This is a genomic window from Pantoea sp. CFSAN033090 (assembly GCF_001264395.1).
In the GTDB taxonomy this organism is placed as follows: Bacteria; Pseudomonadota; Gammaproteobacteria; order Enterobacterales; family Enterobacteriaceae; genus Pantoea; species Pantoea agglomerans.
This window is the reverse complement of the sequence record NZ_LGYX01000017.1, coordinates 1-57671: the sequence shown is the minus strand read 5'-3', so window position 1 is coordinate 57671 and position 57671 is coordinate 1. Positions and strand designations below refer to the sequence as shown.

The following is a 57671-nucleotide window of genomic DNA, read 5'->3' as shown; positions in this document are numbered from 1 at the left end:
TATAAATCATAATGGCCGCAGCGAATTATACCGGCCCTCACTGCCTGCAATGCGAATGTTATACTAATGATTAAATGGCCTGTGAATTCGGTCGTGTGAGTGGGTTGAGGTATCAGAAGCATGGCCTGTGAGGTGGGTAGTGTATTGTAAAGAAATGGCTCAAAAACTATTAATTGAATTTATGAATTTAAAAAACATTCTAATCAATGATGGAGAGCGTAACTGGATTAGAGGCGTTTTATCAATAATAGAAAAGCTCAGGGTTTCTATCGACTCTCAGGGGGTTGAATCAGCAAGTTATTGTAAGGATGCATGTGATACATGGAGGTTAATGTATGGCGGAAATGGTTCTTTCTCTGATTATCATCTCTGGCATGATGATTACAATGAGAGGGTTAAACGTAATATTCCGCTGGATTCAATAAAGAGTAATATCGCTAAGATTCTTGATCACGTGCAAAAATAGCAAATCGTTTGTCTGGAGATTATCGGTTTCATGTTTTCCTATCTGTCATTCCATAACGCGGTTAAAAGTGTTTCCAGCCTGTTGCGTTTTCTATATTGTCAGGCAGGGCATGCAAAAATAGCGCCGTGCATCCATAGGAAAGCTTATGGAGACTCATGTGGCAGCGTTACACCCTGACCTATTCGTTATGTGAACGACGGTGTTGAAAATAAGTCTGGGTGCGAAGAGCACTTCAATCAGACGTTTTGCTCAGGCCCGGAGAAGTGCAGTCAGGATTCTGACATGTTCATCAGACCCCTTTAATTATTAATCGGTATTGAATATGCAATATCAAATCTTTTGCGATTATGGGATAACCCTTGTAGACAGGGATGGGATTCTTATTGCTTTGTTTGACTCGGGCAGGCTTGTTCCTGAATATCTTGAAGCTGAAGTTAGCATGCATGAAGCTCTAAAAATCAAAAAAAGCCAACAGGATGCCTATGAAGTTATTATGTCATTAGGAGACAGGATTAAAAAAGTCCCACGAAAAACCTGAAGGATTTAAAGATTTTTATCGTAAATTTTATTCCAATGTATGAGAAAGGTTTGCTTAAGATACTATATTTCTGTCCTTATAACAGGATGCTCAGGCCAGTTTTATGACAATACAACGTGTCGCTAAGGTGTTGGTGATGGAAAAAATTATATTTAGTGGCTATGGCATGTTCATCACTGAAGAGAATAGTAAGTATTACATCAACTTTGATGAAGGCGGCATTAGCAATAAAGATATAAGATATGAAATAAGTGAACAGGAGGCTATTAAAGCTCGCCAAAGTGGGCTGGATGCTTATGAAGTGATGTTAAGGTCCCAGTCCAGAGCAAGAAAATGTAACTTGTGATTGAGTATTTTTTGCGTAAAGCCACTTGAATCTGCCAGGGTAAATAAGGCCAGCTGAATCGATTCTCGATTTAACGCGTTAAAAATGAAGTAAAGAGTGGCATTGAGGATCATGGCAGTCTGCGAACGTTGATAAGGCAACGATTAAAGTAAATTTTACATTGCATAGCTCTCGCCGGACTGGTAGAAGACACTAGTATTGCCCGGAAGAAAAATACATATGGAAATCTCCAGGACTGCTGTAGATCGTCTTCAGAATATCCCGTGGTTTGTTAATATAGGTAGAGGCGGTTATTTGAATGATATAAAAAAATAACTGCTGAATCATATTTTATCAGCCATATAACGAGCGTCGACTGGGAAGATGTAACGCTTCAGGCGGGTAATGCGATAAACGGATATCTGTCAAAAAGACAAAGCTTGAAATATCATTACTGGAATGGTCTTGTCAGAAAAGCGAAAGAGATTATTGATATTGAAATCATACCCATCATAAAGAATCCCACTACATTAGATGATGATATATTGATCAATAATGTAAAGTGGGATTTAGTCAGTTTTCTTGCAGAAGAAACTTATAAAGCATATTTACCCAACGAGCGATTTTTTGAACGGCTGACGGTAATTTATGAGAATGGACATATTCCCTGTGGATGGGAAGGGCAATGGCCATCCGGTAGGCTTGTTATCTATTGATGTATGCTCGTCTGTGTTGCTGCTGGGTGAGTGAGCGCCAGTGAGCCACATAGAAGTGAAAACCTGTGCTTTGCACTAACACAAGCCTATAAGGACCACGAGCCCTCCCGCCTGCCTGGTTGCCCCTTTTGGACGGTGAGAGCGTGAAGAGCGTATCAGCCCCTCGTCCCTGCCGGAGAATCTGACACCGTGTACTGTCATGATGAGTAATATAAGGATCGGTATGATAAAAATCATACATCAAAGAAATAGGGTACTGTTCATACTGACATTTTTTCTTTTTAGCGGGTTCGCAGATGCAAATATGCAAAATAAAGAGATCTGGAGTTTTATCACTCAGTTGAGTGCTTCACTTAAAAGTCTGTCTTTGGGAAATCTTAATCAGTTTCCGTTGGAATTGACATTAAAAACACAAAATGACTACATCAACGTTTATCAGGCAAATTCGGTAAAACTGGAAGATGAAGCAAAAATTACTGATATTGAGTTGCGTGTCAGTAAATCATCAGGCGGCATGGCTCCTTTTCTGAGCTTTTCTCCCGATGGTAAATGCACAACTCTTGATGATGTCAGAAAACAGTATCCGGGTGTTAAGTTGAGTGACTATCCTCGCGGCCAATCTGAAAATGAAGTAACCAGCTATACATCTGCTCCAGAGGTGGATGGTCAGGTAATCACGTTTTCTTTTACTGTCAAAAATCCGGATTGTCTGAGTAAAGTGATCATCACGGCTAAAGAGTGAGTCTGGTGATGTTGAACATATTTCGATTCACCAGGATAGTAATGGCAGCACAATGCCGCTTAGCGCCATCTATTCCGGGAGCGTACAGCCTCACAACGGCTACACCGGGTAATGCCTCCGTCTCTTCCAGAGCATTACCTCAAAGGCAGCCCGGTCTGTTTCTAAAGCCTGAGCTTAGTGCGGCAATGCGCAATCCTTCAAACTGAAATATTTTAAGAGAACGGTATGAGCGAGACTCTATTTAGTGATTATGGTATTGATATCGTAGTAAGAGATGGAATTTTTTATATCCGATATGATGATGGCGGTTTAGTCGGTAAAGAGATTGATTCTGAAATAAGCAAGGACGAAGCGCTCAAAGCTCAACGCAGCCCGGGTGATGCTAATGAAGTCATTTTATTAACTCAGGCCAGAGCTGGAATTAATATTGCTAAATTTTAGGCGGACTATCCGGGCCTGATTGTGTGAGTTTTTCCAGAAACTTTTCCTGTGCTTCTGCTCTTATTGAGTCCGTCATGAACTTTTTCAGAAATCCAGGGCTGAAAATTTTTAACGACATAGAAATTGATATTGACAAGGCCTGATAAAGAAACAGGTAGGCCGTATTCATCATTATGAAATTTATCAACCACTCGGAAGTAAATACGATGACTCAGCAAGCGTTAAGAGAGCACCTGTTTTATTTAATCAATAAATATGTGCCGGAAAGCAATAGAAGTGATTTCTTCGAATGTATTCTAAGAGATGATGTTCCTGTAAAAGGAATTCTAGCAAACCTGAACAAGGTAAAAGATGTCACTCTGGATGAAAAAGATGGAGATTTATTAAGAGAGATTTACTTTAATTTTTGCTAAAAAACGCTAAAGATCAGGCGTTTCAGCGACCTTTGTTTCATAGACGTATTGGAGCGAAAAGCGGCTGCATGATGATAGCCGGATTCCACACCAACACCTTATCAGCGAGGGGAGACTGTCTGATCCTGCTGCAACTGAAGCTGGTTGTTTTAAAACGGAGAGTGATTTTATGATGGATCTTAGAGCTGACGAAGACGAAATTTTTCATTATGCACAACGTTACGCCCATTTAATTCCACCCGTTTCGCGTCAGTTGATGAACAGGATGTCTTACAACCCTGTACCGATGCCAGAAACGGCAGAAGACAAACAAAAGCCCAAATGGATGTACTCACAGCCTCAAAAGATCACTGATCTGCAGGCCCTGGACAAAGCGCAGGGTGCTCTCATGGGACTGGCGGCAGGAGACGCGATTGGTACAACACTGGCGTTTGTTCCGCGCGATAAGGCCTATGTAGACGATATGGTTGGCATGGGACCTTTCAACCTGAAACCCGGGGAATGGACTGATGACACCTCAATGGCACTTTGTCTGGCTGAAACTTACATTGAGAGCCATAAGTGTGACACGACGCTGTTCCGTCAAAAGCTACTCAGCTGGTACAGAAACGGGACGAATAGCTCAAACGGTGTCTGCTTCAACATAGGTAACACAACCCGCGTTGCGCTTGAGCAATTTGAACGACACGGACCCACCTGGATGGGGAATACTTCACCTGATACCGCAGGGAATGCCGCTCTGGTCCGACTGGCACCCACCGCTATTTTCAGGAGAAAATCATTTGTTGACGCCTTGCGTGATGCAAAACAACAGAGTAACGCAACGCATCGCGCGGCTGAGTCTGTCAGCTGTTGCCGTTTTTTCATCTTAATACTTCATTACCTTTTAAATGGTTACAGTAAAAGTGAAAGCCTGGCGCCGCATCTCATGGGATCATCATTACGTGTTCTTCTGATCAACGCCGGTGAATATAAAGAAAAATACCGGCATCAAATACGATCTTCTGCCTATGTCATCGACACCCTGGAAGCAGCATTATGGGCCGTCTGGCATACAGATAATTTCAACGATGCTGTTTTGCTGGCGGCGAATCTGGGTAATGATGCAGATAGCATAGCGGCTGCCGCTGGTCAGCTTGCGGGTGCGTTATATGGTCTGTCAGGCATTCCTGAGGGATGGGTTGAGAAAATAGCGCATAAAGAGAGGATTCTTTCATTGGCGAAACAGCTTTTTGAAATGGCACCCGACGAAAAAGATTGAAGTCATCGCGCAACACAACACGGTCGCCTGGGATGTGTCAGGTGAGTTCTGCCTTGCACAACGGCCTGACGTTATTGGCCATAGAGGATATTCAGCACATTAAGAGTTGATCACCCTCTGCCTGTCACACGACAGTTCCTGCAGAGCAGGTTAACTCTTTCAAATGAAGTGCCTTCAGAATGCCCCCCAGTTCATATTTCTGGCCGGTGTGCTGACAAGTGGAGTCGTGACAGACCCGGGAGATGTAGCAATGTGGGTGATCTAAGGTATCTGCTATCTGCGATGCCAGCATCAAGAGATGTTTGGACTCAGTGTTTGAGTGAGATTTTCCTGTCTGATAGCCTCGAAATCGGTGTTTCTTATGATGAATTACTAAGTTTATTATTATCTAAATATCGAAGCAGAAAGCGGTCAACTGAGATTGATATTAGCGATCCCTGGGCCTGGATGCACTGATTAAACGTTTAGCAGCCCTTAAAGATAATACTAAAATCATTGTCTTTCCGTTAAAAAAAGTGTGATGTCTGGCCATTGCTTTGTAATAGATGATGAAATTATTGGTTGCGCTTTCATTAAACGTGGCCGTGCTTGTTCCCAGGAAGGACTTTGGATAGAAGGGAAAAAGTTGTGTTGACAGGCGCTAAGAGAAAACCTCTGACAATCAAGGTTCTTTCTATGGGACCGCGGAAATTTTCATCTCACAATGAAAATGTTTGTGGCGTGAAAATGTAAATAACCTTTCCAGAGAGGCTAATGCAGGGTATGGGCGATGGAGTTGTGATTCACGTGAGGAAAGGAGACTATGCAATTCTCGAAACAAAAAAGGGTTATATAATCAGTGTTTTGTTTCCTAATGCCTACAGAAACTCTCACTTTGATGTGAGCAGGTATTTTAAATTGGATATATCAGGACTGATACAGTCAGGTGATTTTGAAGCACTTGATGAATTGTCTCAGGATATAAGAAGGGATTATGCCTCATTTCAACGATATGAAACTGAAAAGGTCAACGTTACAGGACGACGACTGATGAGTAAGTTGAAATTGGCCATGAAACCCTGGGATTTCACATTATATCGGTGTGGGAACGATACGCATGTACTCAAGGTTATTTTCAGTGAGGGAAATTACAAAGTCGACGTTGAAAGATTTTTCATTGTGACTGACTATCTACTGAACGCAGAAGATCTGTTTAGCACGTGCGAAAGGGTATCTGCAAATATCAGGATGTCTTGCGAAGATTTTGCTAACAGCGAAATAAGTAAGCGTGATTTTGATTTGCTTTAAAATGTTATTTTCAGGGCGGACACCGGTTTTAATGCCACTGTTTTGCTACAGCCAGACCAGTAACGCCCGAGGACTCCCGATTGAAGGAGTTAAAATAAGAGCAGCCTCTCAGAGTCAGTTCAGATGCGATGAAACTGATTTTCATTTAATTCCTTTAAAAGGAATTGATGTACAGACAATTCTGGCTATTAAATTTATTCAGGCAGGTAATGATGAGATTATTTAGAAGAGTGATTTTTTTGTTTATCGTCTCTGGTACCATAATAGGTGCCGCTATGGCTTCTGAAAATTCACAACCGTTGTCTCAGTATGATAGCTTAGCCAAAATTTCAGCTATCTTTAATAACCAGGCAGTTGTTTCCAGTTTAAAATCTGTGCTGGGCAAAGACTACAACGAATTTAGTCAGAACTTTGATGTGTTTGGTGAACCTCATAAAACTAAAGAGGGAGGATTATTCGCTGAGGGCTGGCTAAAAGATCTTTATCTTGAACAGGCTTCAGCGTTTGTCATACAGCCTGATGGTAAAATTTATGCTGCGTGGTTCTCTCCGGAAAGCAATGAAGTGCATTATGTCTCTAATGCACCGGGAAGGGACACAATACAGGAAGATATTGCTGACTGGGTGCAGCGTTTTGACAAGGTGCCGTCACCTGGCGTGAATGCTAAACAAAAAAAGAGCAGTAAAAAGGAACGCTTTTTCGAGACAAGCCAATTCAGGATTAAAATAACCTCGCTTTGTGCGACTGATTCAGACTGCAATGATGTCAGCTACGAAGGGGTTCGAAAGTCAGATGGCGCGGTTGCCAGGCTTAAAGGTAAAGCTATGAAAAGCGACTGCGGTAAAACCTCTTGTCCGATCCTCACTTATACATTTCGAAATCATGATGCAAGTTATATTATCAATAACGTGATCAATAATCTTTCCGTTATTGTTAATGGTAAGGTTGTGCTTTCCGAAACAGGGAAGTGGAGTGACGTTCCCAGATAAATAAAGAGACTCGAGTTTTAATGACGCACTACGGTGATAATCATCATGATGCAACCGTATGCTGTGCATGATACATTTAATGGCCTGTCGTTGAAGAGATAAGTGCAGAGTTATAATCGTATCTCAATCTGTAATAACAAAGACGAGTTTTTAAATATGAGCTTAAAATACGCAATGGGAGAGCTGGTATTTAATGATTCGTTGATTTTAACCCCAAAAACAACTAAACATGAGTTGATGTCAATTCCTGGGTTTGTCTGGGAGTCATGGCCAGATAATATTGAGGATACAGTTTCATACAGAAGTGTTTTTTCGTTTAAAAACAATAATAGTGGCGATATTTATTTGGTTGTCAGTTTTTTTGAGTCCGGGAACTCAGATGCTGTAATATCGCGCTGGAGTTTTGCACCAGAAAAATTGTTGATGGGTGAGCAGAAAAGCCTTACAGGAGGCATAACTAAAATATTAAAACGTTGGTTTAAGGAACAAACGAGAACTTCATTACCTTTAAACGGGGTTTGGGGCAGCATCGATGTAGCTTATGACGTTTATAACAGAACGGCGACAATAAATTGTCACTATCGTTCAGGTTCCGGAAAGTAAATTTAATAAAAATGGTTTTTATCAATTGCGATGCAGGATATAAGATGCGATTGTGAGCACTGTTAAGTTCAGGATGAAGTTAATATGAAGGATGATGTATTTTTTAAAGCCAGAAGTTTAGTCTGCCTGATCATTCAGGATGTAAACCTATCTCCTGGGTTAGCTAAGAATATCTCTTATGCTCTTGACTATAGTATAAGCTCAGGTGAGATGCTCATCAGGCTGAATTTTTATCTTGATCAAATATTGAGTGAGCCGGATATATATTGCATCGAGATTATTAAATTAGCCTCTGGCTTACAATTAGATATTAAAAAGATTCTTAGCTGATCATCATTCTAAGGAATTCCGCTACTTAACATGATGATTGTGATCATTTTTTGCTAGGCTAGTTGTACCTGATATTTAACGCTCAAAGCTTTTAAGCGGAATAAAGAGTGAGTTGCTATGACTGAAAATAGTCCAGACGAAATGCTTTTGGATGCTCTGGCGCCAGATTTGTTACGTCAGTATATAGATTTTCAAAGTATAAATCTTTTGTTTTCAAGAAGCAATGTGACGGGCAGAGCAAAGGAGGAAATTGATATCCATCTCAGTTGCGTAAAAAATATGGGTGGCGAGGTTATAGGGAGTGTCTCGCTAAAAGAAAATCTTAGTCTCTATCAGGGAAACTATGTGTATATTTTAGCTGGTTATGACAGGAACTATGGTTTTGAACTCTATCTAAATGATAAGCAGACTGAGGTTCTGGGCGTTATGATCGTCAGGCTACGAAAAAAAAGTGAAAATGAAATTCAATGGGAAAAGGAGAGATTAGGTATTAAGTATCCCTGAGTTTTCTTAAATAATCAGGTTTTTTTGGCACACCAACCAGGACTCTGATTGGATCATAAACTCGTCAGGGCTGAAGCAAAGTCTGGACGCCTGACAGGATGCGGCTGATATCGGCACAGTGAAGTGGCCCTGGAGTAAAAGCAAACAATCTCCTGCTTTAACAGGTTAATAAAACTTAGATTTACACGTACATCAGCATGGAAAGGTTTAACCGTTACATAATGATAATCTGTTGGAGGAATTAAAAATGTGTGTTCCAGAGAGAAAAGAAGCTGAAATGATGTTGCTCAATCTTTTAAAAAGAACCCTAAAAAATCAGTCTGATATAGACCTGTTAATGGATTTAGCAACAAAAAATGAGTACGCAATTCCAATGAAGGGCATCAGGCACAAATTTGACAGCATGGAGAAACAGCCACTTACACATGATGACTGGAATGATATGGATACGCTAATGCACTATTTTGGTCCTTAGCGTTTGCTAAGCAAGAGAGAAAAGACTAAGAAATGTTGTAGCGCTTTGCCTCCCACGTAATTGAAAAGGAATTTGTATGATAGACCTAAGATTGTCAGAATCTGAACTTAAAACATATGCAAGGAAGTATGCACATTTGTTGCCTGAGCTATCGCCTCAACTCATCAACCGGATGGCTTACGAACATCAGCCAATGCCTGATGAAAAGCCAGTGAAACCTGAGTGGATGTATACGCTGAAACAACGTATTTCTGACGTTGAGGCCTTAGATAAAGCCAAAGGTTTACTCATGGGACTTGCCGTTGGTGATGCAGTGGGGACCACTCTGGAATTCCAGGCTCGTGACAGTTCTCACATTTACGATATGGTTGGCGGTGGTCCTTTCAATCTTAACGCCGGAGAGTGGACCGATGACACCTCAATGGCACTGTGTCTGGCAGAAACGTACATTGAAAAGAATTGTTGTGATATGGATTTTTTCAGGGAAAAATTAATCAGTTGGTATAAAACGGGTCATAATAGTTCCAATGGAGTTTGCTTTGATATTGGTAATACTACCCGCTATGCTCTTGAGCAAGTCATCAAGCATGGGGCTGATTGGTTGGGCAACAACTCTCCTGAAACGGCAGGCAATGCTGCGTTAATTCGGCATGCGCCCGTTGCTATTTTTAGAAGGAAATCTTTTATTGATGGCTGGCGTGATGCCAGTATTCAAAGTATGTCAACGCATTGTGCACCAGAGTCAATCGACTGCTGCCAATATATAAATGTTATTTTACATTATCTTTTGAATGGCTTCGGAAAAAATGAAGCTTTTTCTCCGCACAAAATTCCCTTCCTGGTAAGAGTTCTGATTATCAATGCCGGAGAATATAAAGAAAAGCATCGTGATCAAATCCGCTCCTCAGGCTATGTCATCGACACCCTTGAGGCCGCATTATGGGCCGTCTGGCATACAGACAATTTCAAAGATGCCATTTTGCTGGCGGCAAATCTTGCTGATGATGCTGATAGCGTGGCAGCCACCGCAGGCCAGTTAGCAGGCGCATTGTATGGACTGTCAGGCATTCCTGCAGAGTGGGTTGATAAAATAGTCGATAAAGACAGAATCCTTTCGATGGCAGAAGAGCTGTTTCACCTCGCCCCGGAAGAAACGGATTAATTTCGACATCCCATATTTCCGTTTTGGGATTTTCTGTTGCGCTGATATAAGCCGGCCGGATCGCTGGCATTCGTCATGAATGCTCTCGCCAGCGGCCCGGCGTTAAATACATCGTTAGCCATTTCCCCTCCAACCGCCATTGTCCATTGCCCATCCATTTACCCTGCATAAACATCTCCTTTTCCTATGACCCACCCCCTTCTTTTAATCTATTCCCTGTCCAATCCCCTGAAAAACCCACCCATCATCACTATTACCTCTGGCTATAACCTGCCGTTATACCCTCCTGCTAAACAAGCATTCGTCACCTTTCAGAACGCATGAAATAGTGGTTTCAGAACCTGATCTTTTGGCTGAAACGAGAGACAACATGCTAATCCCACAACCCTATTTACTCTTTCTTGGCGATGTTACCGATCCCCTTGCGGCAAAAACGGCGCGCGGTATTCATATCTGGCGGCCGGAGCAGTGCGTTGGCGAAATTAAACTGCCGGGCTGCACGGTCAGTCTGGGTCTGGATGAACTGGATATTCCCGGCGCCAAAGCGCGCGGAGCGAAAACGCTGGTGCTTGGCACTGCCAATGCCGGCGGCTATCTGCCAGCGCACTGGCTTGAAACGATCAAAAGTGCCATTAAAGCAGGCATGAATGTGGCCAGTGGGCTGCACCACCGACTGGTGGATGAACCGGAACTGGTGACGCTTGCACAGGCTTCTGGCGTTGAGCTTTTTGACCTGCGTCATATGCGTCCAGCGCTCAATGTGGGCAGCGGTAAGAAGCGTTCAGGTAAGCGGATACTGACCGTGGGTACAGACTGCTCAGTGGGCAAGATGTACACCTCACTGGCGCTGGAAGCGGCGATGCGTGCGCGCGGCCTGAAAGCTGATTTTCGTGCCACGGGGCAGACCGGCATTCTGGTCGCAGGGGAGGGCATTGCTGTGGATGCGGTCATCGCTGATTTTATTGCCGGTGCAGCAGAAGCGCTTTCACCGGCGAATGACGAGGACCACTGGGACATCGTTGAAGGCCAGGGCTCACTGTTCCATCCCTCTTATGCGGGCGTGAGTATGGGGCTGATGCACGGTGCGCAACCACACTGGCTGGTTATGTGCCATGAAATGGGACGTCCTCATATGCGTCATTTACCACACCAGCCCATGGTCAGCCTGCAGGCGTGCGTTGAAGCCAATCTGCGTGCCGCGCAGGTGACCAGTGAGTCCGTTCAACTGGCTGGCTTTGCTATCAACACCTCCAATTACAGTGAAGAAGAGGCGCTCGCTTATTGCGCCGAAATCAGCGCTGAGTTTGGCTTACCGGCCACAGATCCGGTGCGTTTTGGTATTGATGAGATCGCCGCACTGCTTCAGGAGCGTGGCTGAAATGAGAAAGTTGCAGATTGATGTGGTGGAGCTGCCGCTGGCGCGACCCTTTGCTATCGCACGCGGTACCCGTACCGCCGTGACGGTCATCCGTGTCACGCTGGAGCAGGAGGGATTCATCGGGCAGGGCGAATGTACACCAACGGCCCGCTACGATGAGACGCCCGACAGCGTTCAGGCCATGCTCGAAGCGGTACGCACTGACATTGAGTCGGGCCTCAGCCATCATGATCTGCAACACCGCTTACCCGCCGGTTCAGCGCGCAACGTGCTGGACTGTGCGCTGTGGCGACTGGATGCCGCCCGGGCTAATCAGACGCTGTGGCAAATGAGTTCGTGCTCTCAGCCTGAGTCAGTCATTACGGCAGAAACCCTTAGCCTGGATACGCAGGAAAATATGGCTCTCGCAGCGGCGGATGCCGTGTCACGAGGCGCCCTCTTGCTCAAAATTAAGCTTGACCGTAATGCGATTCTGGAAAAAGTGGCGGCGATTCGCGCGGCGGCACCGCATGCCACGCTCATTATCGATGCCAATGAAGCCTGGTCGGGTCTGGGACTGGAAAGCCTGCTGGTGGCGCTTAAGGCCTTCAACATCGCGATGGTGGAGCAACCCCTTCCCGCCGGACAGGACCATGACCTGAAACGTTTCAAACATCCCATACCGGTCTGTGCCGATGAGAGCTGCCATACGCGGGCGGATATTGCCGGATTACGCGATCGCTACGAGATGATCAATATCAAGCTGGATAAATGCGGTGGCCTGACTGAAGCGCTGGCGATGGTGAATGAAGCCCGGACGCTCAATATGCGCATTATGGTCGGTTGCATGCTGGGCTCGTCACTGGCCATGGAGGCCGCATTGCCCGTCGCGGTTAACGCTGAGTTCGTCGATCTGGATGGCCCCATCTGGCTAGCCGCCGACAGTTCTCCTTTCCTGAGCTACTCCCAAGGCCGTATCTGGCTATAACTCTGTGAGGCGACGATGACGGACACACAACGTACTTCCCCTGCAACCCGCGCTGCCTCTGCCCCTCCCGTGCTGGCGATTCAGGATCTCAGCGTCTCGTTTCATGGACGCAGCGGTGAGAATCAGGCACTCAAAGGCATCAGTTTTGCCATTCATCCAGGTGAAATCGTCGCCGTCGTGGGTGAAAGCGGCTCAGGTAAATCTGTCACGTCGCTGGCTGTGATGGGCTTGCTGGCAAACAACGGCCGTGTCGATGGCGGCAGCATGCAGTTCCGCGAACGCAGCGGAAAAATGCATGCGTTAGAAAAGCTGGATGACGCTCAGCGCCGCACGTTGCGTGGCCGTGAAATGGCGATGATCTTTCAGGAGCCCATGACCTCGCTGAATCCGGTGCTGCGCATTGATGATCAACTTACCGAGGCATTACGCGATCATCAACAGTGCGACAGAAAGCAGGCCCATGCGCGGGTGCGTGAATTGCTGCGACAGGTGCGTATCGCCGATGTGGATCGCGTCATGAAAAGCTATCCTCACTCGCTGTCAGGCGGCATGCGGCAGCGTGTGATGATTGCGCAGGCCCTTGCCTGTGACCCACAACTCCTGATTGCCGACGAGCCTACCACAGCGCTGGATGTCACCGTACAGGCGCGCATTCTCCATATTCTGCGTGAGCTGCAACGTGAGAAACAAATGGCGGTGCTGTTTATTACTCATGATATGGGCGTGGTAGCGGAAATCGCCGATCGCGTGGTGGTCATGCTGCGTGGCGAAGTGGTAGAGCAGGGAACCGTGTCTGAGATTTTTGCCGCCCCGCAGCATGCGTATACCAAAGCGTTACTGGCGGCAGTACCAAAACTCGGTGATATGCGGGAACACAGGTGGCCGCAACGCTTTCCTCTGCCCGGTGCCCGCGAGGCTGTGCAAGGCGAACAGCATACCGCGCGCTATGACGTGGCGCCGCTGCTGGATGTGCGCGGATTAAAAGTCTATTACCCGATTCGCAGCGGCATCTTATCGAGCCTGACGCATCACGTGCATGCGGTTGAGCAGATTGATTTTAGTCTGTGGCCAGGTGAAACCCTGGCCATCGTGGGTGAAAGCGGCTGCGGCAAATCGACAACCGGACGGGCGCTGATGCGCCTTATCAACAGTGAAGCTGAAAGTATTCACTTTGAAGGAAAGGAAATCTCTGACCTGAAAGAGGCAGAGTTCCAGCCGCTCCGCCGTGAAATTCAGATGGTGTTTCAGGATCCCTATGCGTCACTGAATCCCCGCCTGACAGTGGGTTTCACCATTGCCGAGCCGTTGCTGTTACATGGCATGGTCTCTTCGCTTGAGCAGGCTTCCCCACAGATAGATGCGCTGCTGAAGAGCGTCGGTCTCCTGCCAGAGCACGCGCGTCGTTATCCGCACGAATTTTCTGGCGGTCAGCGTCAGCGTATTGCTATTGCCCGCGCCATGGCGCTGAAACCGAAAGTGATTATTGCTGATGAAGCGGTATCGGCCCTTGATGTCTCGATTCAGGCGCAGGTGGTCAATCTGATGATGGACCTGCAGCAGCAAACGGGCGTGGCATGGATTTTCATCTCTCACGATATGGCGGTAGTCGAGCGTATTGCGAATCGCGTCGCGGTGATGTACCTCGGCCAGATTGTGGAGCTTGGACCGCGTCAGTCGGTATTTAATCAGCCGCAACACCCCTATACCCAACGACTGCTGGCCTCCGTGCCGGTAGCGGATCCTGAAAACCGTCAGCCCCGTATTTTCGATGACAGCGAAATCCCCTCGCCGTTGCGTAAGGTGGGTGAAACGGTCACTAAAACCCGATATCGGCAGGTTGCCCCCCAGCACTGGGTAGCTGACGGCATTGCATTGCAATAATCCTTAACGACCAGGAGAATTTATGAAAACGCTGTTTCGCCGTACTTCGCTCGCCCTCACATTGACGACGACGCTGGTCATGACTGCGCAGGCACAGGATCTGCGCATTTCAATGTATGCTGATATCACGGGGCTGGATCCGCACGACACCTCGGATAATGTTAGCTACTCGGTTCAGAGCGGCATCTTTGAGCGCCTGTTCCAGTTTGATTCCCGGATGAAGCTGCAACCCTGGCTGGCGACCGGTTATACCTCTAATGACAGTGCCACCGAATTTACGCTGACGCTGCGCAAAGGCGTTACCTTCCAGGACGGTACCCCTTTTGATGCAGACGCCGTCAAAGCGAACCTTGATCGTCTGGCAGATCAGAAAAAAGGGCTGAAGCGTAACAGCCTCTACAAAATGATTGATAAGGTCACGGTGCTGGCACCCGACCAGGTAAAAATCGATCTGAATCAGTCGTTCGGAGCCTTTATCAACACCCTGGCGCATCCTTCCGCGGTGATGTGGAGCCCGTCAATTCTTAAGCAATATCCGGACGAAGCGCAGTTGCGACTGCATCCGGTGGGAACCGGTCCGTTTATCTTTGTCGACTGGAAACCGGGCAAAGCCGTTACGCTGGTCAGATATGCAGGTTACTGGCAGCAGGGATGGCCTAAAGTCGACCATGTCATCTTCTCTCCAAGTCCCGAAGATGCGACACGGGTGGCAGCGTTGAAGTCGGGTCAGGTGGACGCCATCTGGCCATTGCCTTCAGACCTCATCGCAGCCGTTCAGCAGGACAGCCACCTCTCCATTCAGCGCGATCCGAGCATTTACCTTTATTACATGGCGATCAACACGCAGCACAAGCCGCTGGCCGATGTTCGGGTGCGTCAGGCGATTAACTATGCGATTGACCGTAATCTGTGGCTGAAAGTGGCCTTTGCTGGTCTGGGTAAACCTGCCACATCCGCGATTCCGGAAGGCGTACAGTTCTATCAGAAACAGGGCGATCCTGATTACGGCTATGCGCCGGATAAGGCCAAAGCCTTGCTGAAAGCGGCGGGTTATCCGAAGGGATTGGATCTTAAGCTCTGGGTGACCAACGCCACGGCGAGCGTCCGAGCCGCTCAGGTGCTTAAAGCGCAACTGGCCACGGCAGGCATTCGTGTCACGGTAACACCGATGGATTCCGGCACGCGCAACGCTAAGTTGTGGGGCGTTCAGGACCCGAAAAAGGCGGAGTTTGACCTCTATTATGGCGGCTGGTCGACCTCTACAGGGGATGCCGACTGGGCGCTGCGTCCGCTGTTTGCCACCGAGTCCTGGGTTCCGACCTCGTATAACGTCTCCTATTTCAGTAACCCTGATGCAGACAAAGCGATTGCTGCCGGGCTGGCGACGGCCGATCCGGCAAAGCGTGGCATCGCCTATGCACAAGCGCAAAAGGTGTTGTGGAAAGAAGCCCCGGTGGCGTTCCTTGGCACGCCAGACAATCTGGTCGGCAAACGCAACACGCTGAGCGGCGTTTCGATGCTGCCTGATGGCAATTTACTGTTCACTCAGGCGTCCTTTAAATAAGACGGTCTCTTCTTCCTCGTCCCCTGTCCGGAACGGATGAGGGACGTGAGGAGGCCAGTCGCACCTCATTTCAGGGAATGGCATGTTTGCATACATCATTCGCCGATTGCTGGAGATGATTCCGGTTTTGCTGGTGGTCTCGTTGCTGGTTTTCGGTTTTATCAAGCTCATGCCGGGCGACCCGGCGCGTATTTATGCCGGACCGGATGCGCCAGTTGAGGCGATCGAAGCGGCGCGTCAGCACCTCGGGCTTAACGATCCGCTGCCGCAGCAGTATCTCCACTGGATCGGCAGCCTGTTGCAGGGCGACCTGGGCACCACGTATCGCACCCAGCAACCGGTGCTGGAGGTGATCAAAGAGGGCTTCATGCCGACGCTGTGGCTCGCCTTAGCAGGTTTTACCTGGTCCGTCATTCTCGGTTTGTTATTCGGCGTGATGGCTGCACTGAAACGTGGAAGATGGCAGGACTGGGCGCTGATGAGCGTGGCGGTCGGTGGCATTTCGATGCCAGCCTTCTGGCTGGGGCTGTTGCTCATCCAGTTCGTCGCGATGCCTTTTGGGCTGTTCTCGGTCAGCGGCTTTAACAAGGCCAGCGATATTGTCCTGCCCGCCATCACGCTGGGTTCGTCGGTTGCGGCGGTAATGGCGCGCTTTACCCGTTCGGCCTTTCTTGAGGTGGCGCAGGAAGATTACGTGCGTACCGCCAAAGCCAAAGGGCTGCGTAACCGCCTGGTGACGTGGAAACATGTGATGCGCAATGCGCTCATCCCGGTGATTACCATGTTGGGCTTGCAGTTCGGTTTTCTGCTGGGCGGATCCATCGTGGTGGAGAGTGTTTTCAACTGGCCAGGGTTAGGCTGGTTATTGATTGAGTCGATCAAAGCGCAGGATCAGCCGGTGATTCAGGCGCTGGTGATGCTGTTCGTGTTTGAATTTATTGTGATTAATCTGCTGGTCGATCTGCTTTACGCGGTGGTTAATCCGGCCATTCGTCTGCGACAGGAGCCAAAATGAGTATTCAATCGCTGACTGAAAAACCGCCTCAGATTATTCGTTCGCCGTGGCGCGATTTCCTGCACGCTCTTGTGCGGAACCCTCTGGCGCTGGTCTCAGGCGGGTTTGTGCTGCTGTTGATTGTGGTGGCGATTTTTGCGCCCTGGCTGGCGCCCTGGGATCCCATGGCCCCGGACTGGATGGCGTTATCGTCGCCGCCAACGGCGGCACACTGGATGGGGACCGACGAACTGGGGCGCGACCTGCTCAGCCGCATTATCTATGGTGCGCGGATCTCGCTCTATATCGGCGTGCTGTCGGTGACGATCGGCATGCTGGTCGGGGTCATGCTGGGCTTACTGGCGGGCTATTACGGCGGTTGGGTTGATATGCTGATCATGCGCGGTGCCGACGTATTATTCGCCTTTCCGGGCATGTTGCTCGCCATTGCGGTGGTGGCGCTGCTGGGGACGGGCCTGAACAATGTCATTATCGCAGTCGCGGTATTCAGCGTGCCGGTATTTGCCCGCATCGTGCGGGCTTCGACGCTCTCTCTGAAGCAGGCTGCCTATGTTGAAGCCGTGCGCTGTGCCGGTGCACCAGACAGAGTCATTATCCTGCGGCATATTCTGCCCGGCACGCTTTCCAGCGTGATTGTCTATTTCACTATGCGCATTGGCACCAGTATTCTGACCGCCGCGGGCCTGAGTTTTATTGGACTGGGTCCGGAGCCTGACGTACCTGAATGGGGCAATATTCTGGCGATGAGCCGAAGCATGATGATGGCCGGATCGTGGCACATGAGCGTATTTCCGGGGCTGGCGATCTTTATTACCGTGCTGGCTTTTAATCTGCTTGGGGATGCGCTGCGCGACACGCTCGATCCAAAACTCAAGGGCTGACTATGGATTTCCAACAATTGCAGCGCGATTTGCTGCTGAAACGCTGGCGTGATCTGCGTCAGCTCGGGCAGCCGCGAAGCGCCTGCGGACCTACTAATCGAATCAGCGATGTTGCTGGCGTGCGTGTCGGACATTGCACGCTGAATGAAAGCGAAAAGCAGACTGGCGTAACCGCTATCGTACCGCCGGGCGACAACCTGTTTCTCACGCCGCTGCCGTGTGGGGTGGCGGTCCTGAACGGCTTTGCGAAACCCGTCGGACTGGTTCAGATAGAGGAGCTTGGCGTGCTTCAGACGCCGATTCTGCTCAGTAACACGCTGGCGGTCGGCACGCTGTTTACCACGCTGGTGCGGGATGCCATCCGTCGTAACCCGGAACTGGGGCGAACACTGCCCACGGTCAACCCGCTGGTGCTGGAGTGCAACGATGGCTGGCTGAATGATATCCAGGCGCTGGCCATCACTGAAGCGATGGCGCATGAGGCGCTGCAGACGGCCTCAGCGGACTTCGCGCGCGGCAGCGTCGGCGCGGGGCGCGGGATGAGCTGTTTCAGCCTGAAAGGGGGAATCGGAACCGCCTCGCGGGTGATTCGCTCGCTCAACGCCACGCTTGGTGTGCTGGTGCTGGCCAATTTCGGCGCACTGGAGGCATTAACGCTCGATGGCGTTCGGGCTGGCGAGATGATTGCGCCGCTGCTGGCCGGGGAGACGCCGCAGCTGGATGCCGGTTCTGTCATCATCATCATGGCGACGGATGCACCGCTGGACGCACGTCAGTTAAAGCGCATCGCGAAGCGAGCCGGTGCCGGCCTGGGACGGCTGGGCAGTTACTGGGGCCACGGATCGGGCGATATTGCGGTGGCGTTTTCAACGCAACCTCTGCCGCGACCGCCACAGGACGACACGCTGGAGCCGCTGCTTGCTGCAGCGGCAGATGCAACTGAACAGGCTGTACTGGATGCTTTGCTGAGCGCTGAGGCTGTTACCGGCTTTCGCGGTCATCATCGCCCCTCACTGACGCAGATTCTGGATAGATTAACGACATGAAAATTTTTATCTCGGCCGACATTGAAGGCATCGCGGGTGTCATGCGCCCGGAGCAATGTACACCCGGTCACCCGGAGCATCAGCTGGCCCGTGGTCTGATGGAGCAGGAAGTGAATGCTGCGATTGAGGGGGCTTTTGCAGGCGGGGCAACGGAAGTGGTGGTGGCAGACAGCCATGCGCAGATGACCAATTTGCGTGCGGAAAATATCGATCCCCGCGCCCGGCTGGTGCAGGGAAAACCCCGTGTCCTGTCGATGGTGGAAGGGATAGAGCAGCAGACGTTCGATGGGCTGTTTCTGGTGGGATTTCACAGCGCAGCAGGTGAACCCGGCGTACTGGCGCATACCATCAACGGCCGGGCATTCTGGCGTATCCATATCAATGGTCTGGTGATGGGAGAAACCGATATTTATGCGGCCGCCGCCGCTGAGCACGGCACGCCATTGCTGCTGGTCACCGGCGACGATCAGTTACAGAGCTGGATTGCGGAACACTACTCAGCAGTCAATTACGTCTGTGTAAAACGCGCCATTTCTCATACCTGCGCGGAATCAATCAGCCCACAAGCGGCACAGCGTGCGATCGCTGCCGCAGCAAGCGCCACACTGCAACATCCCCCTCAGGTGAGCACGAGCCGCCTGACGGCACCTTACGCGATGCGCCTTCAGGCCACTAAACCGGTGCTGGCCGATCTGTTCAGCCTGATCCCCGGCGTCACGCGTCTGGATGCCGTTACCGTGGCGTATCAGGCGGAGAATATGGAGACGTTAATCAGTTTACTCAGTGCATTCTCTTATCTGGCGAGCACACAGTCATAGCGAAATTATCCCGGGCTGCATGCAACGGCAGCCCGTTAAGCCCGCCGTTCCGGTTCTGCTGAAACCGCGCTGCCAGGCACACGCCTGTAGTGCGGGCTGTACATGCGTATCTTCCCTCTGACGAGTCAGAATCGCTGCTGGCTTAAATCCGCGCAACCCACGCTGCTGACCAGGGCTCCTTTTATTGCACTACGGCAGCACGAACCCCGCTCCCTGCAGGGGCTTCAGTCAGGACTGCCGGGTGCGGATGGGGGCGAGACAGGCAGCTGAGCCTGCACCGGTTTTGCGGTACAGTTTTTGCAACAGAATAATGATTGCTCTCTCACCCTCCGCCCGGACCTGATCGTGCAGCCTGTCGGAGAGGCCTTCGTTTTCGGTATTCATCCAGGGTAAATAGTCATGCGGCTCCGCCATATAGAGGTCTTTCAGGCCATCGTACAGACCGGCAGCATCAGCGCTGCGGCGCGCTTACTCAATGTTTCACAGCCGAATATCAGCCGTGTTCTGAATCATGCTGAACAGCAATTGGGATTTGCGCTGTTTGAGCGACGTATACAGGGAATGAGTGTGACGGCAGAAGGACGACGTCTGCTGCCTGAAATAGACGATCTCTGCCAGCGCCTGCAATCTATCACCCAGCTTACCGAACAGCTGCGGCGGGGCGAAGGGCAATTAGTTCGCGTCGGCGCGGCTCACGCTTTTGGTCAGATGGTGCTGGCGCCCGCATTGGTCACCTGGCGGCAACAGATGGCCTCGGTCAGTGTCGAACTGGTCACCGAGCACTTTAGTACCTTATGCCAGATGATTCTGGATAATCAGCTCGATTTCGCGCTGGTTTTTGGCCAGCAGGTCGATGCGGATCTTCTGGCTGAACCTCTGTTTCAGTCTTCGATGGTCGCATTGTTACCGCTCAATCATCCCCGTAATGAACCCGTTACGCTTGCGTGGTTATGCAACAATAATTTACTGATGATGCAGGCTCAGGATCCGCTTGGACGCGTACTTCACCGAGCGCTGCGCGATAAAAAACTGAATCCCGCCGTGTCGTTGTCGATTAAAACCTATTCGGTCATTGCGGATATGGTGCTGGCAGGCGGCGGAACGGGCGTCGTGGATCTCTTCACCGCCTGTCGCTATGCCGAACAGCTAAAGCTGCTACCCATAGCGCAACCCCTGCCGTTTGAAGTGATGCTGATCAGCCGCCGTGACCAGCCACAGTCGCAGTCCACTCTGCAACTTAAGCAGGTGATCCGTAACAGACTGTGGGAGATCGCCCGGCAGTGTGAAACGCAGTTTTTGGGTGGCTGAAAAAGCGCCGCTTTCAGGTGAAGAGCAGGGGAAAGGGGGGGCTCAGGCAGCATCAGATTCGTTCGCTGACTTTTGCACCAGAAAGAGCGGAGCTCGAGCAATAAACCTTCTTTAAGGCAATGATTCCGGCATTGTTGAAATGTGCTGACAAAGACTATTGAGACGGCGTTGAAATGAAAAATCCACGCAATGGCGTGGATTTTATGATTTTTGAGCTTCATGAGATTCAGTAAGACCTCATGAGACAACAATTTTTAATCAGACGTTGAACAGGAAGTTCATCACATCGCCATCTTTCACGATGTACTCTTTACCTTCTGAACGCATCTTGCCGGCTTCTTTAGCACCTTGCTCGCCTTTATAAGCGATGAAATCTTCAAACGCGATGGTCTGGGCGCGGATAAAGCCTTTCTCGAAGTCGGTATGGATTTTACCAGCAGCCTGCGGAGCCGTCGCGCCAACCGGGATAGTCCATGCACGCACTTCTTTTACGCCAGCGGTGAAGTAGGTCTGCAGGTTCAGCAGGGAGTAACCAGCGCGGATAACGCGGTTCAGGCCTGGCTCTTCCAGTCCCAGCTCTGCCATGAACTCGTCACGGTCTTCATCTTCCAGCTCGGCGATATCCGACTCAACGGCGGCGCACACTGGCACCACGACTGAACCTTCCGCTTCGGCGATAGCGCGCACCTGATCCAGGTACGGGTTGTTCTCGAAACCATCTTCATTGACGTTAGCTATGTACATGGTGGGTTTCAGAGTCAGGAAGCTCAGATAGCGGATTGCCGCTTTGTCGTCCTCATCCAGATTCAGTGAACGCAGCATGCCCGCTTCAGAAAGATGCGGCAGGCACTTCTCCAGCGCAGCCAGCTCGGCTTTGGCATCTTTGTCGCCGCCTTTGGCTTTCTTCTGCACACGCTGAATCGCACGTTCACAGGTCTCAAGATCGGACAGCGCCAGCTCAGTGTTGATCACGTCAATATCTTCAGCCGGGTTAACTTTGCCCGCCACGTGGATGATGTTGTCGTTTTCAAAGCAGCGCACTACGTGACCAATCGCTTCGGTTTCGCGGATGTTGGTCAGGAACTGGTTGCCCAGACCTTCACCTTTCGACGCGCCTTTTACCAGACCGGCGATATCGACGAATTCCATGGTAGTCGGCACCACGCGCTGCGGCTTAACAATCTCAGAAAGCTGGTCGAGACGCAGGTCAGGCATCGGCACCACGCCCGTGTTTGGCTCAATGGTGCAGAAGGGGAAGTTAGCCGCTTCGATGCCCGCTTTAGTCAGCGCGTTAAACAGAGTGGATTTACCGACGTTCGGCAGGCCCACGATACCGCATTTGAATCCCATGGTTTGATACCCTTTATAACTGGATGGACAGTGCGCCAGAAGGCGGACTGTCGGAGACGAATTGAAAAATTTCGCGCATTATACACGGAATCACGACGATTCGGGCGTTTAAGCAGGCTTGAAGGCGTGCAGCCGGTTCATCGCCTTGATACGATCCTCTTTCAGCCACAGTTCGGTGCAGCGCGCCGCCTCATCAATGGCATCATCAATCAGCTTCTGCTCACTGGCGGGCGGCTTGCCCAGCACAAATCCGGTCACCTTGTTGCGATCGCCGGGATGCCCGATACCGATGCGCAGCCGATGGAAATTGTTGTTGTTGCCCAGTTTGCTGATGATATCTTTCAGACCGTTATGGCCGCCATGCCCGCCGCCCTGCTTGAACTTCGCCACGCCGGGTGGCAGATCGAGTTCATCATGCGCCACCAGGATCTCTTCTGGCGCGATGCGATAAAAAGTCGCCATCGCCGCCACGGCTTTCCCGCTCAGGTTCATAAAGGTGGTCGGCACCAGCAGGCGCACATCCTCTCCGGCTATCGCCAGGCGCGCGGTATAGCCATAGAATTTGCCTTCCTCTTTCAGTGACTGATTGTGGCGCTCAGCCAGTAAATCCAGATACCAGGCACCCGCATTGTGGCGCGTGGCGGCATATTCAGCGCCTGGATTGGCAAGGCCCACAATCAGTTTAATGCTGCTCACAATGATTATCCTGCTGTTATCGCGAAAGGGCGTTAGTTTACTTCGCCACGGGCGAGATGACAAAGTACAAGCATCGAAATGGTTCATGACGGTGATTAATCATTTTCTATCGAAATCAACAGGCTGCAATCAGGGCCAGTTAATTATTTATGGCTGATGTGTGATCCACTCCGCAACGTTATCTTCACCCATTGCCTAAGCTTATGGCACTTAACATTGTGTGCGGTTATTGACTCATATGGATGGAGGTGCAGCATGAAACATCAACACTGCCGTGTAGCGGGTAACAGCTTGATGGTACTGGGATTAGTCACAATGGTGCTGGGCGTGGGTTTCTCAATTATGAACCAGCTTCCCTCGCTTGATCTGCCAGATGCGCTGGCGCAGGGCGCAATCCTCGGCATCTTTGTTGGTGCAATGATGTGGCTGGTCGGGGCGGGTCTGAGTGGTCGTGAAAAGGTTGAAGATCGTTATTACTGGCATCGTCACTATGACAAACGTTGTCGCCGGTCACACAATTCACACCATTAACTGATGCCAGCAGTGGCCGGATGCTGCGCGATGCGGTTCCGGCCGCTGGCCTTGGCGTGATAGAGCGCTTTATCCGCCAGTGCGAGTAAATCGTCAAAACCCTGCTGCTGATGTGTGACCGTGGCAAACCCAATGCTGACCGAATAGGCAATTGAATTGGGTTGTGACGCACAGACCTCCCGCCGGATAGTCTCGCACCATGCCTCTGCCTCTGTTGCCGCCGCCGGAATTATCGCCGCAAACTCCTCTCCGCCCAGTCGTGCAAAACGCCCCTCAGCCGGTATCAGCCCTCTGACAATGTCGCAAAAGTGAATCAATATCTGGTCGCCCTGTTGATGGCCATACCGATCATTAATGCTCTTAAAATGATCCAGGTCGAACAGTATCGCGCTAAAAGGTCGGTTCTGACGGCGGCATCGCACCACAATCTTCTCTGCTTCATTAAATAAAGCCCGACGATTCCAGACGCTGGTCAGAGGATCGTGCATCGAGGCATGTTTTAAGACTGACTGCATCTGTTCATTCACCATGGCCAGGATAGTAAATGTCAGACCGATGACAAACAGAATCGATTCCAGAATGACGTAAATCGAGAAGTTTGATCCGCCAATGGCGCCAGGCAGCGTGCTGGGAATCGCGCTGTCCAGAAACAGGCGAGCCAGGTGAAACAGCAGATGGATCCACAGCAGCAACTGTGCAGGCCAGAAGGTCACCTTTAGCGTGGCACGCGCCAGCCAGACCAGCTGGATCAGTGCCGCGGTATAGACGATGCAGGCGATGCAGAGCACCAGCACCCGCTTGGGTAAGCTGTAATAGAACGCCGGGAAACCGCAGAGGAGTGCCCAGAGCAGGGCGCCCAGCAACCAGTGAGTGCCGATGGGCTTACCGCAGAAGCGCCGGAACGCATTTAACAATCCGCCGTAAGCCAGCATCACTAAAACGTTACCCACTGCAACGGGCAGGAAATGCAGGCCACTGCTGCGCAGGCTACTTAAGAATACGGCAATCAGGGTGAAAACCAGCGACAGGCAGGTGAAGCCGAGAACGCGATCATACTGCGATCCGATCCAGGCAAAAAACATGATGATGCTCAGAAAACCCAGCACATAAAGCTCGCAGACAAATAACGTATAGATATCGAGGCTCATGGCGGTCAGGGTTCTTATGAGAAGTGCGCTGCAAATTACCACTTAACGGCACAGGGCAGAAGCGGGGAACGCGGCGTTTTATCAAAAGAGTGGGTGGCGTTGAAAACAGGCGATTTTGGGGAAATTTATCGCGAAAATATCAGAAAAAGAAGCGCGTTAATCGGGCGCCCGGCAGGCATAAAAAAACCGGGCACAGGGCCCGGTTCCGCAAAGATTAATGCTCGAACATTGCCGAGATTGACTCTTCGTTACTGATGCGGCGAATGGCTTCGGCCAGCATGCCAGATAAGGTCAGCGTGCGCACATTCGGCAGTGACTTAATTTCCTGAGAGAGTGGGATGGTATCGCAGACGATTACCTGGTCGAGCACAGATTTACGCAAGTTTTCAACCGCATTGCCGGAGAAGATCGGGTGGGTCGCGTAAGCAAATACGCGTTTAGCACCACGCTCTTTCAGCGCTTCAGCCGCTTTGCACAGCGTGCCGCCGGTGTCGATCATGTCGTCGACCAGCACGCAGTCGCGGCCAGCAACGTCACCAATGATGTGCATCACCTGAGAAACGTTCGCGCGAGGGCGGCGTTTATCGATGATGGCCATATCGGTGTCGTTCAGCAGTTTAGCGATAGCACGGGCACGTACTACGCCACCAATATCGGGAGAAACAACAATCGGGTTTTCCAGACCGATCTGCATCATATCTTCCAGCAGAATCGGACTGCCAAATACGTTATCAACCGGGACGTCGAAGAAGCCCTGGATCTGCTCGGCGTGCAGGTCAACCGTCAGAACACGGTCAACACCGACGCTGGAAAGGAAGTCTGCCACTACTTTAGCGGTGATAGGCACACGCGCGGAACGCACGCGGCGATCCTGACGGGCATAACCAAAGTAGGGGATGACTGCGGTAATACGACCAGCAGAAGCACGACGCAGCGCGTCGACCATCACAACCAGTTCCATCAGATTATCGTTGGTGGGGGCACAGGTGGACTGGATGATGAAAATATCACCACCGCGTACATTTTCGTTGATCTGTACGCTCACTTCACCATCACTGAAACGTCCTACAGCGGCGTCTCCCAGGCTGGTGTAAAGGCGGTTGGCAATACGTTGTGCTAGTTCCGGGGTGGCGTTACCAGCAAATAGCTTCATATCAGGCACGAGAAGAACCTCAGGCTTTGCGTCCAGAGAATGAACGGCATGACTGTAACCGGCGCGTACGGTCATGTGCGTTCACACGGGTGTGTTGATGCGAAACGTGCAGTGTCCGGAACGTGGTGACACTGTCACGCATTCGCTAATCGCCTCGCAGGGTACGCTGTAGCGGCGAAACATTTACGCCCCGGGCTACAAATGCGCGTACCCCATTCGGGGCAAGCTCCAGCACCTGGCGGGCAGCAGACTCGGTGTCGAATTCAGCAAACACACAAGCGCCCGTGCCAGTCAGGCGTGACGGCGCGTATTCTAGCAGCCAGGAAACAAGCTCATCAACCTCACGAAAACGTTTTCTTACCACTGCTTCACAATCATTGGTGAAGGGTGATGCTAAAAGCGTCGATAAACTGCGCGATGGAGTATCTCGCGTCAGTTCGGGGTCGTTGAATACTACTGGGGTGCTGATATTCACGCCGGGATGGGCGACAAGATACCACTTTTCTTCCGGCTCTGCGGGATGAAGTTGTTCACCCACCCCCTGGGCGAAGGCCGCGAAGCCCTGGACAAACACCGGCACATCCGCGCCCAGCTTCACACCCATCGACGCCAGCTCATCCGGCGTGAAGCCGGTTTGCCACAGATGATTCAGCGCCACCAGTACGGTTGCCGCATCAGAGGAGCCGCCACCGAGACCGCCACCCATGGGCAGGTTTTTCTCAACGGCAATCTGCGCGCCCGCGTGAGCGGACAGGCGATGGTTATCCTGCGCCGCCTGTTTCAGCATGTTTGCGGCGCGGACAATCAGGTTATCCGCATCCGCAACGCCTGCCACGGGCGTTAACAGTGTAATCGAGCCGCTTTGATCGACAGTAATCTGCAGCTGGTCACCGTAATCAAGAAACTGAAACAGCGTCTGCAGGTTGTGATAGCCGTCGGGACGACGGCCGGTGATGTAGAGAAAAAGATTCAGTTTTGCCGGGGCAGGCCAGTGGGTGATCATTGAACGGTCCAGCCGTCCATACGCAGTTTAATCCGCTGGTCACCCTCTTTCAGCTCCAGGCTCGAAGGCAGCGGCGGGGTGACTTTGCTGTCGTAGCCCGCAATAGAGACCTGCCAGTTCTGACCGTCGCGGCTGTAGTTCAGGCTGCTCAGCTGATAGCTCTCGTTGAGCTGATAGTCGGTGGCATCGCCTGGCAGACCCATCATCCACTGCCGCAGATTCGCCAGCGGAATGTTCATGCCGGTCAGCTGCGAAATCATTTTCTGCGCATCGTTGCTGACGTAACGCTTTCCTTTGTTATCGACGATCTGTACCACCGAGCCCTGCGCATCCAGCTGCAGTTCGGTGCTGCCCAGCGGATTGGTCAGCAGCAGGCGATAGCGATCGGGCGCGGTCTGCTGCCAGTTGAAGCGGGCATAGACTTTCTGCTTGTCAGAAAGATAGGCAAAGGCGCCGCGGGTCTGATAGTGCGTGACCTTTGAGACCGCCTGCTGATGCTGTTGCCACTGTGGCGCGGTAACGCTGGGGCCCGGGCCTTGCGGTTTGTTGACGCTACAGGCTGCCAGCAGCACGCTGGCAAGGGGCAAAAGGCGCAACAGATTGCGTGGTGAATTAAGCATCAAGTGGTCATCTCCTCGGACACATTTATTATTCGTAACGGATAACGCTAACCGTCCCGGTTTTAACCGTCAATGCTGTTATGCAGCAAATTGAGCACGATCGGGTTAATCTTATTACAGTCATAGCCTTTGTATGGCTTTTCTTGATCTGCCGCATCTTGTAGAATGCGCCTCACAAAACCCTGACATTATTGGGACATCCCAACCAAAACCGCTATGACGCTGCTCGCTCTCGGAATCAATCACAAGACAGCCCCCATTGCTCTGCGCGAACGCGTCTCGTTCGGGCCGGAGACGCTTGAGCAGGCGTTAAACAGCCTGTTATCACAGCCAATGGTGCAGAGCGGCGTGGTGTTGTCCACCTGTAACCGGACTGAACTCTACCTGAGTGTAGAGCAGCAGGCCGACTTACAGGCGCGTCTGGTGAGCTGGTTATGCAATTATCATCAGCTGGATGAAGAGGATGTGCGAAACAGCCTCTACTGGCATCAGGATAACGAGGCGGTCAGCCATCTGATGCGCGTTGCCAGCGGACTCGACTCACTGGTGCTGGGCGAACCGCAGATCCTCGGTCAGGTCAAAAAAGCCTTTGCCGACTCCTCACGCGGTCAGGCGCTGAGCAGTGAACTGGAACGCATGTTCCAGAAAACCTTCTCGGTTGCAAAACGCGTGCGTACGGAAACCGATATCGGTGCCAACGCGGTGTCGGTGGCGTTTGCCGCCTGTACGCTGGCCCGTCAGATCTTCGAATCGCTCTCCTCCGTCAATGTCTTGCTGGTTGGCGCAGGTGAGACCATTGAGCTGGTGGCGCGTCATCTGCGTGAACATCAGGTCAAAAATCTGATCATCGCCAACCGTACCCGCGAACGCGCCGAAACGCTGGCGTCGGAAGTGGGTGCAGAGGTGATCACCCTGGCGGAGATCGACGCCCGTCTGGCAGAAGCCGACATTATTATCTCGTCAACCTCCAGTCCGCTACCGATTATCGGTAAGGGGATGATGGAGCGCGCGCTGAAAGCGCGACGTAACAAGCCAATGCTGCTGGTCGACATTGCAGTTCCGCGCGACGTAGAGCCGGAAGTGGGTGACCTGCCTAACGCCTATCTCTACAGCGTGGATGACCTGCAGGCGATCATCGAGCAGAACCTGGCGCAGCGCAAAGCGGCCGCGGTTCAGGCCGAAAGCATCGTGGTTCAGGAAAGCAGCGAATTCATGGCGTGGCTGCGCTCACAGGGCGCGGTGAATACGATCCGTGAATATCGTTCTCAGGCGGAAGAGATTCGCGCTGAGCTGGAAGGCCGTGCGCTGCAGGCGCTGCAGCAGGGTGCCGATCCGCAGAAAGTCATGCAGGAACTGGCGCACAAGCTGACCAACCGTTTAATACACGCTCCAACCAAATCACTTCAGCAGGCCGCCCGCGACGGCGATAATGAACGCCTGCAGATTTTACGCGACAGCCTGGGTCTCGATTAGGCACACCGCTGTCGCCACCTGTTACGGGAATCCCACATTTAAATGAAAACCTCTATAGTTGCCAAACTGGAAGCCCTGCAGGAGCGCCACGAAGAAGTGGAAGCGATGCTGGGCGATGCAGGCGTGATCGCCGATCAGGAGCGTTTCCGTGCGCTGTCACGCGAATATGCTCAGCTGACCGATGTGACCCGTTGCTTCCGCGACTGGCAGCAGGTGCAGGAAGATATCGAAACCGCGCAGCAGATGCTCGACGATCCTGAAATGCGTGACATGGCTCAGGAAGAGTTGCAGGAAGCGCGTGAGAAGAGTGACGTGCTGGAGCAGCAGTTGCAGGTTCTGTTGCTGCCGAAAGATCCCGACGATGAGCGCGCCTGTTTTATCGAAGTGCGCGCCGGAACCGGCGGCGATGAAGCGGCGATTTTCGCCGGCGATCTCTTTCGCATGTACAGCCGCTATGCCGAAGCGCGTCGCTGGCGCGTGGAGATCATCAGCGCCAACGAAGGCGAGCATGGCGGTTACAAAGAAGTGATCGCCCGCGTGACCGGCGAAGGTGCCTATGGACGCCTGAAGTTTGAGTCAGGCGGCCATCGCGTGCAGCGCGTCCCGGAGACCGAATCCCAGGGCCGCATTCACACCTCAGCCTGTACCGTTGCCGTGATGCCGGAAATCCCGGAAGCGGAACTGCCGGAAATCAATGCGGGCGATCTGAAGATCGATACTTTCCGCTCATCCGGCGCAGGCGGTCAGCACGTTAACACCACCGACTCCGCTATTCGTATTACCCACCTGCCAACCGGTATCGTGGTGGAGTGTCAGGACGAACGTTCACAGCATAAAAACAAAGCCAAAGCGCTGGCGGTGCTGGGCTCGCGTATTCACGCTGCAGAGATGGCCCGCCGTCATGCCGCCGAAGCCAGTACCCGACGCAACCTGCTGGGCAGCGGCGATCGTTCTGACCGTAACCGCACCTACAACTTCCCGCAGGGCCGCGTGACCGATCACCGGATCAACCTGACCATCTACCGTCTGGATGAAGTGATGGAAGGGAAACTCGACAGCCTGATTGAGCCGATTGTTCAGGAGTACCAGGCCGATCAGCTGGCGGCGCTGGCTGGTCAGGATTAATGGATATTCGTCACTGGCTGAAACAGGCGGTCGCCACGCTGTGCGGTGGTGACAGTCCGAAGCGTGACGCAGAGATCCTGTTAGGTTTTGTGACCGGCAAATCACGTAGCTGGTTAATCGCCTTTGATGAAACGGTGCTCAGCGATGAGCAGCTGACGCAGCTGGATAGCCTGCTGGCGCGTCGCGCCCGCGGTGAGCCGGTGGCGCATCTGGTGGGCGAACGCGAGTTCTGGTCGCTGCCATTGCGCGTCAATGACGCCACGCTGATCCCGCGCCCGGATACCGAACTGCTGGTTGAACAGGCGCTGGCACATCTGCCCGCGACACCGGCAACCATTCTGGACATGGGCACCGGCACCGGAGCGATTGCGCTGGCGCTGGCCAGCGAGCGTCCCGATTGTCAGGTGACCGGCGTGGATCGCATTGAAGCCGCCGTTGAACTGGCGAGCAGTAATGCACAGCAGCTCAGCCTCACCAACACCACCTTTCTGCTCAGTCACTGGTTCCAGGCGCTGACGCCACAGCGCTTTACCCTCATTGTCAGCAACCCACCCTATATAGATGCCAGCGATGTTCATCTGGAGCAGGGCGATGTGCGTTTTGAACCGCGCAGCGCGCTGGTGGCGGATGAAGCGGGACTGGCGGATCTGCGTACGCTGATCGAGCAGGCACCCACGTGGCTGTTGCCGGGTGGCTGGCTGCTGCTGGAACATGGCTGGCAGCAGGGCGAGGCGGTGGCCACGCTGATGCGGCAAAAAGGCTATCACGCCGTGGAAACCGTCGACGATTACGGCGGCAACCCGCGTGTGACTTTAGGTCAGTTCCCTTCATAAAAGCGCTTTGAAAAGGATTCATGATGTTCGCCTTTTATCCCCTGATTAAAAATCTGCACATCTTAACGGTGGTGCTTACCGTGACGCTGTTCCTGTTACGGTTTTACTGGCTGCGCCGTGGATCGGCAATGATGACGAAACGCTGGGTGCGCATCCTGCCGCACGCTAACGACACCCTGTTACTGCTGACCGGCGTCTCGCTGGTGATGATTACCCACTTCTATCCCTTCACGCCGCAAGGAAGCTGGCTGACGGAGAAGCTTTTAGCGGTTATCATCTACATCGCCTTAGGATTTGTGGCATTGAGTCGCCGTCCACGCACTGATCGCACCCGCTGGATCGCTTTTCTGGTAGCGTTAATCGCCCTGGTGACCATCATTAAGCTGGCGCTGACCAAAATGCCGTTATGGGGATAGCATGACCTCGACCGAACAATTAGATTTCAGCCAGACACCGCTGTGTGAAGCGGTGATTGGTGCCACGCTTGCCATCCGCGCCGATTTCCCGGCGTTGTCGGTGGAAGCACAACTTGCGGCATTAGTCGCCGAAGCACGTGACTATGTCAGCCATACCGAAGATGCTGACATGCAGCTCGAAAAGCTGCTTGAGCTGTTCTATCGCCAGTGGGGATTTTGCGGTGCCAGTGGCGTCTACAATCTTTCTGATGCTCTCTGGATCGACAATGTGCTGAAGACCCGTCGGGGCACGGCGGTGTCACTGGGCGTTATCCTGCTGCACATCGCCGCCGAGCTGGAACTGCCGCTGATGCCGGTGATCTTCCCGACGCAGCTGATTCTGCGCGCCGACTGGATTGATGGCGATAAGTGGATGATCAACCCGTTTAATGGCGAAACGCTTGACCGGCACACGCTGGAAGTGTGGCTCAAAGGCAATATCAGCCCGACAGCGCGTCTGTATGACGACGATCTCGACGAAGCCAAAACCGTCACCGTGATGCGCAAGATGCTCGACACGCTGAAAGCGGCGTTGATGGAAGAGAAGAAGATGGAGCTGGCGCTGAACGTCAGTCAGGTGCTGTTGCGTATCGATCCTGACGATCCCTACGAAATCCGCGATCGCGGTTTGATCTATGCGCAACTGGAGTGCGAACATATCGCCCTGAATGATTTAACCTACTTCGTTGAGCAGTGTCCTGAAGACCCGGTCAGCGAAATGATCAAAGTTCAGATTCACGCAATCGAACAAAAACAGGTCACGCTGCACTAAGCGGACCCACTGAAAAGGAAAGGGCATGACACAGAAAGTCGTGAGTATTGGCGATATCAAAGTTGCAAACGATCTGCCATTTGTGCTGTTTGGCGGGATGAACGTTCTGGAGTCGCGCGACCTGGCGATGCGCATCTGCGAACACTACGTTACCGTCACCAGTAAGCTTGGTATTCCTTACGTATTCAAAGCGTCATTTGATAAAGCGAACCGCTCCTCTATTCACTCCTATCGTGGCCCAGGCCTGGAAGAGGGGATGAAGATTTTCCAGGAGCTGAAGCAGGCTTTCGGCGTCAAAATTATCACTGATGTGCATGAAGCGTCCCAGGCGCAGCCGGTCTCTGAAGTGGTTGATGTGATCCAGCTGCCCGCGTTCCTGGCGCGTCAGACTGACCTGGTGGAAGCGATGGCGAAAACCGGCGCGGTCATTAACGTCAAGAAGCCCCAGTTCGTCAGCCCGGGTCAGATGGGCAATATCGTTGATAAGTTCGCTGAAGGTGGCAACGAGCAGGTCATCCTGTGCGATCGCGGCAGCAATTTCGGCTACGACAATCTGGTTGTCGACATGCTCGGCTTTAACGTGATGAAGAAAGTCACCAAAAACAGCCCGGTGATTTTCGATGTCACTCATGCGCTGCAGACGCGCGATCCGTTTGGCGCAGCATCAGGTGGTCGTCGTGCTCAGGTGGCTGAGCTGGCGCGTGCCGGTATGGCGGTAGGCATTGCCGGTCTGTTTATCGAAGCGCACCCGGATCCTGAACACGCCCTGTGTGACGGCCCATCCGCGTTGCCGCTGGATAAGCTGGAGCCATTCCTGGTGCAGATGAAAGCGATTGACGATCTGGTGAAAAGCTTCCCGGAACTCGATACCAGCAAATAAGTTTGCTGCAAAAAAAAGAGCGATGATTCGCTCTTTTTTTTCGCCTGAAATCCGGTGACGTTACAGCATGATGGTCATCAGATAACCGATAAACAACGCCAGATGCGCGGCTCCATTCAGTACGTTAGTGCGTCCGGTCGAGAAGGAGAGCTGACAGAGAATCAGCGACGCCATCATAATCACCATCTGTGGCGGCTCCAGACCAAATATCAGCTCCTGTCCGGTCAGGGTGGCGATAATGGTTACCGCCGGTACCGTGAGTGAGATGGTCGCCAGCACTGAACCAAAGAAGAGGTTCATGGCGCGCTGCACCTGATTCATCAGCACGGCCCTGATCGCCCCCAGGCCTTCCGGTGAGAGGATCAGCAGGGCCACCAGGAAACCGGTAAACTGTGCCGGTGCATTCAGATCCGTCAGCAGGCTTTCCAGCGTATTAGCATTCATCTTAGTCACGGCAATGACCGCAATCAGATGCACGATCAGCCAGCTGGTATGCCAGAAGCTGCTGTGGGCAGAGGGTTTGCCATGATGCGGGTCGCCATCATCGCTCTCATCTTCATGCTCATAGACAAACAGGCTCTGGTGGGTTTTAGTCTGAATCAGCAGGAACACGCCATACATCGCCGCTGAAATCGCCGCGATCAGCAGTGCCTGAGTGACAGAGAAATTACCGCCCGGCAGTGCGTTGGGAAACACCAGCACCAGAATCGCCAGGGGAAAGATAGCGATCAGATATTGCTTCACGCCCGCCAGATTCACGTATTGCGTCGCAAACTTATTACCGCCCAGCAGCAGCGCAAAGCCAACCAGTCCGCCAGTCACAATCATTACGATCGAATAGAGCGTATCGCGCATCAGCCCGGGGGCGGCATCGCCGGTCGCCATCAGCGCCGAGATCAGGCTCACTTCCAGAATCACCACGGACAGACTCAGGATCAGAGAGCCATAGGGCTCGCCCAGCCGATGCGCCAGCACGTCGGCATGTCGTACAACGCTAAAGGCGCTGCTCAGAATGGCAACCAGCGCCACTAAGTTGATACCGACTACAATCGGAAATGATGTGGTTGCACCAAAAAAATAGAGTATACCCAGCGTGATAAGGGGAAGTATCAGCGAGAATTCCTTGTGACGTGTTTTTTCATGTGAAGGCATTCACCATCCTCTCTGGTTAATGATTATCCGGACACAGCGAGTGCTGCTGTTAGAAATATAATCAGTTTTAGGGCAGGGCGCAGTTTATCTTTTCACCGGTCCGAACGGGAAAAATTTACTGCTTTTTACTTAAATGCAATAAATGGTCGAAGCAGTATTAACCTGAAGTTATCTCAAATATTGCAATATTAATCAGGCGACAACAATTTCTCTTTACCCACCTATCTGACCGTCAAACGCCGGAAAATATGCTTATCATTGTAACTTGTGTCGCCTGTTTCTGGTTTTTAATTTGAAGGGGAGATAAGTGGCTGTTTGTATTTTTATTCTGTTGCGCCAGGCTTAACAGGAATCCATAAACTGAGGAGCCGTTATGCCTTACTCTAAACGAACCGACTTACCTGACAACGTAAAACACGTGCTTCCCGCGCATGCGCAGGATATCTATCAGCAGGCATTTAACAGCGCGTGGGAAGAATATAAAGAAGCTAAGGATCGACGGGGCGATGATTCGCGGGAAGAGGTGGCGCACAAAGTCGCCTGGGCAGCCGTGAAGAAAGAGTATGAAAAAGGTGATGACGATAAGTGGCATCCTAAACGTTAATGCCGTCGCTAGCCTGTTCACGCCAAAGGGCCAGGATTATCTGGCCCTTTTTTTCATCTTCGCTATAAGGTTTATCTGGTTTTTTTTAACCTGCGACCGGAATCACGCTTGTAACCCCGCGCGGAAATAGATTAATGTCAATTTGATGAACGAAACGCAGCGCCGTTTTGGAGATCATGTTACAGGAGCCATTCTGCAGGACGCCGTTGATGTTGAGGAGGTCGCATTGCTTACCCGGGAATTTCTATTAAAAGCGGATTGTAAAACGTCGTTCGGGGATATCGAAGAGGCGTTGCTCTGGAGTTGCGAGCAGCGCGCGGCCTCGCTGGCAGCCACGCTGGCCTGTCGTCCCGATCACAGCCCGGTATGGATCTTTGGTTACGGCTCGCTGATGTGGAACCCGATTTTTGAGGCGGATGAAGTGGCGTCCGGTTCGCTGGAGGGCTGGCACCGTGCTTTCTGCCTGCGGCTGATTGCCGGACGTGGCACCGCCACGCATCCCGGTCGCATGCTGGCGCTGAAGCAGGGCGGCAGAACCACGGGTCTGGCGTTTCGTCTGCCGGAAGAGCGGCTGCATGAAGAGCTGGCGCTGCTGTGGAAGCGTGAGATGATCACCGGCTGCTATCTTCCAACCTGGTGTGAATTACAGCTGGAGGATGGTCGCAGCGTCACTGCGCTGACCTTTATTATGGATCCGCGTCATCCGCTGTATGAATCGGACTCCTGCCCGGAGGCGATTGCGCCATTAATTGCTGCGGCCAGTGGCCCGCTGGGCTCGAATGCGCAATATCTGTTTGCTCTGGAAGAGGAGCTGACCCGGCGCGGCATGGAGGAGGAGAGTCTGAGCCGGCTGGCCCATCAGGTGCGAACGCTGCAGCAAGCCTGTCTGAAGCAGGCCTGAACCGGGGCATAAGCAGAGTAAAAGGGCGCGACACTGTCGCGCCCTTTTACGATCCGGCTGCGGATTACCGGGCTTAGTTACCCGGATTAATCAGCCAGGTGCCGGGCTTATCGATGGTCAGGGATTGAGTGTGCGTCTCACTGCCATTCTTAACGTCAATTTTGTACTGTCCCGCCGCCAGATTCAGCGCGGCAAATCCGCTGCTGCCCGGTTTTACCTCAACCGGCTGTCCGTTAAGCACCACGCTTTCACCGCTCTCCAGCTTAAGATAGACGGTCGCCAGCGCGGCCGGAACGGCTGCGGCTGACGGAATCGATGCGGGCGCCTGCGTCATGGCTGAGCTGTTGTTAACCACTTCCGGTGTGGCACTGTGGCGATTCGCCAGCCAGATGGCGACAACCACGGCCAGAATGGCCACGGCAGCCAGGCCCAGCAATCCAGGCGACAGTTTACGCACCGTGCGCGGCGTCACCGGCTCGGCGGACGCGGCGGCATGATTCATCGCCATTACCACCGGCGCAGAAGCCTCAACCGGCTCCTCGACCGGCAGAGCAGGCGGCTCGCCCGGCACCGGGAAGCTGTTTACCACCGCTTCCACATCACTGACCGGCAGATCAATCAACGCGGCAAAGGCATCAATCGTTTGTGGGCGATCGCCTGGCTTCATTGCCAGCGCGCAGTCAATGGCATGCAGCAGCGGCAGTGAGTAGCCTTCGGGCTGGCGTTCCACCAGCGGCTGATAATTATCTTCAATGCAGCGCACCACGCTGACCGGCGGTGGATTACCGGTAATCAGGTTATGCAGCACCGCGCCCAGGGCGTAAATATCGGTCCATGGTCCCTGTTCAACTTCACCCTCTTCGCTGTACTGCTCAATCGGCGCAAAGCCAGGTTTAAGCATGATTTCCGTTTCGTCAGAGAGGTTGCCAATCTCCTTACGCGCCGAGCCAAAATCGAGCAGAACCGGCAGCTGGTTCTCCTGAATCTGAATATTGTCGAGCGAGATATCGCGATGCAGATAGCCGGCCTGATGGATGGTGCTGATGGCACCCAACAGCGGCGGCAGCAGGCGGCGGATCCAGGCTTCAGTGATCGACGCCGGGCTGGTTACCTGCCACTCTTTCAGCGTCATACCGCTGTAGTAGAGCGTGCCCATATAGGCTGTGCCGTTCTGCTCCCAGAAGCGCAGCACGTGCAGCAGTCCCGGATGATTAAAGCGAGCCAGCAGACGCGCTTCCTGAATAAAGCTGGTGAGCCCGGCATTAAACAGCTTCTGGAAACGCTCACCGCGCAGCTCCAGCGTTAAATCGGCGGCACGGACTGCCAGCGACACCGGCATGTACTCTTTGATTGCAATAGTGCGTTCAAGCTGGTGATCCCACGCGCGATAGACGATGCCGAAGCCGCCGCCTCCGATCACTTCCTTGATCTCAAACTCATTGAAACGGTATCCGTCAGGCAGGGCATTCGGAACGGTTTTCGGATTATCATTTGCCGACATAGTGAACTCTCTGTACACGGCCTGCTCGCCAGGCTGCGCGGTAATTAATTGATGTTACGCCAGGCACCAATGGCAGGATCAACCAGATCCGCGTGCAGGGTGTCGATGAGTAACACATTCACTTTTTGCTGTGGCATGAAATAGGGCGCCCAGTGGCTGCGCAACGTATCAACTCGCGATTTCACAGCGTCAGCATCCTGCTGCGCAGCATTCTTATCCATCTTTATCAACAGGGCACCATTGAAGCGCCAGACATGTTGTTTGGCATCAAAGGGCAGCACCAGCCAGCTATCATTCGCATCCGGGCGTGTCACAATCATGCGCTGATTGTTCGCGGCGATAACCTCCAGCTTGCTGTCCGGGATCGTCAGATTGGCGATGGGATAGCCCTGATAAAAGGTGACTGCCACCGGCGTTGGGTGGTCTGGGGTCGCCAGCATCAGCTCACTTTTGCCTTCTGCCCAGCCATCCGGTGAGCACTGCTGCTTGCTGACATCCGGGATAAACAGGGTCTGGGCATTTTCATCCCAGGCGGTGCGAAAATGGCAGCCGCTGGGGAGATCAAAATGTTGCAGCGGCGTGCTGTTGGCGGGCCGAGACAGGTCAAGCGGTGCAGCATTACTCTCACTGGCGCTGGCGGTGGCATCTGCCATCACGATAGGACGCCAGTTCTGCAGCTTACTGGCGCTGCCGCTGGCCAGTACGCCACCCTCTTTACTGGTCATCTGCCAGGGCAGCTCGTCCAGTAATCCGCACTGATTAGCGAGCAGGGTGCCGACGCGCGGTAAAAAGGTGGTCAGCACCGCCGAATCCTTACTTTTGCCGGAGACGATGCGCAGTGGCAGCGTCTCTTTGCACCAGTCGTCAGGCGCTTTACTCACCACATTATCGATATAGACCTCCAGCGCCAGGCTGGGGGAGTAAACAACCCGATAATTTTCAGCCTGGGCGTGAAAGGCAATCAGCAGGGTGATGATGCCGGGCAACCACAGTTTCATAAGGATCCTTGGAATCAAAAACGAGGCGGCAGAAAGCGCGCCGAATCAGCCAGTGAATAGAGCAGCGTTGCCTCCTCCGGCTCACCAATCCAGACCGCCAGTGCGCTGAGATTATCTTTCTTAACGTTGCGGCTCACCGCCTGTTCCATCAGAGCCAGCCACTCTTCGCAGGCATTCACCATGCGCAGCGCCTGTTCCATTTCATGACTGGCCAGATTCAGCCAGAAGCCATCGGTGCAGACCAGAAACGCGTCGCCATCCTCCAGCGCAATCTCCTGCGAAAAGCTTACTAAGCGAGGCGGTTCAGCGCCGAGCGCATTATAGAGTAAATTACTGTTAATGCCGGTATTTTCATAGCCCGCTTCTTTCAGCTGCTGGGCCAGACTATGATCGCGAGTGACCTCATGAAGCACGCCGCGGCGGAAGTGGTAAACCCGGCTGTCACCGGCATGCGCCCACCATGCGCGCTGTTTTTCGCGGTCGATAAACAGGGCCGCCAGCGTGGTGCTCATGCGTGAATATTTCGGATTTTTACCCTGTGCCTCATGCAGCGCTAAGCGGCACTGTTCAATCGCCTGATGGGTTATCTCCGGCGTCAGGTCGGCGTGCGCCTGTAACTGGCTCAGCAGGGTGTCACGCACCAGCTGTGCCGCCATCTCGCCGCCGGGCAGACCGGCCACGCCATCGCAGACCACAAAACAGGCTTTACGCTCATCCAGCTCTGCGCCGGTGCGATCCTGATTCTCATCGCGTAGCCCCTGCTGGCAGCGGCTGGCAAAAACGATTTTCATGGTTCATCTACCCGCGTCTGAGAGTCCTTGTACTGATTCACCTCCATGTCATAGGCATGGAGAAAGGCCTCGCCAAACAGCGTATGGAAATCATCTTCGATCTCTCCGGCCGTACGCTGATAATTACGGGTGAAGTAGTCCCACAGCGCCGCCTTCTTCATGGCGGAAAAGGGCATTTTTGACACCACGCCATCGGCACGCGCCTGCTCCTCCAGCCGCTGCGGATTAAAGGATTGCAGCATCGCCGCAATAATGGCGCGGATACCGGCAATCATCCCCAGCTGGTGGGCCTGCAAATCGACCAGGGCATCGCGTACCGCCTGTTCCGGCGGCATAAATCCGGGCATCTGGCTCTGGTACATCTGCATCAGCACGGTTTTGCCGGAGGGCAGGATCTTGAACGGATTGTTGGCCTCATTCAGGATCATCGTCATGTCCGCTTTGACACCACGCTTGAGAATGGATCGCGAAGAGAGCAGCGCGACAGTGCCCTGGGAAAAGAGGCTCAGCATCCGGCCAGTAATGCGCATCTGCTCTTCATCCACCGGCGTGGCGTGACCGTTGCTCAGCCCCATCCCCTCCAGCAGTGCGGCGATCAGCCGATCCTGATCCACCGGCTGCGCCGTCAGCGCCCGACGCGGCTCGCTGGCCTGGGGGTCGATAGCCAGTCGCGCATCGTTGTGGCGCTCGTGGCGTGAGGGCGTGACCTCACTGACCAGCAGCCGGTCCTCAACCTCATGATGTTCGTGGATGCCCAGCGGATTCGCGGGCTGAGCGCTGTCGCCAGCAAACAGCGCCAGCGGATCGCTCTGCGTGTCGTGGCAGGCGGGGTCTCGTACTTCCAGCGCATAGTCACCGATGCGCAGCGCATCGCCATGCTTCAGCACGACCTGCATGCCGCGACCCAGGGTAATGCCGTTATGCTCCACCGGGGTCACGCTGCCCTGGTTCGTCAGACGGCACTCTCCGTCATGCGACAGGTGAACCAGCGCCTGCAGACGCGAAATGGCCCGAGTCTCATCTGGCAGCACCAGATCGTTGTCCTGACTGCGGCCAATGGTACCGCCAGGCGGTTGAAACGCGACGCTTCTGACCGGAACATCCGTAGTGCATTGCACAATGGTAAATTGCATGAGTTATCCCAGATTGAACGGCAAACGCTTCCGGCCTCACTCGAACATCGGAGGATAGAGGCCATTACGTCCCGGCTGTGAACCTGCCGCCGGGTTAAACAGTAACGAAAACAGTTGCGCGGTGAGGTTGCCGCTGTGCTTGTGGGTCGCGTGGGCAAAACCATCACTGCGGTTACTCCACCAGTAGCTCATATGCTGCTGAGGGTCGAAACGTTCAGCCACTTCACGCCAGCTCAGCGTGCAGGGCAGATCCTGAAAACCGATCACATCCATGATTTCAGAGGGCTTCCTGGCCGGCACCAGCAGCGGTGGCAAAGCCTGTATCTGCTGCTCTAACTGCTCGCCGTTCAGCGGTGTCTGAACCGCCCGTAACAGTGTCGCGCCCAGATCCTGAAACCAGTCGCCGGAAATGGTCAGCTGAGCAGGATGCCACTGAGCCAGCGTGAAGCTGTGCAGGGCCAGCAGCGGCCAGGCGCGTCCGACGCGGTCACAGGAGGGCAGCAGACAACCCATCTGTATCTGCGGTCGGGTCGCGGTAACCGGCAGCACAAAGTTCCACACCGGCGCGTGGAGAAAGTCCGCGCTGTAGGAATACGCCTGCTGATGCCAGTGCATTAATCCCTGCTGGAACCAGTGATTCCACGGGCTAATCTGTTGCTCGCTCAGTCGATGGTGCAGAAAGTCACCGGTCGACGGCAGCTTGCCATACCAGCCGGGGGCCGTGTAAGCAGCCATGTTCACCTCACCATTACTCGCTATGCGAGTTTGATTGCGGGGCCGGGTGCCGCGGCGCTACCGCCAGCATGCCGCCCGCCTGGTCCGCAATTTTCAGATTCTCTGCAAGCTTGCGCATCATCAGTGCATTATCACGTGCATAAGGCGACGACTGAATCTGCTGATCCAGCAGCTGGCTCAGGTGCCAGTCAAGCTGCTGCAGGTCGCGGGCGCTTACCGTATCGGGCAGGGAGCGCTGTAAATTTTGCAGCAGCCAGGCCCGTAAAAACTCGCCATCATAATTACGCGGTTGATAGAGCATCTGATAGGCGCGCAGCGCATTGCGGCTGTAGGCGTTATCATCACCCGGGTCGTTGCGCAGGATATTCGTGATCTGCTGCGCCACACGCGGCAGCAACAAAGACTTAAGCGCATTTTGATAAAGCACCCAGGCGGCATCGCTAATCTGATTACCCCGGTATAAGCCCGCCCGCATAGTAAGCGGCGGATTATCGAGGGAAAAGCGCGCCGAGAGCGGCAACTTCACCAGGTTATTCAGAAAGGGTAGCAGATCAAAAATATTATCAGCAGGCTGATGAATCACCTGCTGACTTTGCTCACGGATAAGCGGTACCCGTGCGGCAACCTGCTGCAGATACTGCTGATTCTGATAGTAACTGATGCCCCACAGGCTGGAGGCGATCAGCAGGGCGCCTGCCAGCACGCCGTAGCCAATCCAGTGGAACAGCTGATTACGGTACTCCCAGCGGCGATTACTGCCGGCCAGGCCGCTCTCTTTGAATATCAGATCGCTGAGCAGGTCACGAATAAAGAAGCTCTGGCCTTTGTTGCCGGGAATCGGACTGTTGCGATTAACGCTGTCCCAGGCCGCGATCGAGTGATCGCCCGCCTGACGCAACTGCAGTTTGCGGCTCAGTTCACCCATTACGCGATCAAACGGCAGGCCTTCCTGGGTTCCGCTGGTGAAGAAGAGGCCGCGCGGGCTCCAGGCGACCGCATCCTGATGGTCAGAAAAAACGATATCCAGATATTCGTTCAGCAGTGGACGCAGCGAGGCGAACTCCTGCGGGAAGAGGAAGCACTCAGCGCGCTCGTTCAGGTCGCGCTCATGGGTCATCTGCTCCGCCAGTTGTTGCTGGAGCTGCTGTTCCAGCCGCTGAAACTGCTGGCCAAAATGGCGATGCCAGTCATCTTTGTGCGGCTTGCCCAGCTCCCAGTTAAACGTGAAGCCCCAGATAGCGTCACGCCGCGCTTTATCAATCGAGCCGAAGTAACTCATAAAGCCTTTCAGCAGATCGGTTTTGGTGACCATCACATAAACCGGGAAGTGAATACCGGTCTGCTGATGCAGTTCTGCCATGCGCTCTCGCAGCGCGCTGGCCTGGGCGAAACGCGCCTCGGCTGAATCACTCAGCAGATCGGCGACGCTGATGGTCATGATCACACCGTTAATCGGCTGGCGGGTGCGATAGCGTTTCAGCAGGTTGATAAAGCTGTGCCATTCCGCGGCATCTCGCACGCGCTGGCTCTCCTGCAACGCATAACGACCGGCGGTATCAATCAGCACCGCGCTGTCAGTAAACCACCAGTCACAGTTGCGGGTGCCCCCGACGCCGCGGACCGCATTTTTGCCCAGCGTATCTGTCAGCGGGAAATCGAGGCCGGCATTAAACAGCGCGGTGGTTTTACCGGCGCCGGGCGCACCCATGACCAGGTACCAGGGCAGCTGATAGAGATAATTAGCGTTAAAGCGTGAGAGCAGGTTCCCGCTGTGACGACGGCCAAACTGGGTGCGTTTCAGCTGCATCGCAGCTTCGCTGAAGCGCTGGTTGAGCCGCTCTTCGGTCATCTGACGTTCCGCCGGGTCGTCGTTGCCCGACAGCTGAAGCTGGGTCAGTAAGCGGCTGTTGAACCAGGCACGATAGAGCGACGGGATCAGCTGGAACAGGATCCAGAGAAAATAGAGGGCGCTCACGGTGAGCTGGCGAGGCAGCACGGGTTCCAGTGGGCGCGATTCGCCCCATGACCAGAACGGCCCCAGCATCCAGACCAGACAGCTCAGCGCCGTGACGCCAATAAAGCTCCACAGCAGGCGATGCGTTAGCAGCAGGCGAAGGGAGGCGCGCATTATTGTGCTCCTTGATGATTACTGAGCGTTTCAGGCGCGGCAAACAGGGTGATTTCAACACGGCGGTTGCGGGTCCGGTTTTCGCTGCTGTCGTTGGGCAGCAAGGGGTCGCTGTCGCCGCGGCCTTCGGAGCGAACCGTATGCCCGTCAGCCAGTTGCAGTTGTAACAACTGGGTGATGGCGCGGGCGCGGGCAAATGAGAACTCATAGCTGGAGGCAAAGCGGCTGTTATCCACCGGATGATCATCGGTAAACACCGACACCAGAATGGTCCCTTTGACATCTTTCATCGCGGTTGAGACGCGGGCCAGCAGGGCGCGCCCCACCGGATTGATCACCGTGCCCTGTTCGGCGAACAGTTTGTCCGCGGGGATGATCACTTTGCTGCCAAAGGCACCATCGCTGACCTCAAGCTGCCCGGCTGCAATCACATCATTCAGGCGCTGACGCAGATCGAGCAGCGCCTGCGGGGAAGAGGGACGACGGCCCGCGGTAATCTGCGGCAGCGGCGTCTGATAGATAGTACGCAGCAGCGGTTCGGCGGCATTGCCGAGACGCCAGTTCAGGCCGCTATAGATCAGGCAGCCGATCAGTGCGACCAGCATGGCACAGGCCCAGAGCGGCACCATCGGGCGGGCGAGGGTGCTCACCAGCGGATGCACTTCAACCAGTGGCGGTTGCGCTGTCTGGCGCTGGGCACGCGTTTCGTCAATCAGGGTTTTCAGGCGTTTACGGATACCATCGCACTGGGCGCGACCATTTTCACTGCCGCGATAGCGGCCTTCATAGCCCAGCAGCAGACAGTATTGCACCACTTCCAGCAGCCAGAGGTGTTGTTGCGGGCTCTGTGAAATGCGCGACAGCAGTTGAAAGAATTTTTCGCCGCCCCAGCTTTCATTATGGAAGGTCACCAGCATGCCGTTGCCAGACCAGACGCCGCGCGTGCCCCATGGAGTTTGCGCAGCCGCTTCATCGAGCGCGCTGCAGATGCAGTAACGCGCGCCGATAATCATCTCAAACGGCAGCCCTGCCTGTTTACAGCGTTGTTCAAACTGGCGGATTTCATCGATCAGAGACTGGCGCAGGCCCGCAGGGTCATCGTGGGTAGCTGCCTGACGAATTTGCACCACCGCGTTCAGCAGTGGCGCCGCAGCCTGAAGTAAGAGATTCTCATTGCCTGAGGGGGTCGCCTCACGCGCAGGGGATTCCACAGTCATTAATTCGTGATCTTCCAGCCAATGGCAAATCCCTGTACCCGCAGCCCGGGACGGTTCTGCGGGCAATATGCGCCGGATTTCATATTCAGTCTAAGATCCAGGTCGCGGTATCGTTAGTCCGGCAGGCTTTGCTGGCGCCACCGACGGCCACACAGACCTGTTTCGTTTTGCGGGGACGGGGACGATCGCTCTGTACGGTGGCATCGTAACGGCTGCTCTCTACACCCGCTTTTAATGGCACATAACCGATCAGCGGGCCGTCAGCCTGGTCAGCAATCGCCAGCCAGCTGTGTTCCACATTACCTAATACTTCGAACGGTTTACCCGTTTCGAGATAGCGAACCACTTTGCCGCCGTAATCAGGCGAGGTCATGACGGATGCGCCATAAAGCGCCCGCCAGGTCTGATTGACCGGCTCAAATTCAGTCGGTGCCGCGACAGCGTGTCGATGGACCAGTTTGACGCCGTTAATTTCGCTGGTAACCAGCGTATCGTCAGTGACGGGCGGCGGCGGGGCCTTACAGCCTGCCAGGGTAAGAACCGCCAGCAGTGTTAACGCAAGACTCTTTTTCACCATGTTCCTCGTGATCTCATCAAAGTATCTGCATATTGCCAGGCCCGATGCCAGGAGGCGATCTTTATCGCGCCGCATCGTGCCGAAATTCTGTTTTTAAAAAAAGGGTCAGATTACATCGGGATAGTAACGCATTCAGTTTACCTAAGACTTTTGAGAATTCAAACCATTGCACCCGCTGCCGATGCGTGATAGCAGGCGCTTTTCAGGCAGGCTGCGATGTAAGAAAAGCACCAGGCAATGTGATAGTTAAATCGAACTGAATTATCGCAGAGACAAACTGGTTGAGAACAGTGCCGCGCATTCTGACATGCAATGAATCCGATTGGAAACTATTAAGATTTACTAATAACTTGTTGCCGAAAAAATTTATCAGTTTGCGTTAAGAAACTTATCAAAATCAGATTTTACGCCCCTGCTCAGACCCTCTTTTTTCAGGAAAGCGGCACGACTTTTGCTTCTGAAAGGTTTTAACCGCACTGAGGTGAGCAATGAGGGACGCCCTGACCTGGCTGCAGGCATCACGCGCGAGCGATATCGCCAGCCTGCAACGTCTTCTGGAAACCGGCGAGCTGATGGCTGCCGTCAGTGAACTGGTCCATCGGTTGCAGCGGGAACGTGGCGCAAACAATCTCTGGATCTGCTCTGACGGAGCGCTGTTCAGCGCCGAACGTCATGCCCGCCAGCAGGAGGTCAGCGCCGGCCTGGAGCATTTTTATCAGGCGCTGCCGGCCGCCATAGCGCAGCCCGGCTACAGCCGCTTCTGCAACCTGATTGCCGCTGCCCTGCAGGCGCTGGCCGGACTGCCTGCGCTGCGCCAGCAAATCAGCCAGCGTGAGCTTGATCAGGCCGCGGCGATGGCCGCCTTTAACCAGGTTATCCGTACTTTACTCAATCTGGTGTTTGAGGCGGCCGACACCGCCAGCTATCCCGGCATCTCCCGTGCACTGATCGCCCTGTTCAGTTTTATGCAGGGCAAAGAACTGGCCGGGCAGGAGCGGGCCATCGGCTCAGCCGGCTTTGCGGCGCGTCAGTTCACCCCCGACCAGCGCAGCCAGATGGTCGCCCTGATTGCGGCACAGGAGCAGAGCTTTATCACCTTCCGGGAGTTTGCTGACAGCGCCGCGTGTGAATCCTGGCAGCCGCTGGCTCAGGCCAGCCGCGACATCGAACGCCTTCGTCGCATCGCCTGCACCGGCGGCCGTTGTGATGAGACCGGCGCGCTGCACTGGTTTTCCCTGCTCTCTGAGCGGCTGGATCAGATGAAAATGCTGGAGGATGCCCTGACGGCGACATTGATGCAGCGCTGCCGGGCTGCCATTGATCAGGCACAACAGCAGGCGGCAGGAACAGTGGTGCAGGGCGACAGCAATTTTTCGCTTTACGTCTCCGGGGCGGACTGGCTGCCTGGCGCGGCGGCGCTCGACAGCGACGGTCTGGCCCCGCAGCTGGGGCGCTCGGTGCTATCGCTGATTGGCGAACAGTCGCAGCGTTTGCAGCAGCAGGCGGATGAACTGGCGGCGATGCGCGCCTCACTGGACGAGCGGCGGGTGATCGATCAGGCCAAACACTGGCTGATGCAGCAGCAGGGTTTCACAGAAGAGGCCGCCTGGCAGGCATTACGCAAAAGTGCGATGAATCAGAATAAGCGGGTACTGGAGATCGCGCAGGCGGTACTGGCGGTAGCGAAGACCCTGAGCAACTAACCCGGATGAGGTAGCTGCACAACCTTTGTGCGTGATCTGCGTCAGAAACGTGCAAAAACGGTTAATTTTTCAACAGTGCGTCACCGCAGATCGGCATTAAGGCTGTTTCGGCGATCTGGCACATCCTTTGCTTAATCCCTATAGAGAGTACGCATTGCTCCCGCCAATGGCGGTGGGGTCAGTGCTTTGGATAAAGGCGTCCATCCGCAGGCTTCGGCTTGTCGGAGGACGCCTTTTTTTATTTCTGTTCAGGGGCAACAAGATGAGCAAAACGCCATTTTCACTGACACGACGTCAGGCGCTGATCTCCGGCGCCGCGCTGGGTGCGGCCTGGATCGTTCCGGGATTACGAAATGCGGTCTGGGCAGCGGGATCAGATGCGCCAGAAAAAGCGCAGGTGCGGGTCGGCTTTATCCCGCTCACTGACTGCGCGCCGGTGGTGATGGCCTCTGTGAAAGGCTTCGACAAAAAGTATGGTCTCACATTGCAGGTCAGCAAAGAGGCGAGCTGGGCGGCGGTGCGCGACAAACTGACCTCCGGTGAGCTGGATGCGGCGCATGTGCTCTACGGCATGATCTACGCCCTGCAACTGGGCGTAGCGGGTCCGCAGCACGACATGGCGAACCTGATGACGCTCAACCATAACGGCCAGGCGATCACCCTGTCGAACCAGCTGAAAGCCAGTGGGGTCACCGATGCGGCCAGCCTGAAAAAGGCCATTGATGGCAGCGCCAAAGGCAGCTTTACCTTCGCCCATACCTTTCCGACCAGCACCCATGCCATGTGGCTCTATTACTGGCTCGCCAATGCGGGCATCCACCCGTTTGATGACGTGCGCACCGTGGTTGTGCCGCCGCCGCAGATGGTGATGAACATGAAAATTGGCAACATGAGCGGCTTCTGCGTTGGTGAGCCGTGGAACCAGCGCGCCATCAGCGACAACATCGGTTTTACCGCCGCCACCAGCCAGCAGATCTGGCCGGAGCATCCGGAAAAAGTGCTCGGCACCCGCGCAGAGTGGGTGAAAGAGAACCCCAACACGGCCCGTGCACTCACCGCCGCTGTGCTGGAGGCCGCGCGCTGGATTGATGCCTCGGACGACAACCGCCGCGAAACCGCGCAGGTTTTAGCCGGCCGCGCCTGGATCAATACCAAAGTGGAGACGTTACAGGGTCGGATGCTCGGTCAGTATCAGAACGGCCTGGGGCAGTCGTGGCAGGACGCTCACCCGATGCGCTTCTTTGACAACGGCAACGTCAGTTTTCCCTGGCTCTCAGACGGCATGTGGTTCCTGACCCAGATGAAACGCTGGGGCCTGCTTGCCAGCGATCCCGACTACCTCGCGGTGGCGCGCCAGATCAACCGCATCGACATCTACAAACAGGCCGCCAGCGCAGTCGGACAGGTTGCACTGCCCGCCAGTGAAATGCGCAGCAGTACCTTCATCGACGGCAAGGTCTGGGATGGCAGCGATCCTGCCGCCTATGCCGCCAGTTTCGCTATCAAACGTTAAGAGAGGTTGCTATGAAAACTGACGCGCGCGCCCTGGCGCAGCCGGTGCAGAGTCACAACAGTGCCACCGTTATTCCGTTACAGGTCACCCCGAAAGCCGCAGCCCGTCCGGCGCGTCTGCGTCCGCTGTTGCAGCGCGCCATTCCCGCCACCGGTGGCCTGTTATTAATGCTGCTGGTGTGGCAGATCGCGGCGCTGTCGCAACCGGGTTTCCCTTCGCCTTACGCCACCTGGCAGGCCGCTCAGGTCCTGTTCGCTGACCCGTTCTACAGCAACGGCCCCAACGATCAGGGCATCGGCTGGAACGTGCTGGCGTCGCTGCAACGCGTCGGCATTGGATTCGGCCTGGCCGCGCTGGTCGGCATTCCGGCGGGCTTTTTAATCGGTCGCTTTAGCTTTATGGCGCAGATGTTCAATCCCGTCATCGCCCTGCTGCGGCCGGTGAGTCCGCTGGCCTGGCTGCCGATTGGCCTGCTGCTGTTTCAGCGCGCCGAGCCTGCCGCCAGCTGGACCATTTTTATCTGTTCGATCTGGCCAATGATCATTAACACCGCCGAAGGGGTACAGCGTATTCCGCAGGATTACCTCAACGTGGCGCGGGTGTTACAGCTTTCTGAGTGGACGGTGATGCGCCGGATCCTGCTGCCCGCCGTGCTGCCCGCGGTGCTGACCGGGGTCCGTCTCTCTATCGGCATCGCCTGGCTGGTGATCGTCGCCGCCGAAATGCTGACCGGCGGACTGGGCATCGGCTTCTGGATCTGGAATGAGTGGAACAACCTCAACGTGGAAAATATTCTGGTCGCCATTCTGGTCATCGGCGTAATCGGGCTGCTGCTGGAACAGGGGCTGATGCTGCTGGTCCGTCGTTTTAGCTGGGATAAATAAGGAGAGCACGATGCAACAGATCATTCGCGTCCAGCAGGTCAGCCAGCGTTTTGCCACCGCCAGCGGCGAGTTTCTGGCGCTGGACAATGTCAGTTTTGATATTCACGAAGGGGAAACCCTGAGCCTGATCGGCCACTCCGGCTGCGGCAAATCGACGCTGCTGAACCTGATTGCCGGTTTAACCCGGCCCAGCAGCGGCGTGCTGCTGTGTGATAACCGCGAAATCACTGGCCCCGGTCCGGAGCGCGCGGTGGTGTTTCAGAACCATTCGCTGCTGCCGTGGCTGACGGCATTTCAGAATGTCGAGCTGGCGGTGCAACAGGTGTTTAAAGGGCGCTTCAGCAAAGCGGAGATGCGTGACTGGATCGAGCACAACCTTAACCGGGTGCAGATGAGCCATGCCATGCACAAGCGGCCCGGCGAAATATCCGGCGGTATGAAGCAACGCGTCGGTATTGCGCGGGCGCTGGCGATGAAGCCACGCGTGCTGCTGCTGGATGAGCCGTTTGGCGCGCTGGACGCCTTAACCCGCGCTCATCTGCAGGACAGCGTGATGCGCATTCAGCAGGAGCTGAACACCACCATCGTGCTGATTACCCATGACGTGGATGAAGCCGTGCTGCTGTCAGACCGGGTGCTGATGATGACTAATGGCCCGGCGGCGCAGGTTGGCGAGATCCTCACTGTCGATCTGCCACGTCCGCGTTCACGGGTGGCGCTGGCGGATGAGCCGCGCTACCACCAGTTGCGACAGAAAGTGCTGCATTTCCTCTATGAAAAACAGACCACTGCGGCGTAAGGAACAGACCATGAAGCAACGGTTGCTGGTGATAGGTAATGGCATGGCGGGAATGCAGATGGTGGAGAGCCTGCTGCAACGTGCACCGCAGCGCTTCGCCATCACGGTCATTGGCCGCGAGCCGCACGGCAATTACAACCGTGTGCTGCTCTCGCCGGTGCTGGCGGGTGAAACGCCGTTCAGTGAAACGCTGATCCACGATCGCGACTGGTATGAGCGGCACGGCGTCACGCTGCTATCCGGCGAAACCGTGCTGCAGGTCGATCTGGCGGCACGTACAGTGCAGACCGATTATCGCCAGCTGGGCTGGGATCGGCTGGTGTTTGCCACCGGTTCACAGCCCCGTTTGCCCGCCATTCCCGGCATCAACGCGGATTGCGTACTGGGTTTTCGCAGTATCGCCGACGTCCGGCAACTCCTGGCGTGCCAGGGACCGGTGGTGGTGTTGGGCGGTGGTTTTCTCGGCATTGAAGCGGCGGCGGCACTCTGTGCCCGTGGGCGTGAGGTTACGCTGGTTCATCACAAACCCTGGCTGCTGGATCGCCAGCTGGATGCAAAGGCGGGCGAGCTGTTGCTGACGGCACTCCAGCAGCGCGGTATCCGCTGCGTGCTGAACAGCGGACTCACGGCGATTGACGAGGCGGGTGTGACGCTGACCAGCGGTCGTCACTGCGCCGCCACGCAGGTGGTGATTGCCATCGGCGTTCAGCCGGAGATAACGCTGGCGCAGGCAGCGGGTCTGCCGTGTCAGCGCGGCATTCTGGTCGATGGGCAGTTACGCACAGCGGTCCCGTCGGTGTACGCCGTAGGCGAGTGCTGCGAAATTGCCGGCGAAACCTTTGGCCTGGTCGCACCCTGCCTGACGCAGGCGCAGATTCTGGCCGCACAGCTGGCGGGGTCGCCACTGGCGGATTTTGTCAGCCAGCCGCAGGCGACGCGGCTCAAAGTCAGTGGCATTTCGCTGTTCAGCGCCGGGGATGTCAGTGAGGCACCCTCCATCAGCAGTTTTGATCCGATCTCCGGCGACTACCGCCGTCTGTTTCTTCGTCAGGGCCGCCTCTGTGGCGTATTGCTCTCTGGCGACACCCGGCAGGGTCCCGCGCTGCTGGCGCGTCTGCTGCACACCGAAGCTGTCACGCTCGAAGCCCTGTTCGATTCCCGTCAACCTGAACCGCAGCCGCAGGCTGCAGAGAGTCCTGAGATGAGTAAACCGGTATTAGCCGTGGTGGGTCACGGCATGGTCAGTCACCACTTTCTTGAACAGCTGGTTGCCCGCGAACTGCATCAGCACTACCACATCGTGGTTTACGGCGAGGAGCGTCAGCAGGCTTACGATCGGGTGCATCTGTCGGACTATTTCAACGGCAAAACGGCCGACGATCTGTCGCTGGTCAGCGCGGACTTTTTTACCCTGCACGGCATCGAACTGCGCAGCGGCTGCGCAGTCGTAGCGATCGATCGTCAGCAGCGCAGTCTGCGTGACAGCGCGGGCAATGAGCTGGCGTGGGATAAGCTGGTGCTGGCTACCGGCTCGCGTGCTTTTGTACCGCCGGTACCGGGCCACGACGACGAACGCTGCTTTGTCTACCGCACGCTGGATGACCTTGATGCCATTGCTGCCTGCGCCCGCAATAGCCAGCGCGGCATCGTGATTGGCGGCGGCCTGCTGGGTCTGGAGGCGGCGAATGCGCTGCAGCAGCTCGGGCTGGAAACGCATGTGGTGGAGTTTGCGCCACGCCTGATGGCAGTGCAGCTCGATGAGGGCGGGGCGCTGATGCTGCGCCAGAAGATCGATGCGCTGGGCGTCACGGTTCACACCTCAAAACAGACCGAACTGATTGAGCGTCAGACCAACGGTAGCGTGGTGCTGCGCTTTGCTGACGGCAGCAGTTTACCCGGCGATCTGGTGCTGTTCTCCGCCGGTATCCGGCCGCGCGATGAGCTGGCACGTGAAGCGGGCCTGACGCTGGGACCGCGCGGCGGCATTGAGATTAACGATCGCTGCCAGACCAGCGATGAAGAGGTGTTTGCCATTGGTGAATGCGCATTGTGGAACGGTCAGATCTTCGGTCTGGTCGCGCCAGGCTATCAGATGGCACGCGTGCTGGCCGGGCATCTGGCGGCTGAATCCACCGCCTTCAGCGGCGCGGACATGAGTACCAGACTGAAACTGCTGGGGGTGGAGGTGGCGTCGTTTGGTGACGCGCATGGCCGCACGCCGGGCAGTCAGCACTATCACTGGACCGACGGGCCAAAAGGCATCTACAAGAAAATCGTGGTTTCTGCCGACAGCACCCGGCTGCTGGGCGGCGTGCTGGTCGGTGACAGCAGCGACTACGCCACGCTGCTGCAGATGATGCTCAATGAGTTACCGCTGCCTGCCGCGCCAGAAAGCCTTATCCTGCCTGCGCTGTCGGAGGCGCCGAAAGCGCCAGGCGTCGCGGCGTTGCCTGACAGCGCCCAGGTCTGCTCCTGTCACAACGTCAGCAAGGGCGAAATCTGCGCGGCGGTGAAAGGCGGATGCGGTGAGATGAGCAGCATCAAAAGCTGCACCAAAGCGGCTACGGGCTGCGGCGGCTGTGCGGCACTGGTAAAACAGGTGATGGAGTTTGAGCTGGAAAACCTCGGTGTCGAGGTAAAAAAAGATATCTGTGAACATTTCAGCTATTCGCGCCAGGAACTTTATCACCTGGTGCGGGCCGGTGAGTTCAGAACCTTTGATGCGCTGCTGACGTCACATGGTCGGGGGCAGGGTTGTGAAGTGTGCAAACCGCTGGTGGCGTCACTGCTCGCCTCATGCTGGAACGACTATCTGCTAAAACCGGCGCATCTGCCGTTGCAGGACACCAACGACCGCTATTTCGCCAATATCCAGAAAGATGGCACCTATTCGGTGGTGCCGCGCGTCCCGGCGGGCGAAATCACGCCGCAGGGGTTGATCGCGATTGGCGAGGTGGCGGCGCGTTACGATCTTTACACCAAAATCACCGGCGGTCAGCGTATCGACCTGTTTGGCGCGCGGCTCGATCAACTGCCTGATATCTGGCAGACGCTACTGGCGGCGGGTTTTGAAACCGGTCACGCCTACGGCAAGTCGCTGCGCACTGTGAAGTCCTGTGTGGGGTCGACCTGGTGCCGCTACGGCGTGCAGGATTCAACCGCTTTCGCCATTGCGCTGGAGAACCGCTACAAGGGGCTGCGCGCCCCACACAAGATCAAGATGGCGGTATCGGGCTGTACCCGCGAATGTGCGGAAGCGCAGAGCAAAGATATCGGGGTGATCGCCACGGAAAAGGGCTGGAATCTCTATGTGTGTGGCAATGGCGGCATGAAGCCGCGCCACGCCGACCTGTTCGCCAGCGATCTCGATGATGCCACGCTGCTGCGTTATGTCGACCGCCTGCTGATGTTCTATATCCGCACCGCAGACAGGCTGCAGCGCACCAGCGTCTGGATGGACAATCTGGAAGGCGGCCTGGACTATCTGCGTCAGGTGGTGATTGAGGATAGCCTCGGTCTGGGCGAGACGCTGGAGCAGGAGATGCAGCGGGTGGTGGACGCGTATCAGTGCGAGTGGCAGACCACGCTGGCGGATCCTTCACGACTTGCGCTGTTTACCCCTACGGTCAACAGCGATCGCCCGGATGAGACGCTGCACTACAGCCGGGTGCGCGGTCAGCGTCAGCCGGAGGCCGTTACCGATCGTTCGCTGTTACCGCCGCCAGCCGAGCCGTGGAGCGCGGTGTGTACACTGGAGGCGATTCCGCAGCAGGCGGGGATCGGGGCGCGACTGGGTAGCGAACGTGTTGCGCTGTTCCGCTTTGGCGATGCGCTTTTTGCGCTGGAAGACCGCGAACCCGGCAGCGACGCCAGCGTGCTCTCACGTGGGATCCTTGGCGATGTGGGCGGCGAGCCGGTGGTGATCTCCCCGCTCTATAAGCAGCGGATACGGTTGCGTGACGGACAGAGCCTGGATGACCCGCAGCATCAGCTGCGCTGCTGGCCGGTGAAGTTGGAAGCGGGTCAGATCTGGCTGGCAAATCGTCCGCTGGATCAGCTGGCGCAGGCATCATGAACAGTACCTGTCCCTATTGCGGCGTCGGCTGTGGCGTCTGCGTCACCCCGCAGGGGGCGCATCAGGCAACCGTGATCGGCGATCCGCACCATCCCGCGAATGCAGGTCGGTTGTGCGTAAAAGGCGCAGCGCTGGGCCAGACCCTGACGCCGCAAGGGCGTTTGCTGAACGCCGAGGTTAACGGCCAGCGCGTCAGCCTGGACGCTGCGCTGGATGCGGCGGCGGCGGGATTGCGGGCGGTTATCGATCAGTATGGCCCGCAGGCGGTGGCGTTTTACGGCTCCGGCCAGCTGTTGACCGAGGATTACTACGTCGCCAATAAGCTGATGAAGGGCTACATCGGTGCAGCCAACATCGATACGAATTCGCGGCTCTGCATGGCGTCGGCGGTGGTCGGTTATAAGCGGGCGCTGGGGGCCGATGCGGTGCCCTGCTGCTATGAGGATCTGGAGCAGGCCGACCTGGTGCTGCTGGTGGGGTCTAATGCTGCCTGGGCGCATCCGGTGGTGTGGCAGCGGCTGATGCAGGCGAAGCTGCAACGTCCGGCGATGTGTATTGTCGTTATCGATCCGCGGCGTACGGCGAGTTGCGATCAGGCCGATCTCCACCTGCCGTTGCGGCCCGGCAGCGATACGGCGTTGTTTTCCGGTCTGCTGCACTGGCTGGCGCAGCAGGATGGCATTGATGCCAGCATGTTGCCGCATCTGAATGGTGTGGACGAGACGCTGACCGCCGCAGCGCAGTGGGGTGTGGCGCGAGTGGCAGAGGCATGTGACTTAACCGTGCAGCAGGTCGCGCACTTTTTCCAGCTTTTCAGCCAGCACGATCGGGTGCTGACGCTATGGTGCATGGGGATTAATCAGTCCGCCACCGGCAGCGACAATAACCAGGCGATTCTTAATCTGCATCTGCTGACGGGCAAAATAGGCCGCGCGGGCTGTGGTCCTTTTTCGCTGACCGGACAGCCAAATGCCATGGGCGGACGGGAGGTGGGTGGCCTGGCGAATCAGCTGGCGGCGCATATGAATTTTACTGAAGCGGATTGCGAACGGGTGCAGCGTTTCTGGCGCAGTCCGGCCATTGCCCGGGAACCGGGACTGACTGCACTGGATCTTTTCCGGGCACTGGCGGATGGCACGGTGAAAGCAGTGTGGATTATGGGCACCAATCCGGCGGTGTCGATGCCTGAGGGCAACCGCGTCGCGCAGGCGCTGGCGGCCTGTCCGCTGGTGATTGTATCAGATGTGATGGCGCAGACCGATACCAGCGCCTTTGCCAATATTCTGCTGCCCGCCCAGGGGTGGGGCGAGAAGAACGGCACGGTGACCAATTCCGAGCGGCGTATTTCACGTCAGCGCGCTTTTGCCGCCGCACCCGGTGACGCCCGGCCTGACTGGTGGTTGCTGTCGCAGGTGGCCAGGCGTTTAGGGTTTGATGAAGGCTTTAACTGGCAGCATCCGGCAGAGATTTTCCGTGAGCATGCGGCGTTGTCAGGTTTCGAGAACCGGGGCGCCAGGGCGTTTGATATCAGCGGCCTGGCGCAATTGAGTAATGCTGACTGGGATGCGCTGCGTCCGGTGCAGTGGCCGGTTAACGCGGCCTGTCCGCAGGGCTGCGCCCGGCTGTTTGGCAATCGTCGGTTTTTTCATCCGGATGGTAAGGCCCGGTTGCGGGTGCCGGCCACGCCGGTTGTCGCCCCGCGCGAACCGGCGTATCCGTTGTTGATGAATACCGGACGGGTGCGCGATCAGTGGCACACCATGACGCGTACCGGGCTGGTGCCGCGTCTGATGCAGCATTGCGATGAACCGTTTGTCGCGCTGCATCCGGCGGATGCGGCAACGTATGGCGTGACGGCGGGCGGACTGGCGCGGGTGCAGTCTGTTCAGGGCTGGATTAGCGTGCGGGTGCGTGTCGATGCCGGGATGCGGCGCGGCGAGCTGTTTGTGCCGATGCACTGGAACCGGCAGTTCAGTCAGCAGAGTCACGTCGATTTACTGGTGGCCGCCCGCGCCTGTCCGTTTTCGGGGCAGCCCGCGCTGAAGCAGACGTCGGTGCGGATTCTGCCGTTGAGGGTGAGCTGGCAGGGCTGGCTATGGCAGCGCGAGATAGCGCAGCCCACAGGGTTGCGTTACTGGGCGCGTACCCCCTATCCGGCGGTGCAGCGTTATGCGGTGGCGGGCGAGGGCTCGCCGCAGGTCTGGCTGGACGGGCAGGTTGTTCTTTCAGGCTGTCACAGGCAGGTTGCGACCGGCAGCGGCAATGATTACCGGTTGCTGGCATGGCGTGACGGCGAGTTGCAGCTGGCGTTTTATGCCGGCTCCGTGTTGCCGTCGATTGATAGTGCGTGGGTCGCCGAGGCCTTTAGTCATGCGCCGCAGGATGCGGCAGGGCGGCACAGTGTACTGGCAGGACAGCCCGCGCAGGGCGCGGCCACGGGACGGATTATTTGCAGTTGTATGGCGGTGGGTGAGCAGACGATTTTACAGGCGGTGGCGCAGGGGTGTCGTACAACTCAGGCGTTGGGCGAAAAGCTAAAGTGCGGCACGCAGTGCGGCTCCTGTATTCCGGAGCTGAAGCAGTTGTTGCTGTCCGAAGTGATGTCGGAGGAATGATGACACGAGCAATTGATTCTCTGGATAAGTTACTGGCCCCGGTGGATGCCGTGTCGCAACAGGGCGCGGTGTGGCTGGTGGGTGCGGGCCCTGGCGATGTGGAACTGCTGACCGTTAAGGCGTTGCGGTTGCTGCAGCGTGCTGAGGTGGTGGTATATGACCGGCTGGTGAGTGACGCGGTGATGGCGGAGGTGCCGGAGCAGGCGTTGTGTATTGATGTGGGTAAGCAGCCGGGGCAGCATGGTCTGAAGCAGGCGCAGATTAATCAGTTGCTGGTGGAACTGGCGCGCAGTGGACGCAATGTAATCCGGCTGAAGGGGGGCGATCCGTTTGTTTTTGGTCGCGGAGGCGAGGAGATGGTGAGCGTGCAGCAGGCCGGGATTCGCTGTGAGGTCGTGCCAGGGATTACGGCGGCTGTGGGCTGTGCGGCAGCCAGCGGAATTCCGTTGACGCATCGGGATTGCGCGCAGTCTTTGCGGTTGATTACCGGGCATGGGCGGAACGGCGAGCCGCAGCTGGAGGCGGCTGCGCTGACGGCGGTGAATCAGACGCTGGTGTTTTATATGGGGTTGAGCTGGAGTGCGTCGATCAGTGCGCAGTTGCAGGCGCAGGGACGTGATGCGGAGACGCCGGTGGCGATTATTGAGAATGGGACCCGGCCCGATCAGCGGGTGTTGATTACCACGCTGGGGGGATTAGCGGAGACGGTGGCGCGGGATAAGCCGGTGTCTCCGTCGTTGCTGATGGTGGGTGAAGTGGTGCGGTTTTATCGGGCGGATTTGCAGGTGCGGGGTGGGGAGACGGTGAGCCGGTGCGTCGTGCAGGAAAGACCTGCCTGATCGCAAAGGGATCCCGCATCCCTGCGGACTGAGCTCGCCATCCCTGGCTCGCACACTTTGCTCTTCAGGCAGGGCTTACCTCCACTGTTGGCATTGGTGCGGGGTTTTGCGGGATCAGGTCTGGATTGAGTGGGCGTATGTCTTGGTGGTAAGGCCGGAACGGTGCGGCAAGACGGTGCGGCGTGCAGGAAAGGCCTGCCTGATCGCAAAGGGATCACGCATCCCTGCAGACTGGGCTCGCCATCCCTGGCTCGCACACTTTGCTCTTCAGGCAGGCCCTTCCTGCCCGGCTGGCGGCGGTGCGGTTTTTTTTGGGATCAGATCTGGATTGAGTGCGGTTGATGAGAGTTGGAGGGG

General features: G+C 55.0%; 55 protein-coding genes. 40 read left to right on the top strand and 15 right to left on the bottom strand.

All coding sequences use genetic code 11. The annotated features are described in order from the left end of the window. Window positions 1–154 precede the first annotated feature (154 nt). The 24 genes from AFL22_RS24070 to AFL22_RS15780 all read left to right on the top strand — a co-directional run bounded on the left by AFL22_RS24070 (window position 155) and on the right by AFL22_RS15780 (window position 21110). A complete protein-coding gene (locus AFL22_RS24070) occupies window positions 155–466 on the top strand; it encodes a hypothetical protein (protein ID WP_156311600.1) in 312 nt (103 codons plus the stop codon). Window positions 467–788: 322 nt separating this feature from the next. Beyond that, window positions 789–1004 (top strand): hypothetical protein, encoded by a 216-nt coding sequence (locus tag AFL22_RS15885; RefSeq protein ID WP_052271743.1) that lies wholly within the window; start codon window positions 789–791, stop codon window positions 1002–1004. Window positions 1005–1107: 103 nt separating this feature from the next. Further along, on the top strand, window positions 1108–1350 hold the full coding sequence (locus AFL22_RS15880) for a hypothetical protein (protein ID WP_231113961.1): 243 nt from the start codon (window positions 1108–1110) through the stop codon (window positions 1348–1350). A gap of 419 nt (window positions 1351–1769) precedes the next feature. Continuing rightward, the gene (locus tag AFL22_RS24530; protein ID WP_241773192.1) at window positions 1770–2045 is read left to right on the top strand and encodes a hypothetical protein; all 276 of its coding nucleotides are present in this window, start codon (window positions 1770–1772) and stop codon (window positions 2043–2045) included. 304 nt (window positions 2046–2349) lie between these two features. Continuing rightward, the gene (locus AFL22_RS15875; protein ID WP_241773191.1) at window positions 2350–2787 is read left to right on the top strand and encodes a hypothetical protein; all 438 of its coding nucleotides are present in this window, start codon (window positions 2350–2352) and stop codon (window positions 2785–2787) included. 225 nt (window positions 2788–3012) lie between these two features. Next, complete coding sequence (locus AFL22_RS15870) at window positions 3013–3228, top strand: hypothetical protein (protein WP_052271741.1); 216 nt, start codon at window positions 3013–3015, stop codon at window positions 3226–3228. Between the two features lie 206 nt (window positions 3229–3434). Next, entirely contained in the window at window positions 3435–3641 is a 207-nt protein-coding gene (locus tag AFL22_RS15865) for a hypothetical protein (protein ID WP_052271752.1), read from the top strand. 169 nt (window positions 3642–3810) lie between these two features. Beyond that, window positions 3811–4902, top strand: coding sequence for an ADP-ribosylarginine hydrolase Tri1 (gene tri1 / locus AFL22_RS15860; protein WP_052271740.1), 1092 nt, complete (start codon window positions 3811–3813; stop codon window positions 4900–4902). Between the two features lie 753 nt (window positions 4903–5655). Continuing rightward, a complete protein-coding gene (locus AFL22_RS15855) occupies window positions 5656–6189 on the top strand; it encodes a hypothetical protein (RefSeq protein WP_052271739.1) in 534 nt (177 codons plus the stop codon). Window positions 6190–6464: 275 nt separating this feature from the next. Then, window positions 6465–7178: a hypothetical protein gene (locus AFL22_RS15850; RefSeq protein ID WP_241773190.1), complete on the top strand. Its 714-nt coding sequence runs from the start codon at window positions 6465–6467 to the stop codon at window positions 7176–7178. 156 nt (window positions 7179–7334) lie between these two features. Beyond that, window positions 7335–7781: a hypothetical protein gene (locus tag AFL22_RS24065; protein WP_156311599.1), complete on the top strand. Its 447-nt coding sequence runs from the start codon at window positions 7335–7337 to the stop codon at window positions 7779–7781. 84 nt (window positions 7782–7865) lie between these two features. Next, window positions 7866–8111: a hypothetical protein gene (locus AFL22_RS15845; RefSeq protein ID WP_052271737.1), complete on the top strand. Its 246-nt coding sequence runs from the start codon at window positions 7866–7868 to the stop codon at window positions 8109–8111. A gap of 117 nt (window positions 8112–8228) precedes the next feature. Then, a complete protein-coding gene (locus tag AFL22_RS15840) occupies window positions 8229–8615 on the top strand; it encodes a hypothetical protein (RefSeq protein WP_010669950.1) in 387 nt (128 codons plus the stop codon). A gap of 232 nt (window positions 8616–8847) precedes the next feature. After that, complete coding sequence (locus AFL22_RS15835; protein WP_241773189.1) at window positions 8848–9090, top strand: hypothetical protein; 243 nt, start codon at window positions 8848–8850, stop codon at window positions 9088–9090. A 76-nt stretch (window positions 9091–9166) separates the two neighbouring features. Then, entirely contained in the window at window positions 9167–10252 is a 1086-nt protein-coding gene (gene tri1, locus AFL22_RS15830) for an ADP-ribosylarginine hydrolase Tri1 (protein ID WP_052271735.1), read from the top strand. Window positions 10253–10622: 370 nt separating this feature from the next. Next, window positions 10623–11630 (top strand): N-acetyltransferase DgcN, encoded by a 1008-nt coding sequence (dgcN, locus tag AFL22_RS15825; protein WP_052271734.1) that lies wholly within the window; start codon window positions 10623–10625, stop codon window positions 11628–11630. 1 nt (window position 11631) lies between these two features. Further along, window positions 11632–12597, top strand: coding sequence for an N-acetyl-D-Glu racemase DgcA (gene dgcA / locus AFL22_RS15820; RefSeq protein ID WP_052271733.1), 966 nt, complete (start codon window positions 11632–11634; stop codon window positions 12595–12597). Between the two features lie 15 nt (window positions 12598–12612). After that, window positions 12613–14478: an ABC transporter ATP-binding protein gene (locus tag AFL22_RS15815; protein ID WP_052271732.1), complete on the top strand. Its 1866-nt coding sequence runs from the start codon at window positions 12613–12615 to the stop codon at window positions 14476–14478. A gap of 22 nt (window positions 14479–14500) precedes the next feature. Continuing rightward, entirely contained in the window at window positions 14501–16042 is a 1542-nt protein-coding gene (locus AFL22_RS15810) for a glutathione ABC transporter substrate-binding protein (RefSeq protein ID WP_052271731.1), read from the top strand. A gap of 82 nt (window positions 16043–16124) precedes the next feature. Next, complete coding sequence (locus tag AFL22_RS15805; protein ID WP_052271730.1) at window positions 16125–17057, top strand: ABC transporter permease subunit; 933 nt, start codon at window positions 16125–16127, stop codon at window positions 17055–17057. After that, window positions 17054–17938, top strand: a complete 885-nt coding sequence (locus AFL22_RS15800) for an ABC transporter permease subunit (protein ID WP_052271729.1) — start codon at window positions 17054–17056, stop codon at window positions 17936–17938. Before AFL22_RS15805 ends, AFL22_RS15800 begins: the two co-directional genes overlap by 4 nt. A gap of 2 nt (window positions 17939–17940) precedes the next feature. Further along, window positions 17941–18984 (top strand): P1 family peptidase, encoded by a 1044-nt coding sequence (locus AFL22_RS15795; RefSeq protein ID WP_052271728.1) that lies wholly within the window; start codon window positions 17941–17943, stop codon window positions 18982–18984. Then, the gene (locus AFL22_RS15790) at window positions 18981–19802 is read left to right on the top strand and encodes a M55 family metallopeptidase (RefSeq protein WP_052271727.1); all 822 of its coding nucleotides are present in this window, start codon (window positions 18981–18983) and stop codon (window positions 19800–19802) included. Before AFL22_RS15795 ends, AFL22_RS15790 begins: the two co-directional genes overlap by 4 nt. Before the next feature lie 399 nt (window positions 19803–20201). Next, window positions 20202–21110, top strand: a complete 909-nt coding sequence (locus AFL22_RS15780; RefSeq protein ID WP_022625787.1) for a LysR family transcriptional regulator — start codon at window positions 20202–20204, stop codon at window positions 21108–21110. A gap of 258 nt (window positions 21111–21368) precedes the next feature. Here the strand turns inward: AFL22_RS15780 and ychF are convergent, their stop codons facing one another. Further along, a complete protein-coding gene (ychF, locus tag AFL22_RS15775; RefSeq protein ID WP_010245885.1) occupies window positions 21369–22460 on the bottom strand; it encodes a redox-regulated ATPase YchF in 1092 nt (363 codons plus the stop codon). A gap of 108 nt (window positions 22461–22568) precedes the next feature. Beyond that, entirely contained in the window at window positions 22569–23156 is a 588-nt protein-coding gene (gene pth / locus AFL22_RS15770) for an aminoacyl-tRNA hydrolase (RefSeq protein ID WP_010245882.1), read from the bottom strand. A 255-nt stretch (window positions 23157–23411) separates the two neighbouring features. Here pth and ychH point away from each other — a divergent pair, with 255 nt between their 5' ends. Further along, the gene (ychH, locus tag AFL22_RS15765) at window positions 23412–23687 is read left to right on the top strand and encodes a stress-induced protein YchH (RefSeq protein ID WP_010245880.1); all 276 of its coding nucleotides are present in this window, start codon (window positions 23412–23414) and stop codon (window positions 23685–23687) included. On the opposite strand, the gene AFL22_RS15760 is transcribed toward ychH, so the two are convergent. From AFL22_RS15760 to lolB, 4 genes are all read right to left on the bottom strand, one after another. Next, on the bottom strand, window positions 23684–24835 hold the full coding sequence (locus AFL22_RS15760) for a GGDEF domain-containing protein (RefSeq protein ID WP_052271725.1): 1152 nt from the start codon (window positions 24833–24835) through the stop codon (window positions 23684–23686). The two genes, ychH and AFL22_RS15760, sit on opposite strands and share 4 nt — an antisense overlap. 214 nt (window positions 24836–25049) lie before the next feature. Next, window positions 25050–25997 carry a ribose-phosphate diphosphokinase gene (prs, locus tag AFL22_RS15755; protein ID WP_010245874.1) on the bottom strand — a complete coding sequence of 316 codons (948 nt, stop codon included), beginning with the start codon at window positions 25995–25997 and terminating at the stop codon, window positions 25050–25052. A gap of 136 nt (window positions 25998–26133) precedes the next feature. Then, window positions 26134–26991: a 4-(cytidine 5'-diphospho)-2-C-methyl-D-erythritol kinase gene (ispE, locus tag AFL22_RS15750; protein ID WP_033767051.1), complete on the bottom strand. Its 858-nt coding sequence runs from the start codon at window positions 26989–26991 to the stop codon at window positions 26134–26136. After that, a complete protein-coding gene (gene lolB / locus AFL22_RS15745; RefSeq protein WP_010669984.1) occupies window positions 26988–27611 on the bottom strand; it encodes a lipoprotein insertase outer membrane protein LolB in 624 nt (207 codons plus the stop codon). Before lolB ends, ispE begins: the two co-directional genes overlap by 4 nt. A gap of 216 nt (window positions 27612–27827) precedes the next feature. Between lolB and hemA the strand changes: the two genes are divergently transcribed. From hemA to kdsA, 6 genes are read left to right on the top strand one after another with little or no spacing between them, the layout of a single operon-like run. Beyond that, the gene (hemA, locus tag AFL22_RS15740) at window positions 27828–29084 is read left to right on the top strand and encodes a glutamyl-tRNA reductase (RefSeq protein WP_010669985.1); all 1257 of its coding nucleotides are present in this window, start codon (window positions 27828–27830) and stop codon (window positions 29082–29084) included. A 42-nt stretch (window positions 29085–29126) separates the two neighbouring features. After that, window positions 29127–30209 carry a peptide chain release factor 1 gene (gene prfA / locus AFL22_RS15735; protein ID WP_010245863.1) on the top strand — a complete coding sequence of 361 codons (1083 nt, stop codon included), beginning with the start codon at window positions 29127–29129 and terminating at the stop codon, window positions 30207–30209. Next, a complete protein-coding gene (prmC, locus tag AFL22_RS15730) occupies window positions 30209–31042 on the top strand; it encodes a peptide chain release factor N(5)-glutamine methyltransferase (RefSeq protein WP_052271724.1) in 834 nt (277 codons plus the stop codon). Before prfA ends, prmC begins: the two co-directional genes overlap by 1 nt. Before the next feature lie 23 nt (window positions 31043–31065). Then, the gene (locus tag AFL22_RS15725) at window positions 31066–31458 is read left to right on the top strand and encodes a SirB2 family protein (protein WP_031594610.1); all 393 of its coding nucleotides are present in this window, start codon (window positions 31066–31068) and stop codon (window positions 31456–31458) included. Between the two features lies 1 nt (window position 31459). Then, window positions 31460–32269, top strand: coding sequence for an invasion regulator SirB1 (gene sirB1 / locus AFL22_RS15720; RefSeq protein ID WP_010669988.1), 810 nt, complete (start codon window positions 31460–31462; stop codon window positions 32267–32269). A 25-nt stretch (window positions 32270–32294) separates the two neighbouring features. Then, window positions 32295–33149, top strand: coding sequence for a 3-deoxy-8-phosphooctulonate synthase (kdsA, locus tag AFL22_RS15715; protein WP_010669989.1), 855 nt, complete (start codon window positions 32295–32297; stop codon window positions 33147–33149). Between the two features lie 60 nt (window positions 33150–33209). Here the strand turns inward: kdsA and chaA are convergent, their stop codons facing one another. Beyond that, window positions 33210–34301: a sodium-potassium/proton antiporter ChaA gene (chaA, locus tag AFL22_RS15710; protein WP_010669990.1), complete on the bottom strand. Its 1092-nt coding sequence runs from the start codon at window positions 34299–34301 to the stop codon at window positions 33210–33212. A 373-nt stretch (window positions 34302–34674) separates the two neighbouring features. Between chaA and chaB the strand changes: the two genes are divergently transcribed. Together chaB and AFL22_RS15700 are read left to right on the top strand one after the other, a co-directional pair. Next, entirely contained in the window at window positions 34675–34905 is a 231-nt protein-coding gene (chaB, locus tag AFL22_RS15705) for a putative cation transport regulator ChaB (protein ID WP_010245846.1), read from the top strand. A gap of 226 nt (window positions 34906–35131) precedes the next feature. After that, entirely contained in the window at window positions 35132–35806 is a 675-nt protein-coding gene (locus AFL22_RS15700) for a gamma-glutamylcyclotransferase (protein WP_164480396.1), read from the top strand. A 73-nt stretch (window positions 35807–35879) separates the two neighbouring features. Here AFL22_RS15700 and AFL22_RS15695 read toward each other — a convergent pair whose 3' ends face one another. The 8 genes from AFL22_RS15695 to AFL22_RS15660 all read right to left on the bottom strand — a co-directional run bounded on the left by AFL22_RS15695 (window position 35880) and on the right by AFL22_RS15660 (window position 44886). Continuing rightward, window positions 35880–37307, bottom strand: a complete 1428-nt coding sequence (locus AFL22_RS15695) for a serine/threonine-protein kinase (RefSeq protein ID WP_052271723.1) — start codon at window positions 37305–37307, stop codon at window positions 35880–35882. 44 nt (window positions 37308–37351) lie between these two features. Continuing rightward, window positions 37352–38305: a hypothetical protein gene (locus tag AFL22_RS15690; RefSeq protein ID WP_010245838.1), complete on the bottom strand. Its 954-nt coding sequence runs from the start codon at window positions 38303–38305 to the stop codon at window positions 37352–37354. 14 nt (window positions 38306–38319) lie between these two features. After that, a complete protein-coding gene (locus AFL22_RS15685) occupies window positions 38320–39096 on the bottom strand; it encodes a PP2C family serine/threonine-protein phosphatase (protein WP_010669994.1) in 777 nt (258 codons plus the stop codon). Further along, on the bottom strand, window positions 39093–40229 hold the full coding sequence (tagH, locus tag AFL22_RS15680; RefSeq protein WP_010245831.1) for a type VI secretion system-associated FHA domain protein TagH: 1137 nt from the start codon (window positions 40227–40229) through the stop codon (window positions 39093–39095). The genes AFL22_RS15685 and tagH overlap by 4 nt, the downstream gene beginning before the upstream one ends. Before the next feature lie 36 nt (window positions 40230–40265). Next, window positions 40266–40964: a type VI secretion system-associated protein TagF gene (tagF, locus tag AFL22_RS15675; RefSeq protein WP_010245828.1), complete on the bottom strand. Its 699-nt coding sequence runs from the start codon at window positions 40962–40964 to the stop codon at window positions 40266–40268. 13 nt (window positions 40965–40977) lie between these two features. Continuing rightward, complete coding sequence (tssM, locus tag AFL22_RS15670; RefSeq protein WP_033771588.1) at window positions 40978–43092, bottom strand: type VI secretion system membrane subunit TssM; 2115 nt, start codon at window positions 43090–43092, stop codon at window positions 40978–40980. Further along, window positions 43092–44309 (bottom strand): type IVB secretion system protein IcmH/DotU, encoded by a 1218-nt coding sequence (gene icmH, locus AFL22_RS15665; protein WP_010669997.1) that lies wholly within the window; start codon window positions 44307–44309, stop codon window positions 43092–43094. The genes tssM and icmH overlap by 1 nt, the downstream gene beginning before the upstream one ends. A gap of 85 nt (window positions 44310–44394) precedes the next feature. Beyond that, window positions 44395–44886, bottom strand: a complete 492-nt coding sequence (locus tag AFL22_RS15660; protein ID WP_010245819.1) for a hypothetical protein — start codon at window positions 44884–44886, stop codon at window positions 44395–44397. Between the two features lie 488 nt (window positions 44887–45374). On the opposite strand from AFL22_RS15660, the gene AFL22_RS15655 reads away from it, so the two are divergent. The 7 genes from AFL22_RS15655 (at window position 45375) to cobA (ending at window position 57314) form a co-directional block, all read left to right on the top strand. Continuing rightward, the gene (locus AFL22_RS15655; protein WP_010245817.1) at window positions 45375–46589 is read left to right on the top strand and encodes a nitrate regulatory protein; all 1215 of its coding nucleotides are present in this window, start codon (window positions 45375–45377) and stop codon (window positions 46587–46589) included. A gap of 262 nt (window positions 46590–46851) precedes the next feature. Further along, window positions 46852–48102 (top strand): CmpA/NrtA family ABC transporter substrate-binding protein, encoded by a 1251-nt coding sequence (locus tag AFL22_RS15650; RefSeq protein ID WP_010245814.1) that lies wholly within the window; start codon window positions 46852–46854, stop codon window positions 48100–48102. Window positions 48103–48113: 11 nt separating this feature from the next. Continuing rightward, window positions 48114–48986, top strand: a complete 873-nt coding sequence (gene ntrB, locus AFL22_RS15645) for a nitrate ABC transporter permease (RefSeq protein ID WP_010245811.1) — start codon at window positions 48114–48116, stop codon at window positions 48984–48986. A 10-nt stretch (window positions 48987–48996) separates the two neighbouring features. Continuing rightward, a complete protein-coding gene (locus AFL22_RS15640; RefSeq protein WP_010245808.1) occupies window positions 48997–49785 on the top strand; it encodes an ABC transporter ATP-binding protein in 789 nt (262 codons plus the stop codon). A 10-nt stretch (window positions 49786–49795) separates the two neighbouring features. Continuing rightward, window positions 49796–53860, top strand: a complete 4065-nt coding sequence (gene nirB / locus AFL22_RS15635) for a nitrite reductase large subunit NirB (protein ID WP_072123931.1) — start codon at window positions 49796–49798, stop codon at window positions 53858–53860. After that, window positions 53857–56475: a nitrate reductase gene (locus AFL22_RS15630; RefSeq protein WP_010245802.1), complete on the top strand. Its 2619-nt coding sequence runs from the start codon at window positions 53857–53859 to the stop codon at window positions 56473–56475. Before nirB ends, AFL22_RS15630 begins: the two co-directional genes overlap by 4 nt. Beyond that, entirely contained in the window at window positions 56475–57314 is an 840-nt protein-coding gene (gene cobA / locus AFL22_RS15625) for a uroporphyrinogen-III C-methyltransferase (protein WP_010670001.1), read from the top strand. Before AFL22_RS15630 ends, cobA begins: the two co-directional genes overlap by 1 nt. The last annotated feature ends 357 nt before the right edge of the window (window positions 57315–57671 follow it).

Excerpts from the sequence above, each read along its gene's own strand:
- AFL22_RS24070 (WP_156311600.1), top strand. The coding sequence starts at position 155 with ATGGCTCAAAAACTATTAATTGAATTTATGAATTTAAAAAACATTCTA.
- AFL22_RS15885 (WP_052271743.1), top strand. The coding sequence starts at position 789 with ATGCAATATCAAATCTTTTGCGATTATGGGATAACCCTTGTAGACAGG.
- AFL22_RS15880 (WP_231113961.1), top strand. The coding sequence starts at position 1,108 with ATGACAATACAACGTGTCGCTAAGGTGTTGGTGATGGAAAAAATTATA.
- AFL22_RS15875 (WP_241773191.1), top strand. The coding sequence starts at position 2,350 with ATGCAAAATAAAGAGATCTGGAGTTTTATCACTCAGTTGAGTGCTTCA.
- AFL22_RS15870 (WP_052271741.1), top strand. The coding sequence starts at position 3,013 with ATGAGCGAGACTCTATTTAGTGATTATGGTATTGATATCGTAGTAAGA.
- AFL22_RS15865 (WP_052271752.1), top strand. The coding sequence starts at position 3,435 with ATGACTCAGCAAGCGTTAAGAGAGCACCTGTTTTATTTAATCAATAAA.
- tri1 (WP_052271740.1), top strand. The coding sequence starts at position 3,811 with ATGATGGATCTTAGAGCTGACGAAGACGAAATTTTTCATTATGCACAA.
- AFL22_RS15855 (WP_052271739.1), top strand. The coding sequence starts at position 5,656 with ATGCAGGGTATGGGCGATGGAGTTGTGATTCACGTGAGGAAAGGAGAC.
- AFL22_RS15850 (WP_241773190.1), top strand. The coding sequence starts at position 6,465 with ATGGCTTCTGAAAATTCACAACCGTTGTCTCAGTATGATAGCTTAGCC.
- AFL22_RS24065 (WP_156311599.1), top strand. The coding sequence starts at position 7,335 with ATGAGCTTAAAATACGCAATGGGAGAGCTGGTATTTAATGATTCGTTG.
- AFL22_RS15845 (WP_052271737.1), top strand. The coding sequence starts at position 7,866 with ATGAAGGATGATGTATTTTTTAAAGCCAGAAGTTTAGTCTGCCTGATC.
- AFL22_RS15840 (WP_010669950.1), top strand. The coding sequence starts at position 8,229 with ATGACTGAAAATAGTCCAGACGAAATGCTTTTGGATGCTCTGGCGCCA.
- tri1 (WP_052271735.1), top strand. The coding sequence starts at position 9,167 with ATGATAGACCTAAGATTGTCAGAATCTGAACTTAAAACATATGCAAGG.
- dgcN (WP_052271734.1), top strand. The coding sequence starts at position 10,623 with ATGCTAATCCCACAACCCTATTTACTCTTTCTTGGCGATGTTACCGAT.
- dgcA (WP_052271733.1), top strand. The coding sequence starts at position 11,632 with ATGAGAAAGTTGCAGATTGATGTGGTGGAGCTGCCGCTGGCGCGACCC.
- AFL22_RS15815 (WP_052271732.1), top strand. The coding sequence starts at position 12,613 with ATGACGGACACACAACGTACTTCCCCTGCAACCCGCGCTGCCTCTGCC.
- AFL22_RS15810 (WP_052271731.1), top strand. The coding sequence starts at position 14,501 with ATGAAAACGCTGTTTCGCCGTACTTCGCTCGCCCTCACATTGACGACG.
- AFL22_RS15805 (WP_052271730.1), top strand. The coding sequence starts at position 16,125 with ATGTTTGCATACATCATTCGCCGATTGCTGGAGATGATTCCGGTTTTG.
- AFL22_RS15800 (WP_052271729.1), top strand. The coding sequence starts at position 17,054 with ATGAGTATTCAATCGCTGACTGAAAAACCGCCTCAGATTATTCGTTCG.
- AFL22_RS15795 (WP_052271728.1), top strand. The coding sequence starts at position 17,941 with ATGGATTTCCAACAATTGCAGCGCGATTTGCTGCTGAAACGCTGGCGT.
- AFL22_RS15790 (WP_052271727.1), top strand. The coding sequence starts at position 18,981 with ATGAAAATTTTTATCTCGGCCGACATTGAAGGCATCGCGGGTGTCATG.
- AFL22_RS15780 (WP_022625787.1), top strand. The coding sequence starts at position 20,202 with ATGCGGCTCCGCCATATAGAGGTCTTTCAGGCCATCGTACAGACCGGC.
- ychF (WP_010245885.1), bottom strand. The coding sequence starts at position 22,460 with ATGGGATTCAAATGCGGTATCGTGGGCCTGCCGAACGTCGGTAAATCC.
- ychH (WP_010245880.1), top strand. The coding sequence starts at position 23,412 with ATGAAACATCAACACTGCCGTGTAGCGGGTAACAGCTTGATGGTACTG.
- AFL22_RS15760 (WP_052271725.1), bottom strand. The coding sequence starts at position 24,835 with ATGAGCCTCGATATCTATACGTTATTTGTCTGCGAGCTTTATGTGCTG.
- ispE (WP_033767051.1), bottom strand. The coding sequence starts at position 26,991 with ATGATCACCCACTGGCCTGCCCCGGCAAAACTGAATCTTTTTCTCTAC.
- lolB (WP_010669984.1), bottom strand. The coding sequence starts at position 27,611 with ATGCTTAATTCACCACGCAATCTGTTGCGCCTTTTGCCCCTTGCCAGC.
- hemA (WP_010669985.1), top strand. The coding sequence starts at position 27,828 with ATGACGCTGCTCGCTCTCGGAATCAATCACAAGACAGCCCCCATTGCT.
- prfA (WP_010245863.1), top strand. The coding sequence starts at position 29,127 with ATGAAAACCTCTATAGTTGCCAAACTGGAAGCCCTGCAGGAGCGCCAC.
- prmC (WP_052271724.1), top strand. The coding sequence starts at position 30,209 with ATGGATATTCGTCACTGGCTGAAACAGGCGGTCGCCACGCTGTGCGGT.
- AFL22_RS15725 (WP_031594610.1), top strand. The coding sequence starts at position 31,066 with ATGTTCGCCTTTTATCCCCTGATTAAAAATCTGCACATCTTAACGGTG.
- sirB1 (WP_010669988.1), top strand. The coding sequence starts at position 31,460 with ATGACCTCGACCGAACAATTAGATTTCAGCCAGACACCGCTGTGTGAA.
- kdsA (WP_010669989.1), top strand. The coding sequence starts at position 32,295 with ATGACACAGAAAGTCGTGAGTATTGGCGATATCAAAGTTGCAAACGAT.
- chaA (WP_010669990.1), bottom strand. The coding sequence starts at position 34,301 with ATGCCTTCACATGAAAAAACACGTCACAAGGAATTCTCGCTGATACTT.
- chaB (WP_010245846.1), top strand. The coding sequence starts at position 34,675 with ATGCCTTACTCTAAACGAACCGACTTACCTGACAACGTAAAACACGTG.
- AFL22_RS15695 (WP_052271723.1), bottom strand. The coding sequence starts at position 37,307 with ATGTCGGCAAATGATAATCCGAAAACCGTTCCGAATGCCCTGCCTGAC.
- AFL22_RS15690 (WP_010245838.1), bottom strand. The coding sequence starts at position 38,305 with ATGAAACTGTGGTTGCCCGGCATCATCACCCTGCTGATTGCCTTTCAC.
- AFL22_RS15685 (WP_010669994.1), bottom strand. The coding sequence starts at position 39,096 with ATGAAAATCGTTTTTGCCAGCCGCTGCCAGCAGGGGCTACGCGATGAG.
- tagH (WP_010245831.1), bottom strand. The coding sequence starts at position 40,229 with ATGCAATTTACCATTGTGCAATGCACTACGGATGTTCCGGTCAGAAGC.
- tagF (WP_010245828.1), bottom strand. The coding sequence starts at position 40,964 with ATGGCTGCTTACACGGCCCCCGGCTGGTATGGCAAGCTGCCGTCGACC.
- tssM (WP_033771588.1), bottom strand. The coding sequence starts at position 43,092 with ATGCGCGCCTCCCTTCGCCTGCTGCTAACGCATCGCCTGCTGTGGAGC.
- icmH (WP_010669997.1), bottom strand. The coding sequence starts at position 44,309 with ATGACTGTGGAATCCCCTGCGCGTGAGGCGACCCCCTCAGGCAATGAG.
- AFL22_RS15660 (WP_010245819.1), bottom strand. The coding sequence starts at position 44,886 with ATGGTGAAAAAGAGTCTTGCGTTAACACTGCTGGCGGTTCTTACCCTG.
- AFL22_RS15655 (WP_010245817.1), top strand. The coding sequence starts at position 45,375 with ATGAGGGACGCCCTGACCTGGCTGCAGGCATCACGCGCGAGCGATATC.
- AFL22_RS15650 (WP_010245814.1), top strand. The coding sequence starts at position 46,852 with ATGAGCAAAACGCCATTTTCACTGACACGACGTCAGGCGCTGATCTCC.
- ntrB (WP_010245811.1), top strand. The coding sequence starts at position 48,114 with ATGAAAACTGACGCGCGCGCCCTGGCGCAGCCGGTGCAGAGTCACAAC.
- AFL22_RS15640 (WP_010245808.1), top strand. The coding sequence starts at position 48,997 with ATGCAACAGATCATTCGCGTCCAGCAGGTCAGCCAGCGTTTTGCCACC.
- nirB (WP_072123931.1), top strand. The coding sequence starts at position 49,796 with ATGAAGCAACGGTTGCTGGTGATAGGTAATGGCATGGCGGGAATGCAG.
- AFL22_RS15630 (WP_010245802.1), top strand. The coding sequence starts at position 53,857 with ATGAACAGTACCTGTCCCTATTGCGGCGTCGGCTGTGGCGTCTGCGTC.
- cobA (WP_010670001.1), top strand. The coding sequence starts at position 56,475 with ATGACACGAGCAATTGATTCTCTGGATAAGTTACTGGCCCCGGTGGAT.